This is a genomic window from Nocardioides kongjuensis (assembly GCF_013409625.1).
Lineage (GTDB): Bacteria > Actinomycetota > Actinomycetes > Propionibacteriales > Nocardioidaceae > Nocardioides > Nocardioides kongjuensis.
The window spans coordinates 3,873,388-3,928,465 of sequence record NZ_JACCBF010000001.1; the positions used below are offsets into that span (position 1 = coordinate 3,873,388).

The following is a 55,078-nucleotide window of genomic DNA, read 5'->3' on the forward strand; positions in this document are numbered from 1 at the left end:
CCCGGCCTCGCGGCGACCGACCCGGACGGAGCCACGATCTCGGTGACCCTCGCGGCCAGCGGCTCGTACGCCGCCTTCAGCACGATCGCCACCAACCTGGTCGCGGGCGTCTCGGACACCAACGCCACCGAGGACGTCTACGTGCACGGCCCCCTCGGCTGAGCCGGACCGCGGGGACCTAGGTCCCGATTTCCCGGGTCGCGCTCAGGACCCCCGCCTGAGCACCGATCGACAGGGCATGACCCGCCTGCTCGCTCTCGTGCCCGGCCTCGTGCTCGGCCTGGGCCTGCTGGCGCCGACCGCGGCCGACGCCGGGACAGGGACGACGACCGCCGCCGTGCTGCGGCCCGTCGCGCCCGACGTCGTCCCTGCGCGCGGTCTGGTCCAGCGCGCGATGGAGGACCGGGTCGTCGACCTCGTCAACGAGCAGCGCACGAGCAACGGCTGCCGCGCGCTGAAGTCGTCGAACAGGCTCCGCAAGGCCGCCCGCCGGCACACCGTGTCGATGGCGCAGGCGGGGGTCATGTCGCACCAGCTGCCGGGCGAGGCGAAGTTCTCGACCCGGATCACCCGGGCGGGCTATCGCGGCTGGAGCCTGGTCGCCGAGAACATCGCACGCGGCTTCAGCTCCCCCGAGTCGGTCATGGACGCCTGGATGAACAGCCCCGACCACCGGCACAACATCCTCAACTGCCGCCTCCGCGAGATCGGGGTGGGCGTCGTGCTGGAGGACGACCAGCTCTGGTGGACCCAGGACTTCGGGGTCCGCTGAGCCCGATCGCGGCTTTTTCCTAGTCCTTCGGGACTAACAGGTACCGCACGGAGCACCGTCGCGACGACCGCGTCGGAAATCGCACGATCGTGCCCATGCTCCTGCGCTGCACCCGGTTGGCCGCGACGGCCACCCTGACGGTCCTCGTCTCCCTGCCCGTGGCCCTGCGGGCCACGCCCGCGACAGCTGCTCCCGAGGCACCCCGGACGGTGGCGGCGCCGACCACGGACACGCCGCCCCTGGCCGGGACCCTGACCAACCTGCTCACGAGCCTGCTCGCCGCGCTGCTCGGCGGCCAGAAGTCGGTGCCTGCCCCCCAGCCGAGCACCCCGGGCGCCACCGCACCGGCGCCGATCCCGATGAGCGTCGCGGCCGACCTCGAGGACCGCGTGGTCACCTTGGTCAACAGGAGGCGGGCCCGTGCCGGCTGCCGTGCCCTGCGTCCCAACGAGAGCCTGCGCGCCTCGGCGCGCGCGCACAGCGTCGGGATGGCGCAGTACCGCACCATGACGCACTTCCTCCCCGGCGAGGCAGGGCTCGGCGAGCGGATCACCTTCGCGGGCTACCACGGCTGGCGCCGGGTCGCCGAGAACGTCGCCACCGGCTACGGCTCGCCGAAGGCCGTGATGCAGGCGTGGATGGCCAGCCCCGGCCACCGGGCCAACATCCTCGACTGCCGGCTGCGGCACCTCGGGGTCGGCGTGGTCGCCCAGGGGAACCAGCTCTGGTGGACCCAGGACTTCGCACGCCGCTGACAAACCCGCCGGAGCCCGACATGATGCTCTCCGTGCGCTCGGCTCTCTTCCCCAAAGCTGGACCATGCCCAGGACTCGCACGCTCCCTGAGCATGGTCCATCTGGCCGTCCTCGCGACGGTCCTGCTGACGGCGGTCCCCGCATCGTCGCGCCCTGCTCCCGCCCCGCAGCACGCACGAGGGCCCGACACGGCGCGGATCGAGCTCAGGCTCCTCGCCGAGGTCAACGTGGCACGACGGCAATCGGGCTGCCGGCGCCTGAAGTCCAGGACCGGGCTGCACGGGTCGGCGAGCGCGCACTCGAGCGCGATGGCCGCCCACAACAGCATGTCCCACCAGGTCACCGGCGAGGCCGAGCTGCGTGAGCGGATCGCTGCGGCCGGCTACCCGCAGGCCGCATTGATGGGCGAGGTGATCGCGATGGGCCCGATGAGCGCCCGGGAGGCGTTGCGCCGGTGGCTCGACAGCCCGCCGCACCGCGCGCTGCTGCTCGACTGCCGGATGCGGCTGGTCGGCCTCGGCGTGCAGTCCTCCGCCGACCAGCTGTGGTGGACCATCGACCTGGTCCGCCGGCGCTGAGCCGGCCTGCTCAGTCGCGCAGGCGGACGACGAGCTTGCCGAGCGCCGCGCGGTTGTCCATGTCGGCCAGCGCGCGACCGAAGTCGGCCATCGGGTAGACCTCGCCGATCGGCGGCCTCGCCACGCCGGACTCGATCATCGGCACCAGCTGCGCCCACTGCTGCTGCAGGTAGTCCGGCTTGAAGAAGGCGTACGCACCCCAGCCGACGCCGCGGACGTCGATGTTGTTGAGCAGCAGCCGGTTGACCTTCACCTCAGGAATCCCGGTGCCGGCGGCGAACCCGACGACCATCAGCCGCCCCTGGGGCGCCAGCACCCGCAGCGAGTCGGTGAACGCGTCGCCGCCGACCACGTCGAGGACGACGTCGACGCCCTTGCCACCGGTCAGCTCCGTCACGGCGTCCTTGAACCCGTCGAACAGCACCGTCTCGTCGGCACCCGCGGCTCGCGCGTACGCCGCCTTCTCCTCGGTGCTCGTGACCGCGATCGTGCGCGCGCCGAGGCCCTTGGCCACCTGCAGCGTGGCGGTGCCGACTCCGCCGGCCGCACCGTGCACGAGCACGGTCTCGCCCGGGCGCAGGCCGGCGCGCTCGTCGAGGGCGAACAGCGCGGTGAGGTAGTTCATCGGGAGCGCGGCGGCCTCCTCGAAGCTCACCCCGTCGGGCAGCGCGAAGGTCGACTGGCGGGGGCCGGCGACCAGCTCGGAGGCGCCGCCGTACCCGCCGACGCCGACGACCCGCTGGCCCGGCTCGAAGCCCGGACCCGACACGACGACGCCGGCGTAGTCGACGCCGAGCGTGAACGGCGGCTCGGGGCGCAGCTGGTACTGCCCCCGGCTGAGCAGCAGGTCCGGGAAGGACACCCCGACGGTGTGCACCTCGACCAGCACGTCGTCCGGGCCCGGCACCGGGTCCGGCACCTCCCGGACGACGACGTCGGCGGGACCGGTGGTGGTGACGACCTGGACTGCACGCATGGCTCGCAGGCTAGCCCGCCTCAGGACGTGGCGGACCGCCGGGCGTGCTCGGCGACCAGGTCGGCGTACCAGCCGAACGACCGCTTCGGCGTGCGCTTCTGGGTCTCGTAGTCGACGTGCACGAGGCCGAAGCGCTGGGTGTAGCCCTCGGCCCACTCGAAGTTGTCCATGAGCGACCAGGCGTAGTAGCCGCGCACGTCGACGCCGCGCTCGATCGCCTCGGCGACCGCCGCCAGGTGCAGGGCGTGGTAGTCGATGCGCTGGTGGTCGTCGACGATGCCGTGCTCGTCGGGGCCGACGCCGTAGGAGCAGCCGGACTCGGTGATCATGATGGGGGGTACGGCGGCGCGGAACCGCGCGCGGAAGGTGATCAGCCACTCACGCAGCGCGTCCGGCACGACCGGCCAGCCGAAGTCGGTCAGCGGGTAGCCGAGCACCTCGCGGAACTCGAACGGCAGCTCGGCGGTCTCGTCGGCGGCCGCGATCCGCATCGGGTTGTAGTAGTTGACCCCGTAGAAGTCGAGCGGCTGGCGCATGGTCGCGAAGTCGCCGTCGCGCACGTGGGGCTCGAGCAGCATCATCAGGTCGTCGCCGTAGCGGCCGAGGAGCATGCCCTCCAGGTAGTGGGCGTTCCAGAGCGTGTCGAAGAGCTTCGCGGCGCCGACGTCGGCGGGGTCGTCGCTGGCCGGCCAGATCGGCGCGTGGTTGTTGGCGCACCCCACGCTGGTCGCGCCGGCGGCCCGCAGCGCGATCGCGGCCCGGCCGTGGGCGACGAGCAGGTGGTGGCCCACGGGGAGGGCGTCGAACATGAGCGCCTTGCCGGGCGCGTGCATCGCGACGGCGTACCCCATCAGGGTCACGACGTTGGGCTCGTTGACCGGCACCCAGTCGGTGACCCGGTCGGCGAGGCGCTCGCCGACGATCGCGGCGTAGTCGGCGAAGCGGTCGACGGTCGCGCGGTTGAGCCAGCCGCCGTCGTCCTCGAGGGCCTGCGGGAGGTCCCAGTGGTAGAGCGTCGCCATCGGCTTGATGCCGGCCTCGAGCAGGCCGTCCACGAGCCGGTCGTAGAAGTCGAGACCGGCCTGGTTGACCGCTCCGGAGCCGGTCGGCTGGATCCGCGGCCAGGCGATGGAGAACCGGTAGCCGGAGGCGCCGAGGGTCCGCATGAGGGCGATGTCCTCGGGATAGCGGTGGTAGTGGTCGCAGGCGACCGCACCGCTCGAGCCGTCGACGACGCGGCCGGGCTCGGCACAGAAGGTGTCCCAGATCGACGCACCGCGTCCGTCCTCCGCGACGGCACCCTCGATCTGGTACGACGCCGTGCTGGTGCCGAACCTGAAGTCGACCGGAAAACGGCCGGCGAGATCTCCCACCCTGTCCCCCACGGGACCAGACTCCCACGACACCGGCACAATCTGACACGTGAGCGTCGAGATCCGCAGGGGAACCGCCCGGTTCGTCGAACGAGAGCCCGGGCGACTGAGCCACCACGGCTTCTCCTTCGGACCGCACCTCGACCCCAGCCGGCTGTCCTTCGGCCCGATGGTGTGCCACGACGACCACGTCCTGGGCCGCGGCACCGGCTTCGAGGAGCACCCCCACGAGGGGCTCGAGATCATCACCTGGGTCGTGTCCGGCGCCCTCGTCCATCGCGACGGCACCGGCGCCGAGGAGGTCCTCGCCGCGGGAGACTGCGGCGTCCTGTCGGCCGGTGCCGGCGTCCGGCACGCGGAGCTCGCGGGCCCGGACGGACCGGCGCGGTTCGTGCAGGTGTGGCTGCGGCCCGACGACCCCGACCTCGCGCCGGCCTACGGACGGGCGAGGGTCGATGCTGGTCCCGGTGACGGGCGGGTGCGCGTGGTCGGCGACGGTGGGCCGCTGCCGGTCGGTGTGGCCGGCGCGAGCCTCGACGTGGTCCGCCTCGGCGCGGGCGAGACCGTCGCACTGCCGGCCGCCCCCCGGGTGCACGCCTTCCTCACCACGGGCGCGCTGCTCCGCTCGTCCCTGGCCGAGCCGCTCGCCGCCGGGGACGCGCTGTGCGTGACCGACGGGGCGTCGTACGACCTCACCGCCAGCGTGCCGACGGAGATCCTGGTCTGGTCGTTCGCCTGACGCCGGGTGCGGGAATCACCTCCCCAGCGGCGACTCAGGCCTCGCCGAACACCTCGGCCGGCTCGACCAGCGCGGTGGCGATCTCGGCGAGGCTGCGGACCTGCTCGCGGGTGAGCCGGTCGAAGACCAGCTCCCGGACCTGGGCGAGGTGGCCGGGGGCGATCCGTGCGAGCAGCGCCTGCCCCTCGTCGGTGAGGACCGCGAATTGGCTGCGGCGGTCGTTGGGGCAGTTCTCCTTGGTGACCCAGCCGCGCTGCTCGAGCACGGCGATCGCGTGGGTGAGCCGGGAGGGACTGGTGGCGGTGAGCCGGGCCAGCTCGCCCATGGTCAGCATCCGGTCCGGCGCGTTGGAGAGGTTGGCGAGCATCGCGTAGTAGGTGTGCGTGATGCCGGCCTCCTCCCGCAGCCGCCGGTCGATCGCCTGGGGGAGCTCCTGGACGAGGCGGACCAGCGGCAGCCAGGCCGCCATCTCCTCCTCGTCCAGCCAGCGGGGCTCGCTCATGCCGAGAGCCCGCCGAGGTCGAGGGTGTGGGCGGTGTGGTCGCGCTTGACGGTGAGGTACCGCTCGTTGGCGGGCGACAGGTGCACCCCGGTCGGCACCCGCTCGTCGACGCCCACGCCGTACGACGCGAGCTGGCGGGCCTTGTCGGGGTTGTTGCTCAGCAGGCTGATCCGGTCGGCGCCGACGGCGCGCAGCATCTGGGCGGCAGCGCGGTAGTCGCGCTCGTCCTCGCCGCGGCCGAGCGCGACGTTGGCCTCGTAGGTGTCGAGGCCGGCGTCCTGCAGGGCGTAGGCGTCCAGCTTGGCGTAGAGGCCGATGCCACGGCCCTCCTGGCGCAGGTAGAGCAGGAAGCCGCCCTCGTCGGTGATCCGCTCGACGGCCTCGCGCAGCTGCGGGCCGCAGTCGCAGCGCTGCGAGCCGAAGACGTCACCGGTCAGGCACTCGCTGTGCGGGCGGACCAGCGGCGCCGGGCCGCCGGCGGCCAGGGTGTCGAGCCGCTCGCGCCAGGCGCCGAGGCCGAGCAGGAGGTGCTCCTTGCCGTCGACCAGGCCGTCGAAGGTGACGACGTCGGCGGTGGTCTCGTAGCCGTCGGGGAAGCGCAGCGGTACGACGACGCGGGTGCGGACGGCGGCGGTGGGCACCTCGGGTCCGGCGTACGGGATCGCGGGGACGTCGGAGACGCGGTGCACGCCGCGCGGGCGGGTGGGGCAGGTCGTCATGGTCGCTCCATTATTTCAATCTTGAAATGATGGTGGCACAAGCCGGCAGCGCGCGCAGGTATTCCCGCTCAGGTGGCGGGTTTTCCCGGGACCGGCCGCAGGACCAGGCCCTCGGGGACGACCAGGCCGGACTGCGCCAGCGCGTCGACCAGCACCGCGACGACCTGGCGGGTGAGGCGGTCGACGAGCTGCTCCTGGCTCTCGTCGTGGTGGTCGAACCACCAGATGATGCTCGCGTCGACCATGCCCATCACGCCGACCAGGACGCCCTCGGGCGGGTCGGCGGACAGCGACGTGTCACTGAGGTACGCGCGCGCGGCGTCGGCGATCTCGCTGAGCAGCCGGGTGCGGCCCAGGCGCGCGCGGTGCAGCGCCTTGGTCTGCTGCTGGGCGGCGAGGAAGCGGAACAGGTGGGGGTGCTCGGCGGCCCACGCGACGCACGGGGCAATCAGCCCGCGGACGATCTCGACCGGCGTACCCGGCGTCGAGAGGTGCGGCCGCACCCGGCGCAGCAGCTCGGTCGCGGCGAAGCGGGCGACCTCGGCGTCGAGCTGCTCCTTGCTCGCGAAGTGGCGGTAGACGTTGGGGCGGGGGATGCCGGCACGCTCGGCGATCTGGCCCATCCCGACCTGACCGCCGCCCTCCTCGATCGCGTCGACGGCAGCCTGGACGACCTGGGCGCGCCGCGCGTCGCTCTCGAGCGCCTCCTTGGCGCTGCGGCGGCGCACGGTCGAGTCGACCCACTTCGCCACGTCCGCCACGTCGACCATGCGACCGACGCTATCGCGCGGCGACTTCTGGATACACCTTGTACCCGACTCGTCTGGCGTGATACACCCTGTACCCATGCGCCGCTCACCCTGGATGAACACCGACCTCGACGACTTCCGCGACCTCGCGCGGACCTTCTGCGAGAAGGAGATCAAGCCGAACGTCGAGACCTTCATCGCCAACAAGCAGGTCGACCGCGACCTGTGGAACAAGGCCGGCGAGGTCGGCCTGCTCTGCCTCTCGATCCCGGAGGAGTACGGCGGCGGGGGCGGCTCGTTCGCCCACGAGGCGATCCTCATCGAGGAGCAGGCCCGGGTCGGTGACAGCTCGTGGGGCGTCTCGCTCCACAACGGCATCGTCGCCCACTACATCCTCAGCTACGGCACCGAGGCCCAGAAGCTCGAGTGGCTGCCGAAGATGGCCAGCGGCGAGGTCGTCGGCGCCATCGCGATGACCGAGCCGGGCACCGGCTCGGACCTGCAGAACGTGCGGACCAAGGCGATCCGCGAGGGCGACGAGTACGTCGTCAACGGCGCCAAGACCTTCATCACCAACGGCGCCCAGGCCGACGTCGTGGTCACCGTCGTGAAGACGAACCCCGAGGAGGCCGCCGCCGGCATCTCGCTGGTCATCGTGCCGACCGACACCCCCGGCTTCTCGCGGGGCAGGGTGCTCGACAAGATCGGGATGAAGGGCCAGGACACCTCCGAGCTCAACTTCTCCGACGTCCGGATCCCCGTCACCAACCTGCTCGGCTCCGAGGAGGGCCAGGGCTTCATCCAGCTCATGGAGCAGCTGCCCCAGGAGCGGCTGATCGTCGCGGTCTCCAACGTCGCCGCGATGGAGCTGTGCTTCGAGGAGACGATGCGCTACGTGCACGACCGCCACGCCTTCAACCGGCCGATCTGGGGTTTCCAGAACACCAAGTTCAAGATGGCCGAGATCGCCACCGAGGCCCGCGTCGCGCGCTCCTTCGTCGACGAGTGCATCGGCCTGCACCTCGACAAGCAGCTCGACATCCCCACCGTCGCCATGGCCAAGCTGTGGTGCTCGGAGCGCGCCCAGAAGGTCGCCGACATGTGCCTGCAGCTGCACGGCGGCTACGGCTACATGAACGAGTACCCCATCGCCCGCGCCTGGGCCGACCTCCGCGTCTCCCAGATCTACGCCGGCACCAGCGAGATCATGAAGGAGATCATCGCCCGCTCCCTCCCGGCTCCCGCCTGACGCCGACCCGGCTCGAACTGGCCCCGCGAACACGCCGACCCGGCAGGAAGTGGCTCTTCGCACGCCACTTCCTGCCGGGTCGACCGGACTTACGAGCCAGCTTCTGCCGGGTCGGCGAGGACCAGGACCGCCGCGGGGAGGAGCTCGACGCTCAGCGGGGTGGTGGGATCGGCGGAGAGGGCGCCGAGGCTCTCCCCGTCGGCACCCACGGGTACGGCGGCGCCGCCGCGGTGCGTCCCGGAGATGCTGACCCTCCATCCGGTGCGCACGGTCACCTCGGCGAGGTCGACGTGGCTGCCGTCGTACACCTTGGGCAGGGAGCGGATCAGGTCGAGGTGCCCGGCGGCCTCGATCACGATCACGTCGAGCAGCCCGTCGTCGACGGACGCGGTCGGCGCGATCGCCATCCCCTTGCCGTAGAAGCGGGAGTTGGCGACGACGACGGTCGCGGCCTGGTGCGTCGTGCGGACACCGTCGACGTCGAGGGTGCACTCGACGGGCCGGTACGTCGCGAGGGCCCGGACCGCGGCGTACGGGTACTGCAGCCTCGACGGCAGCCAGTGCGAGCGGTCCACGATCTCGGCCGCGCGGGCGTCGACGCCGGCGTAGACCGAGCCCGCGACGACGTACGACGACCCGTCGGGCTGCGTGGCGCGCAGCAGGTCGATCGGCCGGGGCTCGGCGTCGAGCAGCAGCTGGGCCTGGGCGGCGGTGTCGGTGGGGATCGCGAGCATCCGGGCGAAGTCGTTGCCGCGACCGGCCGGGATGACGGCGAGCACGCCGCCGCGACCGGCGACGGCCCCCGCGACCGAGGAGAGCATGCCGTCGCCGCCGACCGACACGACGACGGCGTCGCGGTCGACGGCGGCGTCGACGAGCGCGGGCGTCTCGGCGGCCGAGGTCGTGTAGGTGACCTCGACCTCGGCACCGGCCTCGCGCAGCGCCCGCGCCAGCGGCACGACGACCTTCGGCGCCGCACCGCCACCGGAGGCGGGGTTCACGAGGAAGGCGAAGGCGCGGCCGGTCGTCACGGGATCAGCACCCCGGGGTTGAGGATGCCGGCCGGGTCGACGGCCTTCTTCACCGCGCGCAGCACCTCGACCCCGACCTCCCCGATCTCGGCGCTGAGGTAGGGCCTGTGGTCGGTGCCGACCGCGTGGTGGTGGGTGATCGAGGCGCCGGCGGCGACGATCGCCTCGCAGGCCGCGGCCTTGGCCGGGAGCCAGGTGGCGAGCGGGTCCGCGCCGCCGGGAGCAGCGACCGTGAAGTAGAGCGAGCAGCCGGTCGCGTACACGTGCGAGATGTGGCAGAGCACCATCGCGCCCTCGCCGAGCGTCTCCTGCAGGGCGGCCTTGACCCGCGCGTAGAGGTTGTCGCGGTTGCTCCAGTAGGTGACCGTCTCGAGCGTCTCGACGAGTACGCCGTTGTCGAGCAGGCTGTCGCGCAGGTACGGCGCGTTGAACCGGCCGTGCGCCCACGCCTCACCCGGGCCGGACCCCTGGGCGGTGCCGCCGAGCGCGGTGAGCGCCTCGGTGACCGCAGCCTTCTTGGCGGCGACGGCGGCGGGAGTGCCCTCGTGGCCGACGATCATCAGGCAGCCCGCGTCTCCCTCCCCACCGATGGACTCGGGGTCGGCGAGGTTGATCGCGGTCTCGCTCTCGTCGGAGAGCCGGATGACCGTGGGCAGCAGGTCGGACTGGGCCAGCGCGCGCATCGCGTCGGCGCCGGCGTCGAAGCTCGGCCAGCGCCAGCCCTCGTACTCCTTGACCTCGGGCAGCGGGCGGATGCGCACGGTCACCTCGGTGATCACGCCGAAGGCACCCTCGGAGCCGAGGAAGAGCTCGCGCAGGTCGGGGCCTGACGCGTTGGCCGGGGAGGCGCCGAGGCGCACCTCGCCGACGGGCGTGGCGACGCGCAACGCGACGACCATGGAGTCGAACCGGCCGTAGCCGGCGCTGGACTGGCCGCTGGAACGGGTGGCGGCGAAGCCGCCGATGGTCGCGTACTCGAAGGACTGCGGGAAGTGGCCGAGCATCATCCCGTGGGCGGCGAGCAGCGCCTCGGCCTCCGGACCGCGCAGGCCCGGCTCGAGGGTCGCGGTCGAGGAGACCGGGTCGAGCGCGAGCAGGCCGCGCATCCGGCCGAGGTCGAGGGAGAGGACGCCGGCGAGGCCGGCCGGGTCGGCGACCAGTCCGCCGGTGACCGCCGTGCCGCCGCCGAAGGGGACGACGGCGATCCGCTGCTCCTGGGCGTAGGCCAGGACGGCGACGACCTCGTCGTGGCCGGCCGGCCGGACGACGACGTCGGGCGCGTCGCCGAGGTCGCCGCTGCGCTGGCGGAGCAGGTCGGGGGTCGACTTGCCGCGCGTGCGCTGGCGGCGCACCGCGTCGTCGAGGACGACGTTGTCGTCGCCGACGATCGCGCGGAGGCCGGCGAGCTGGGCCTCGGCGAGGCGGGACGCCGGGACGGTGACGTCGGCGCGCGCGGGGGTGTCGCGGATCGGGAAGACCAGGCCGACGAGGTCGCGGACGCCGTCCGGCAGGCCGGTCGCGTGGTCCGGGTCGCCCCAGCGCGTGGCGGGCATCTCGGGCTGGAGGACGGAGGGACGCTCGGAGGTCATGTGTTACAGTGTGACACATGACGTCACATCGTCACAACAGCGATCCGCGGGACACCTACCTCGACGCCGCCCGCGAGTGCATCCTCGACGTGGGCTGGCGGCGTACGACGCTCACCGAGGTCGCTCGCCGTGCCGGCGTCTCGCGGATGACGATCTACCGCGCGTGGTCGGACATGCCGGCGCTGCTCGGCGACCTGATGACCCGCGAGTGGGGAACGCTCGTCGCCTCCGGGGTGGATGTGAAGCAGGCGGGGAGCGAAGCGACCGACGCCGACGTCGCCGCATCGCCCACCCCCGACGCGATCGCCGACGCGGTGGTCTCGACCGTCAACGCGCTGCGCGAGAACGAGCTGTTCACCCGCATCGTCGAGCTGGACCCCGAGCTGATCCTTCCCTACCTGCTGGCCCGTCGCGGCCGCTCGCAGGAGCTGATCCTCCAGGTCCTGTCCGACGCGATCGCCGCCGGCCAGGCGGCCGGCCTGATCACCGACGGCCTCCCGCAGGCCGTCGCCCGCGGCCTGGTCCTCGCGGCCCACGGCTTCGTCCTGTCCGCCCACACGATGGTCGACGACGTCGTCGACCAGTCCGCGCTCGACGACGAGCTGCACGCCCTCATCTCCCGGAGCCTCGCGCCATGACCGCACCCCAGCCCGATCAGCCCAGCACCCGGATCACCCCCGGCCTCGCCGACGTCCCGACCGAGGTCGACGTGGTCGTGATCGGCCTGGGCGTCACCGGAGCCGGCGTCGCCCTGGACGCCGTCTCGCGCGGGCTGACCGTGCTCGCCGTCGATGCCCACGACCTCGCGTTCGGCACGTCGCGGTTCTCCTCGAAGCTGGTGCACGGCGGCCTGCGCTACCTCGCCTCCGGCCAGATCGGCATCGCGCACGAGAGCGCGGTCGAGCGCGGGATCCTGATGGAGACGACCGCGCCCCACATGACCCGGCCGCTGCCCTCGATCATCCCGCTGTCGGCGGGCGTCAGCCGGCCGATGGGCACCCTCGCCGGGGCCGGCTTCCTCGGCGGCGACCTGCTCCGCCGAGCCGCCGGCACCAGCGGCGACACCCTCCCCCGGCCGCGCCGGCTCAGCGCCGCCGAGACCCGCCGGGTCGCGCCGCCGCTGCGCACCGACGGGCTGCGCGGCTCCTACCTCGGCTGGGACGGCCAGCTCGAGGACGACGCGCGCCTGGTCACGACCATCGCGCGCACGGCGGCGGAGCGGGGAGCGCACGTGCGCACCCACGCGCGGGTGCTGACCGCCACGGGCCGGGAGGTCGCGCTGCGCGACGAGCTCACCGGTGGGACCACGACCGTCACCAGCCGCACGGTCATCAACGCCGCGGGCGTGTGGGCCGGCGACCTGGTCGACGACGTACGCCTGCGCCCCTCGCGCGGCACCCACCTCGTGCTCCGCGCCGGCACCCTGCCCGGCCTCGACGTGGCGGTGTTCGCGCCGATCCCGGGCGAGACCAACCGCTTCGTGCTCGTCCTGCCCCAGCCCGACGGACAGCTCTACGTCGGCCTGACCGACGAGCCGGTCGACGGACCGATCCCCGACGTGGCCGAGCCGACCGAGGTCGAGATCGGCTTCCTGCTGGACGTGGTCGCGGCCTCCTTCGCCCGGCCGCTGCGCCGCGAGGACGTCGTGGGCGCCTTCGCGGGCCTGCGCCCGCTGCTCGACAGCGGCGACGACTCGACGGCGGACCTGTCCCGCAAGCACGCGGTGCTGACCTCGACGACCGGCGTCGTGACGATCGTCGGTGGCAAGCTCACCACCTACCGCCGGATGGCCGAGGACGCCGTCGACGCGGCCGTCGCCCACGCCCGCCTGGCCGCCGGCCCCTGCGTCACCGCGACCCTGCCGCTGGCCGGCGCCGCCCCACGCGAGGCACTCGCCGACCGCGCGGCGAAGGCCGGCCACCCCGGCGCGGCCCGCCTGGTCCGCAGGTACGGCGCGGACGCGGGCCTCGCCCTCACCGCAGCCGTCGAGGCCAGCGGGTGGGAGGAGGACGCGCTGCTCGCACCGATCGCGGAGGGCATCCCCACGGTGTGGGCCGAGCTGTTCTTCGGTGTCACCCACGAGGGTGCGGCCGACGTCGCCGACCTGCTCGACCGTCGTACCCGGATCGGGCTCATCCCCGCCGACCGGGCACTCGCCGTACCCGCGGCGCAGCGGGTGCTGACCGCGGTGTCGGAATCGCCGCTGAGGAGGTGAAACTGTCGCTTCTTGCCCTTTGCAACGGGCAAGAAGCGAGGGAATCGCCACCGAAGAGGTGATTCCTGCAGCACCCGGCGATGAGTTTTCCGATCGCGCCCGGTCACACCCATCAGGCAGACTGGCGAGACCACGGGGGTAGCGATGGGAAGCGCAACGGTGACCGAGGCGAACACGACGGCGACGGCAGCAGTGGCGAGTGACGAGCTCGCCGACTTCGACACGCTGACCGGGCGCTACCAGCGCGAGCTGATGGCGCACTGCTACCGGATGAGCGGGTCGGTGCACGAGGCCGAGGACCTGGTGCAGGAGACGTTCCTGCGGGCGTGGAAGGCATCGGCGAGCTTCCAGGGCCGCAGCTCGGTGCGCACCTGGCTCTACAAGATCGCCACCAACGTGTGCCTGACCAACCTCGAGGCCAAGCCGCGGCGCCCGCTCCCGACCGGTCTCGGTACGGCGGACTCGGCTCCCTCCGACGAGCTCCTCGAGGACCACGAGGTCCCGTGGCTGGAGCCGATCCCGGACGCGGCGGTCGAGGTCGCCGAGCGCGACACGATCCGGCTCGCCTTCGTGGCCGCCCTGCAGCACCTGCCGGCGCGTCAGCGTGCGGTGCTCATCCTGCGCGACGTGCTGCGCTGGTCGGCCGCCGAGACCGCGACCGCGCTCGACACGACGACCGCGGCCGTGAACTCGGCCCTGCAGCGGGCGCACGCCCAGCTCGCCGAGCGCGGCCTGTCGCCCGACACGGTCGAGCCCGACCTCGACCAGGCCCAGCGCACCCTGCTCGACGCCTACCTCCAGGCGTTCTGGCGCAAGGACATCGACCAGATCGTCCAGCTGCTGAAGTACGACGCCACCTGGGACATGCCGCCGTTCCTCAACCACTACCGCGGCACCGAGGCGATCGGCGAGCTGATCGGCACCAAGTGCCCCGGCGGCTGCAACGACATGCCGATGGTCGAGACGGTCGCCAACGGGCAGCCGGCGTTCGGACTCTACATGCGCCAGCCCGACGGCCACTTCGAGCCGTTCCACCTGCAGGTGCTGCAGCTGACCGGCTGTGGCGACGACCTGCGCGTCGAGCACGTCACGGCGTTCTTCGACGCCCGGCTGTTCGCGCGGTTCGGGCTGCCCGAGCGGCTGCCCGCCGACTACGTCCCGGCCTGAGGCCGCCATGTCCGCCGCCACTGCGCCGGACGGGATGGTCGCCGGACTCGACCTGCTGCAGCGCGCGCTCGACTACACGCGCGCCGCGCTCGGCACGATCACCTGCGCCGACGTCGACCGCCCGACCCCCTGCACCGGCTGGAGCCTCGCCGACCTGCTCGCCCACATGGAGGACGCGCTCGACGCGTTCGCCGAGGCCGCCGACGGCGCCGTGGGGCTGAGCAGCGCGGCGCCGACACCACTCGAGACCCGCGTCCAGGCGCTGCAGCTCAAGGCGTGCGCGCTGCTGACCGCCTGGCTGCGTGCCGACCAGCCGAACGTCGACGTCGGCGGGCGCCCGCTGCCCGTCGACGCGATCGCCCGGATCGCGGCGCTCGAGATCGCGGTCCACGGCTGGGACGTGCGCCAGGCCACCGGCCACGCCGAGCCGCTGCCCGAGCCGCTGGCCGCGGCCCTGCTGCCCTCGGCCCTGCAGATCGCGCTGGCCGGCGACGACCGGTTCGCACCACCCCTGCCGGTCGACGTCGAGGCGCCTGCCGGGGTGCACGTGCTGGCCCTGCTCGGCCGGCGCGGCTGACGTCGATCCGGCCGGAGGACGTCAGCCCTTGTAGCGGCTGTCGACCTTCAGCGCCTTGCCCTTGCCTGCCCGCTTGAAGTTGACCACGACGGACCCGCCGCCGCAGCGGTCGTAGCGACGGACCGCGCTGTACTCGGCCTTCGTCACCACGGCGCCGGCGAAGCCGACGACGCGCTTGACCTGCCCGGTCCCCATCCCCTTGCGGATGCGGCGGAACTCCTTCTTGGAGACGCACTTCGCCGCGCGCGGTGCCGCGACCTCGGCGGGTCGGCCCGCCTGCACCGTCACGCGACTGCCTCCGGGACAGGTCGCCAGCGCGCGGACGGGCAGGACGGTCTCGACCGTGATGCCGACCTGCGACCCGGACAGGACGTAGACCCACCCGTTGCTGGGACGCTGGATCGAGACGGTGGGACCGACCGTGCCCTTGTCGCTGTGGGAGTAGGTCCACCCGGAGATGGTGAAGTCGTCAGCGACGTGGGCCAGCCCGGCTGCACCCGAGGCCACGAACGGTCCGGAGACCGTCGGGTACTTCCGCCCGTCCCAGTAGGCCCGGACCGTCGAGGTGCCGTTGCCGTTCGAGGCGGCGCAGACCTTCGCCCGGCCACCGGCCCAGGACGTCACCGTCTCCCACCCCGTGTCCGCCGACGCGGCCGGCACGGCCGTCGTCCCGAGTCCGGCGACCGCGATCGCGATCGTGGCCAATGCTGTGCGTGTCCTGCGCATGGGTGTTCCGTCCCGTCGATGTCACGTCTGGCGGCCGGTTCCGGCCCGCCACCACCTACCCCGCTCCACCGGCGCGCAACCTCGACACGTCGAGCGGTACCTAGACTGCGGCGCATGTCGGAGCAGCACGCCGAGCAGGCCGAGGACCGCGACGCCGAGTCCGCCGTACGTCACCGCCACCGCCGCATGACGGGGCGCGACCCGCGCGAGCGCCACCGGACGGCGACGCCCCTGGAGCTGCTCTTCGACCTGACCTTCGTCGTCGCCTTCGGCACGGCGGCCAACGAGCTCGCCCACGCCCTGGCCGAGGACCACGTCGCCGCCGGCATCGTCGCCTTCTGCTTCGCGACGTTCGGCATCTCGTGGGCGTGGGTCAACTTCACCTGGTTCGCCTCCGCGTACGACACCGACGACTGGGTGTACCGGCTGACCACGATGGTGCAGATGGTCGGCGTGCTGGTGTTCGCGGTCGGCCTCCACCCGATGTTCAAGTCCGTCTACGACCACGGCGAGACCCTGGACAACGACGTCATGGTCTGGGGCTACGTCGTGATGCGCGCGGCGATGCTCGTGCAGTGGTGGCGCGCCGGGCAGCACGACCCGTCACGTCGCGGTGCCTGCCGCACCTACATCGTCTCGATCGCGATCGCCCAGGTGCTCTGGTGCGTCCTGGCGCTGGTCGACCTGCCGGTCGTCACCACGCTCGTCCTGATCATCGTCCCGTTCCTGGTCGAGATCGGGGGCCCGGCGTACGCGGAGACGAAGCGGGGCGGCACGCCCTGGCACGCCCACCACATCGCCGAGCGCTACGGCCTGATGGTCATCATCGCGCTCGGCGAGGGGATGATCGGCACGATGGCGTCCATCAACGTCCTGGCCGAGGACGGCCTGACCTCCGACATCGGACTGCTCGCCCTGGCCGGCACGGCGCTCACCTTCGGCATCTGGTGGTCCTACTTCGCCGTGCCGGCGGCCGAGGTGCTGCACGCCCACCGGGAGCGCTCCTTCGGCTTCGGCTACGGCCACATGCCGCTGTTCGGCAGCATCGTCGCGGTCGGCGCCGGCCTCCACGTCGCGGCGTACTACCTCGACGACCAGGCCCACCTCACGCGGACCGGCACGCTGCTGACCGTCGCGGTGCCGGTGATCGCCGCCACCCTGCTGTTCTACGCCGGCTACGCGCTGCTGACCCGGACCCTCGACGCCTTCCACCTGGTGCTCCTGGCGATCAGCGCGCTCGTCATCGCCGCAGCCGTGCTGATGGCGATGGCCGGCGCCGAGCTCACCTGGTGCCTGGTCGTGCTGTCACTGACGCCGTGGGTGACCGTCGTCGGCTACGAGAGCTTCGGGTACCGGCACAACATGGAGGTCCTCGAGGGCCTCCGGAGCTGACCGCGGGGTCAGGACACCGGCAGCGCGACGTACGTCGTGTCGAGGTACTCCTCGATCCCCTCGAAGCCGCCCTCCCGGCCGAACCCGCTCGCCTTCACACCGCCGAACGGCGCGGCCGGGTTGGACACCAGGCCGGTGTTGATACCGAGCATGCCGGTCTCGAGGCGCTCGGCGAGACGGATGGTGCGGGCCAGGTCGCGGGTGAAGGCGTAGGCGGCAAGGCCGTACTCGGTCGAGTTGGCGAGCCGGATCGCCTCGTCCTCGCTGGTGAAGGTCGTGATCGGGGCGACCGGACCGAAGATCTCGTTGCGCACCGCGTCGGCGTCGGCGGGTACGTCGGCCAGCACCGTCGGCGGGAAGAAGAAGCCCTCGCCGCCGGGTGCCTTGCCGCCGGTGAGCAGGCGGGCGCCGCGGTCGACGGCGTCGTCGACCAAGGCGGAGACCGAGGTGACCGCCTTGGCGTCGATGAGCGGGCCGACCTGGACGCCGACGTCCTGGCCGCGCCCGACGCGCAGGCCGCCCATCCGCTCGGCGAGCCTGGCGCCGAACTCCTCGGCGACCGAGGCCTCGACGAGGAACCGGTTGGCCGACGTGCAGGCCTCGCCCATGTTGCGCATCTTGGCGATCATCGCGCCGTCGACGGCGGCGTCGAGATCGGCGTCGGCGAAGACGAGGAAGGGCGCGTTGCCGCCGAGCTCCATCGACATCCGCTGCAGCTGGCCGGCCGACTGCTCGACCAGCGACTTGCCGACGCCGGTCGAGCCGGTGAAGCTCACCTTCCGCAGCCGCGGGTCGGCCTGGAGGGTCTTGCTGAGGCCCCCGGAGTCGGAGGTCGTCACGACGTTGAGCACGCCGGCCGGCAGGCCCGCCTCGGCCATCAGCGACGCGAGCAGGAGCATGGTCAGCGGGGTCTGCGAGGCGGGCTTGACCACCATCGTGCAGCCGGCGGCGACCGCCGGACCGATCTTGCGGGTGCCCATCGCCAGCGGGAAGTTCCACGGGGTGATGAACAGGCACGGGCCGACCGGCTTGCGCACGGTCAGCAGCCGGCTGCCGCCGGCCGGGTTCTGCATCCAGCGGCCGTGGATGCGCACCGCCTCCTCGGAGAACCAGCGCAGGAACTCGGCGCCGTAGGTCACCTCGCCCTTCGCCTCGGCGATCGGCTTGCCCATCTCCAGGCTCATCACCAAGGCGATGTCGTCGGCGTGCTCGGTGACCAGCCCGAACGCCCGGCGCAGGATCTCCCCGCGCTCGCGCGGCGGGGTCGCCGCCCACGACTCCTGGGCGCCCGCGGCCGCGTCGAGGGCGGCGCGGGCGTCGTCGAGCGTGCCGTCGGCGACGTCGGTGAGCACCGACCCGTCCGCCGGGTCCAGCACGTCGATCCGGGCACCGCTGCCCGAGGGGACCCAGCTGCCGCCGACGTACAGCTGGCGACGCGACTCCGGGAGCAGGTGGGCAAGACGTTCGCGGAAGGTCATGGGCCCACTCTGGCACTGCGGGGCAACGGCCAGAAGCCCCGAAATGCAGAGGGCCGGAAATGGAGAGAGCCCCTCATTGCATGGGGTCAACGAGGGGCTCAGTCGTATCGGTGCTCCCTCCGAAGTACGACTGGTGCCACTCTAGCGCGCCGATGGTGAGGGACAAGACCTCGCGTCGAGATTTCCTCCGGTCGTCCCCCACCACCCGGGACCTTGGTCCCGGGAGCGTGGTCCGCGGGGCTCAGCGGGCGCCGCGGAGGAAGGCCTCGAGGAGCGGGCCGGCGGTCTGCGATCCCGACTCGCCGGTCTCGACGTAGACGGCGACGGCGAGGTCGCCCTGCGCGGCGACCATCCAGGCGTGGGTGCGGACCGTGTCACCGTCGGCGTACTCGGCGGTGCCGGTCTTGGCGATCACCGGCGGTCCCGGGACGTCGGCCAGGCCGCGCCCGCTGCCCTCGGTGACGACCTGGCGCAGGATCGCGCGCAGCTGGTCGGCCTCGGCGGGGGCGAGCGGCTCGGCCTCGGCGGGGACGCTGACGTCGACCTGGTCGACGAGACGGGGGACGACGGTCGTGCCGGCCTGGACGCTCGCGATCACGGTCGCCATCGCCATCGGCGAGGCGAGGACCTTGCCCTGGCCGATCAGCGATGCCGCGGCCTCGGTCTCGCTGGCCGGGGCCGGGACCTCGCCGAAGAACGACGGGAAGCCGAGGTCGTGGTCGACACCGAGGCCGAGCGTGGCGGCCGCCGACGCGAGGTCGCCCTTGCCGAGCCGGTCGCGCTGACCGATCAGGGCCGTGTTGCACGACTGGGCGACCGCCTCGCGCAGCGGGATGGTGCCGAGCGCGGAGGACGGGTAGTCGGAGTAGTTCTTGAACTGCTTGCCGTTGACGCTCACCGTCGGGGTGCACTCGACGGGGCTCTCCGGGGTCAGACCGGCCCGCAGCAGGGCCAGCGAGGTGACGATCTTGAAGGTCGACCCGGGGGCGAACTGCCCGAAGGTGGCGTAGTTCTGGCCACCCGTCGCCGCGTCGTTGGCGGCCGCGAGGATCGCACCGTCGCTGGGGCGGAGCGCGACCAGGGCGGCGGCCGGGCGGGTCTTCGCCAGCACCTGCTCGGCGAGCGTCTGCAGCCGCTCGTCCAGCGTGATCGCGAGCGGCTGGCCCGGGGTGGCGTCGTGACGGTAGACCTCCCGCTTGTCGGCCCCGGGGTCCTTGCTGTCGGGCGCGGGGACGACGTACACGACCCGGCCGACGCTGCCGCGCAGCTGCTCGTCGTAGCGCGCCTGGAGACCGGACAGGCCGGCGACGTCGCCGGAGCGGTAGGTGTCGGGGTGCTTCTCCACCATCTCGGCGGTGACCGGACCGACGCGGCCCAGGATCGGGGCGGCGAAGTCGCGGCTCGGCGCGAGGGCGAGCTCGGCGTCGACGGTCGTGGCGCCGGCGATGGCGCCGAGGGCGTCGGCGAAGCCGGCGGGCTCCTCGCCGGCGCGGTAGGTGATCGCCTCGACGAAGGCGCGCGGTCCGGCACCGCTGACGGCCTTGACGTAGGGCTTCACGTCGACGCCGACCAGCCTGGCCAACGCCTTCGCGGAGGCCGGTGCGGCCGCGGCGTCCACCTTGGACCGGTCGATGCCCACCCGCACGACGGCGCGCTCGGTCACCAGGACGGTGCCGCCGGCGCCGGTGACGTCACCTCGGTCGGTCGGTTGGGTGACCGCGTCGAGGGTCTCGCCCTCGGCGAGGTCGGGCGCGACCACGTCGGGCGCCCAGCCCACCGACCACTTGTCGCCCTGGTGGCTCAGCGCGACCGTCGTCTCGTAGGCCCACGGATCGGCTCCGTCGACGACCGGCCAGGACCAGCGCAGCGTGGCGGTCGGCTTGTCGGCCGAGGAGTCGACCTCCCCGACCGCGACCGTGGGGACGACGCCGTCCATGTCGTCGACGATGTCGGCGTACGCCTTGGTCACCGTCGCGGAGTCGGCGCCCGTGAACGGGACGGAGGCCAGCGGGTCGGGGGCCTTGCTCGCGTCGCCGGACTGCGGCGTCGCCGCCGCCACCAGCGCACCCGCCAGCTGCTTGGCCACGGCCTCGGCGCCGCCGGCGTCGTCGCCGGAGCACGCGCTCAGGGCGCCGCCGAGCACGAGGAGGGAGGTGAGGGCTGCCGAGGTCCGCCGCATGGAACGGTTCTACCAGCCGGGCCCGTCAGCCCTGGCTCAGTGCCCCGCGAGGAACCGGATGCCCTGCGTGGTGCCGTCGACGATGTCGGAGACGTGCGCCTGGAACCCCGGGCACGTGGTGATGTCGTGGGCACGGCACTCGAGGGCGTGCCTGGTCATGTGCCGCGACCGCTCGAGCTCGGCCTGACGCCGGTCCAGCTCCTCGAGGTGGGCCCTCAGCGCGTCACGTCGGCCCTCCACGGAGGCGTCGACGAGGGTGCGGATCTGGTCGAGGCTCATCCCCGAGGCCTTGCTCGCGAGGATCGCCGCCACCCGGTACGCGTCGTCCTCGCCGTAGACCCGCCTGCCCGCGGAGTCACGCTCAGGATGCAGGAGCCCCTTGTCCTCCCAGTGTCGGAGCACGTGCGTCTCGAGCTCGAAGCGTGCGGCGAGCTCCCCCACGGACCACCGGATGTTCCGGGCACTTGACTTCATGTTCACATGAAGTCACAGGCTGGGCCCATGATCAACTCAGCACCCGCGAACGACCTCTACGACGTCGCTGTCGTCGGCGCCGGGTCCGCCGGCCTGCAGGCCGCCCAGACCCTCGGCCGGATGCACCGGACGACCGTCGTCGTCGGCACCGACCGCTACCGCAACGACCCGACCGGCCACATGCACAACTTCCTCGGCCACGACGGCGCCCCGCCGGCCGAGCTGCGGCTGGCCGCCCGCAAGGACGCGGAGGCCTACGACGACGTCCGCTTCCTCGACGTCGTCGGCGCCGGGGTCACCCGGATCTCCGGCGAGCTCGGCGACTTCCTCCTGGAGGTCTCCGGCGAGGGGCCCGTGCGCGCCCGCCGGGTGCTGCTCGCCACCGGCGTGCGCGACACCCTGCCCGACGTCCCCGGCATCGCCGAGAACTTCGGCGACCTGGTCGCGCACTGCCCGTTCTGCCACGGCCACGAGTACGCCGGCACCCGGGTCGGCATCCTCGGCTCGGCACCCCACGTCGCGGCGATGGCCTCGATGGTGCGGCCGATCGCCGAGGACCGGGTGGTGCTCACCCACGGCGGCGACCTCGACGAGGCGACCGCTGCGCTGCTCGCCCGGACCGGAGCCGGCGTCGTGGCCGACCGGCTGGTCGACGTCCGCAAGGAGGGGGCCGGCCTCGTCGTCACGCTGGCCGGAGGCGAGGAGCTCGCGCTGGGTGGGCTGCTCGTGAAGACCGAGTGGGAGCAGGCGGCGCCGTTCGCCGAGCAGCTCGGGCTGGAGACCTCCGAGGTCGGTGCCGTGGTGGTCGACGCGTTCGGCCGCACCAGCATGCCCGGCGTCTACGCCGCCGGCGACCTCGCCCAGGGCCCGGGCCTGCCGATGCCGATGGCGTCGGTGCTCGCCGCCGCAGCGGCCGGGATGATGGCCGCCGCTGCCTGCGTGCAGGACGCGGCGCTCGCCGTCCTGGCGGACGGCGAGATCGAGTAGCGCCGCGACCGGGAACGAGGTCGTGACGGTCGACGGACTCAGTACCAGCCGGTGCGCTGGGAGTGCTCCCACGCCTTCTGCACGTTGCCGTAGCGCGCCGCGATGTAGGCCAGCCCCCACCGGATCTGGGTCTCGGGGTTGGTGCGCCAGTCGCTGCCGACGACAGCCATCTTCGTGGCGGGCAGGGACTGCGGGATGCCGTAGGCGCCGGAGCTGCGGTTCTCGGCGAGGTGGTTCCACCCGGACTCGCGCTGCCACAGCGCGTCGAGGTAGGGCCACTGGTCGGCCGGGAAGCCGAACTCGATCATCTCCCGGTAGCCGAGGCCGCGGTTGGACGCCGGGTCGACCTCGGCCGGCACGATCACCGGCGGCAGCTTCTTCGCGATCCGCTCGGCACGGCGGGCCAGCGCCGCCATGATCTGAGGCGTGGGTACGTCGACCCGCGCGCCCGAGCGCGAGGGCTCGGCCTCGCGCGGCGTCGCCGAGGGCACCGCCGTGGAGGTCGTGGCGGACGGCTCCGCGGCCGGCGGCGTCGTGCTGCCACAGGCGCTCAGCAGCAGCGCGCCCGCTGCGAGTGCAGCGGGCGCGGCCGAGCGACGCAGGTCCCCCATGGGGATCGAGGTTAGGTCAGTCGCGAGGCTTGCGCGACCGATTCGGCGGGCCGTAGTCCTTGGCCAGCTCGATCAGCTTGCCGCTGATCCGGGTGCTCTTGAGCCGCTCCCACTGGTCCTCGGTCAGCTGAGCGGGCAGCTCGACGATCGAGTAGTCGGGGCGGATCGTGATCTTGCCGAAGTCGCGCCGGTCGAGGCCGCCCTCGTTGGCGAGCGCGCCGACGATCTGGCGCGGCTCGACGCGGTGCCGCTTGCCGACCTGGATCTTGTAGGCCTGGAAGTTGCCACCCGAGCGGGGAGCACGGTCGCGGCCGCCGCGCTCGCCGCGGTCGCGGTCGCCACCACGGCGCTCGCCGCGCTCACCGCGGTCGCGGTCGTCGTGCTCGCGACGCGGACGGCGCTCCGGCTCCGGCTCCTCCTCGAGCAGCAGCGGGGTGTCCCCCTGCAGCGCGATGGCCAGCGCCGCGGCGACGTCGGCCTCGGGCACGTCGTGCTCGCGGATGTAGTGGCCGACCACGTCACGGAAGAAGTCGATCTGCGGCGACTCGAGGGCTGCGGTGATCCGGTCGTCGAAGCGGCTCAGGCGCGACTCGTTGATCGCGTCGACGTTCGGCAGCTGCATCTGCTCCAGCGTGGAGCGGGTGGCCTTCTCGATGTGCTTGAGCAGGTAGCGCTCGCGCGGGGTGATGAAGGAGACCGCGTCACCGCTGCGGCCGGCCCGGCCGGTGCGGCCGATCCGGTGCACGTAGGCCTCGGTGTCGGTGGGGATGTCGTAGTTGAAGACGTGGCTGATCCGGGGCACGTCGATGCCGCGGGCCGCGACGTCGGTGGCGACCAGGATGTCGAGCTTGCCGTCCTTGAGCTGGTTGACGGTGCGCTCGCGCTGGGCCTGCACGATGTCGCCGTTGATGGCGGCGGCGCTGTAGCCCCGGGCACGCAGCTTCTCGGCCAGCGTCTCGGTCTCGTTCTTGGTGCGCACGAAGACGATCGCGCCCTCGAAGTTCTCGACCTCGAGGATCCGGGTCAGCGCGTCGACCTTCTGCGGGTAGCTGACCATCAGGTAGCGCTGCTTGATGTTCTCGGCGGTACGGGTCTTGCGCTCGATGGCGACCTCGACCGGGTTGTTCAGGTACTTCGCCGACAGCGACTTGATCTGCTTGGGCATGGTCGCGGAGAACAGCGCGACCTGCTTGTCGGACGGGGTGTCGGCGAGGATCGTCTCGACGTCCTCGGCGAAGCCCATGTTGAGCATCTCGTCGGCCTCGTCGAGGACGAGGAAGCGCAGCTCGGTGAGGTCGAGGGTGCCCTTCTCGAGGTGGTCCATGATCCGGCCCGGCGTGCCGACGACGATGTGGACGCCCCGGCGCAGCGCGGACAGCTGGACGCCGTACCCCTGGCCGCCGTAGACCGGCAGCACGTGGACGCCGCGCAGGTTGGCGGCGTACTTCTCGAACGCCTCGCAGACCTGGAGCGCGAGCTCACGGGTCGGCGCGAGGACCAGCGCCTGGGGGGTCTTCTGCGACAGGTCGAGCTGGTCGAGGATCGGCAGCGCGAACGCGGCGGTCTTGCCGGTGCCGGTCTGCGCCAGGCCCATCACGTCGCGACCCTCGAGCAGGTGCGGGATGGTCTCGGCCTGGATCGCGGACGGCGACTCGTAGCCGATGTCCTTGAGAGCCTTCAGGATGCGGTCACCGAGACCGAGGTCGGCGAAGGTGGCGGGCTGGTCCGCGGCGTCACTGGGAAGGTCACTCACCCGTCAAGACTAGTGCCGTCAAGCGTCCGAGGCGTGATCCTCGTCGCGGTGCGCTGGGTCACGGCGGGTTGAACGGCGTGTGATCTGGTAAGGACAGCCTGTAATGCCGGAACGCCTGCGTCCGCTGACACCCTCGGCATACGGTCATGCTCCGCGACGAGAAAGAGCTCCATGAGGTCCGACACCACGCCCCGCCGCGCGCGGCAGCTGCTGCTCGCGGCGATCGCCGTCCTCCTGTGCACGACCGGCCTCGTCGCCGGGTCCGTCGAACCCGCCAGCGCCGCGCCCAAGCCCGCGCGGGTGAAGGGCGTCAAGCTCAAGAAGCCCCGCGTCGACGGCACGACCGCGTCGTTCAAGGTGAAGTGGAAGCGCGCGGCCCGCGCGACGTCGTACAAGGTCCAGTGGCGCGCGCCCGGCGGCAAGGCCCACAAGGACCGCACCCGCACGACGTCGCTGACGATCAAGGGCCTCGCCCAGGGCACCGACTACTGCGTGCGCGTGCGTGCCTACAACGGCAAGCGCAAGGGCAAGTGGTCGAAGACCCGGTGCCGTACGACGGCCCGGCTCGCCCCGGTGCAGCCGGTCTGGGTCGACCGGCAGCAGGTCCAGGGCGCGACCGTCACGCTGACCTTCCGGTGGAACGAGGTCGCCGGAGCGACGTCGTACGACCTCGACTACCTCGGCAACGAGAACCCGATCCAGGGCGCCAAGAACAAGAAGCGGGTCACCGTCCCCGGCAACGGGTCCGGTGTGGCCAGCGTGACCCTCGGCGGCTTCGACCCGGGTCGCACCTACTGCTTCCAGGTCCGTCCCTCGGGACCGGCCGGCGTGGGGGCGTTCGCGACCGCGGGCTGCAAGCGCACGGAGCCCCTGTCCCGGGCCACCGGCGGGAGCCTGGCCGTCAACATGATGACCTGGAACGTGTGCAGCGGCAGTGGCGACAACTGCGACGGCCAGCACCCGTGGGCCGACCGTGCGGCCGCTGCCAAGGCCCGCGTCGCTGCCGTCGGTCCGGACGCGGTCGCGTTCCAGGAGTCGGCGCCCGCGATCAACGACCTGGACGACACCCCCGGATACGCCCTGGGCTGCCGGATCGGCGACGGCTACCCGGGCGACCCGGTCCTCGGCGGGTCTCGCAACCAGTCGCTGATCGTGAAGACCTCCAAGTTCACGATCGTCCCGAACAGCGCGCGGGGCGTCCGGTTCACCGGCTACACCCACGGCGGCTGCTGGGTGAAGGTCACCGACGGCGTGACCGGCCGCCAGCTGGTGCTCGCGTCCCTCCACCTCGCGCCGCCGTCCCAGGCCTCCGACCAGACCCGCGCGAACCAGGCCGCCGTCTTCTGGGCGTCCGTGTCCGCGGATGCGGCGGGGCTGCCGGTCGTCATCGGCGGCGACTTCAACTCCGACCGCGGCAGCGGGTGGGACGGCGCACGGGAGTTCCTCAACAGCTTCGGCTACGACGACGCGTACGACGTGGCCGAGTCCTACAACGCCCTGCCGTACCTGAACTCGTTCACCGAGTGGTCCCCGGTCCCGCGGATCTTCCCCCGCTGGGGCGGCCACATCGACCGGGTGTTCGTGCCGCCGAACGCCCGGGTGACGTCGTGGCAGACCGAGGAGCCCTACGCCAACGGGCGCTGGACCAGCCTGCTCTCGGACCACGCGCCCGTGCGGGTCACCGTCACCATCCCCTGACGGGTCACAGCGAGGCCAGCACCGAGCGGAGGAAGGGCCCCTCGCGTTCCAGGTCGACCCGGAACGACGACTGCACGTCCGTCCGGTCGGCGCGGCTGACCACCGAGTCGATCCGGTGCCGCCGCACGGCGGCGATCAGCACCTCGTTGCGAGGCGTGTACGCCGTGGAGCCGAGCAGGACGAGGCGCTGCGGGTGCGGGACGAAGGCGGTGGTGAACATGCCGCTGCCGGCGTACCCCGCGACCACGCGGGCGGCCCGGAACAGCGCGACCTGCTCACCGAGCGGGTGGTCCTCGGGGTACACGACCTCGAAACCGTGGTCGACGAAGAGCGCCTCGACCTCGTCGGCGTTGGTGCACGCGCGCTTGGCGACCCGGCGGGCGACGAAGATCCGCTCGGGCCGGTCGCGCTCGGCCGCCCGGGCGGCCAGGGTGTCGCCGATCCGGTCCCAGGTCTCGACGATCCGCGGGTGCACGTAGCTGGGGTTGCTGAACATCGGCGTCCCCGAGAGCAGCCGCTCGACCCGGACCTGGCCGTCGATGCGGACCACCCGGTCACGGGGGATGCCACAGGCCTCGTAGAAGTCGTACTCCCAGGCTGCGAGCTCCGGCCGCTTGCGCGCGGCACCGACCAGCACCCGCACGTCGGGGTCGATCTCCAGTGCTGCCGGCCAGCTCCACATCCGGGACACCACCTCGGTCATCAGGTGCCCGAAGTGCCCGCGGAACTCGTTGTCGAGGTGGAGGTAGGTCCCCTCGAGCCGGGGCAGGTCGGCCGGCACCGGCGTCATGGGGACGCCGAAGCGCGGCGCGACGTCCGCGATCCGGCGGGTGACCAGCCGCGGCCACTGGTTGTGCCGGAAGGTGTCGGGCAGCACGACCAGGTCCGTCATCACGGTCTGCTCCACGTCGACGACGACGTCGCGGTAGTCGCGCAGCGCGATCGCCGCCTCCGCGACCGGCCGGTCCATCGCCGGCTCGCGCTGCTCGGGGCCCTCGGTGATCACCCGGGCGTCGGGCGGGGTCTCGGCGGCGAGGACGGAGAGCACGCGGTGGGGGCCGCCCAGCCGGTCGACGTACGCATTGCCCTGGGGCTCGTCGAGCTTCACCAGCACGTCGGGCAGGTCGTGGGTGAGGACCAGGGCGCCGGCCTCGGCGCGGCCCGTGACGTGCATCCGCACCGCGATCCGGCGGCTCTCGGTCAGCGAGCGCTTGCCGGCACGCAGCGGCTCGGCGTCGCCGGCCCAGCACTCGGCGAGGAACGCGCCGAGCGGCCCGGGGCTCGGGCCGAGCTCACCGGCGGCGCCGGGGACGACGTACGCCCCACCGGCGGCGAGGTGGAAGAAGTCGGCGTGGAAGCGCCGCAGCCGCTGCTCGCCGTCGGACAGGTCGACGATGACCTCGGCCCGCCCGGCGAGCGCGAGGTCCACCAGCCGCTCGGCGGGCGGAGCGTCCGCGTGCAGCACCCGCCAGTGCGGCCCGGCGGCGCGCAGCCGGTCTGCCGTGCCGGACGCCCCGATCACCACCACCAGGGCGTCCGCGCGACCGGCGAGGTGGGCGGCGACGAGGCCGACGACGGCGTCGTCCGGGATCCGGCCGGACGGGCGCCGCCGGCGCCACGCGAATCGCCTGCCAGGTGCTCCCGGACGCATGGCCTCACCCTAGGTGGGCCACTCCAGCCCTCACTCCACCGTGACGGACTTGGCCAGGTTGCGGGGCTTGTCGATGTCGTGACCGAGCTCGAGGGCGGCGTGGTAGGCCAGCACCTGCAGCGGGATGGTCAGCAGGATCGGGTCCAGCTCACGCTCGTTGCGGGGGACGTCGATCCGCCCGGCCACGGCCCCCTCGAGGTCGCCGAGGTCGACGCTGTCGTGGGTGACCACGACGATCGGGCCGCCCCGGGCGGCGATCTCGTGGAGCGCAGCGACGTTGCGCTCGACCAGCTCGTCGTCGGGCACGATCGCGACGGTCGGCACCTCGGGCGAGATCAGCGCGAGCGGGCCGTGCTTGAGCTCGCTGGTCTGGTACGCCTCCGCGTGGCGGTAGGTGATCTCCTTGAACTTCTGGGCACCCTCGCGCGCGACCGGGAAGCCGCGCACCCGGCCGATGAAGAACAGGCTCTCCGCCTCGGCCAGCCGCTTGGCGACCAGCGCCAGGTCCGCCTCGGTGGCGAGCACCTGGTCGATCTGCTCCGGGATCCGGGTCAGGCCGGCGATCAGCCGCTTGCCGTCGGCGATCGAGAGGTCGCGGACCCGGCCGAGCTGGACGGCGAGCATGCCGAAGGCGAGGAACATGTTGGTCAGCGCCTTGGTCGACGCGACGGCGACCTCGGGGCCCGAGTGCAGGTAGATGCCGCCGTCGACCTGACGGGCGATCGCGGAGCCGACCACGTTGACCAGCCCGATCACGCGACCGCCCTTGCGCTGCACCTCCTGCACCGCCAGCAGGGTGTCGATCGTCTCGCCGGACTGGCTCACGGCGACGTAGAGCGTGTCGGGCTCGACGATCGGGTTGCGGTAGCGGAACTCGCTCGCCGCCTCGGCGTCCGCGGGGATCCGGGCCAGCTCCTCCAGCAGCGAGGCACCCATCTGGCCGACGTAGTAGGCCGACCCGCAGCCGAGGATCTTGACCCGGCGGAACGCCCGCAGCTCGCGGGCGTCGAGGTTGAGGCCCCCGAGGTGACCGGTGCCGAAGCGCTCGTCGAGCCGGCCCCGGAGCACCGCCTCGGCGCGCGCCGGCTGCTCGAGCAGCTCCTTGTGCATGAACGAGTCGTGCTCGCCGGCGTCGTACGCCTCGGGGTCGATGTCGACCTCCTTGGCGCGACGGTCGGTGGCCGCCAGGCCGGTGGCCTCGATCCGGTACGTCGTGAAGCCGGCCGCGGTGATCGTGGCCATCTCGCCGTCGTCGAGGTGCGCGACCGTGGTGGTGTAGCGGACCAGCGCCGCCAGGTCCGAGGCGACGTGCATCTCGTGGTCGCCGACGCCGATGATCAGCGGGCTTCCGTTGCGGGCCACGACGAGCCGGTCGGGGAAGTCGGCGTGCGCGACGGCGATGCCGTAGGTGCCCTCGACCCGGCCGAGCGCCTCGGCAATGCGCTGCTCGAGGGTCTTGGCCGTCGAGCGGGCGACGAGGTGGGCGAGCACCTCGGTGTCGGTGTCCGAGGCGAGGACGACACCGTCGTCGGCGAGCTCGGCGCGCAGCGCGGCGGCGTTGTCGATGATGCCGTTGTGGACGACGGCGACCCGGGCGGCCGCGTCGGTGTGCGGGTGGGCGTTGACGTCGTTCGCGGGGCCGTGGGTCGCCCAGCGGGTGTGGCCGATGCCGATCTTGCCGCCGAACCGCTTCGGCAGGCCGTCGGCGAGGTCACGGACCCGGCCGGCCTGCTTGGCGACCTTGAGGCCGCTGCTGCCGAGCACGGCCACGCCCGCGGAGTCGTAGCCGCGGTGCTCGAGCCGGGTCAGCCCCTCCAGCAGCAGTGGCGCCGCCTGCTGGGTCCCGACGTAACCGACGATTCCGCACATGTCTCGTGATCTCCCTCAGCCGTAGATGATCCGGCGGAGCTGGCGCTCCGTCAGGTCCGGTGCCGCGACCACGGTGGTCCGCAGCTCCTCGCGCAGCCGGGCGAAGATCGCGTCGTTCCTCGCCCCGTGCAGCTTCAGCTCCGCGTGCCGCCGCCGGACCCAGCCCTCCACCGTCTCGTCGTGGAAGGCGAGGATGTCCTGGACCAGCCGCGCTGCCTCCGCCGCCCCCAGGCCCGTGCTGTCCTGGACGTGCTGGAGGAGTCGCGGATCGACGTGCACCCGGCGAGCCTGCACCCCGCGCCGACCATTCCTCAAGTTCCTGCCCGAATTCGGGCAGATCTCCGCTCTTTCGCTCATTCGCCGGCACACCGCTCACAGTGGAGGGCCGAGCCCTCTCGCCACGACTGCCAGGCCGCGTCAGGTGGAGCGTCTGTGCCCGGATCGCCCCGATTCGAGGCGCCCGGGTGGGGGACGTGCTATCTTGGTGAACACAAGGTGAACAGGAGGTGACCCATGACCGACACGAACATGACCGAGACGCATCTCGAGATGCGCTGGCTGCCCGTGACCGCCCCGGACGGACGGACCCGGATGGAGGCCGTCTGGGTCGAGGTCGGCCAGCCCGCGGCCGCGCACTCGCACGCCGCCTGACGCAAGACGCACTCTTCGCGAAGCCACTCCCCGGACCCGGGGGGTGGCTTCCGGCATTTCCGGGGAGCGCGGCGAGAGGCACCAGGAGCTCACCGAACGTCCGCCCCTGTGACGCAGGTCACCCCTTGCCCTGGGATGGTTGCCGTGTCACCATTGGTTACGGTCTTTGAAAGTTCAAACAAACCTCGTCACCATCCAGGAGCCAGCACCATGAGCGAGTCCGCAGCCCTCACCGACATCACCGGCGACTACACCCTCGACACCGCGCACAGCCGCCTCGGCTTCGTGGCCCGGCACGCGGTGGTCACCAAGGTCCGCGGCCAGTTCACCGACTGGAACGCGACCGCCCACATCGACACCGCCAACCCGGCCGCCTCGTCGGTCACCGTGACCATCAACCCGGCCAGCGTCTCGACCGGGTCCGCGGACCGTGACGGCCACCTGACCTCGCCGGACTTCTTCGACACCGCCGCGTTCCCGGAGTGGACGTTCGTCTCCACGAACGTCTCGCGTGAGGGTGACGAGTGGACCATCACCGGCGACCTGACGATCAAGGACGTCACCAAGCCGGTCACCATCGAGTTCAAGGAGAACGGCTCGGCGAAGGACCCGTTCGGCAACGTCCGCGTCGGGTTCGAGGGCGAGGTGACCGTCAACCGCAAGGACTGGGGCCTGACCTGGAACGCCGCGCTCGAGACCGGCGGCGTGCTCGTGTCGGAGAAGATCAAGCTCGAGTTCGACATCTCCGCCATCAAGAACGCCTGACGCGTTCGACCGGCTGGGCCCAGGCTCAGCGAAGGGCCAGCGGGAGCGACCGGCGCAGCCGGAAGCGCACCCGCTGGCCCTCGTCGTCCTCGGGGGTGCCCGTGTAGTCCATCGCCACCTCGAGGGTCGCCGAGGTGGCATCCGCGGGAACGTCGAAGACGACCGTGCGCACGTCGTCCACCGTCATGTCGCCGGGACGACTCGCGAGCTCTCGGCCGTCCTCGTCCAGGACGACGTGTGGCAGGGCACCGTCGAGGCGGTACACCGGCTCGCCGTAGCCGATCTCGTAATCCGTGCCGGCCCCGTCGCCGCCGGTGAAGTAGGTGTTGATCCCGACGTTCACCTCGGCGACCAGCCAGGCCCGCCCCGGGGCCGCCCACCCCACGGCCACGTGCCACGGCACGGCGCTCAGGGCGGTGACGCTGCAGTCCGTGCCGTTGAACCGCACGCCACCGCGCAGGTCGGTCCGCGGCTGCTCCGGGCACGGCACCGTCGTGCGTCGCGGCGGCGTCCCGCCGAAGGCGTCGATGCCGCTGTCCGCGCCGCCGAGGTCGGTGCGCAGCGTGCGGCCGTCGAACTCGACCTCCAGCGCCAGGTCGTCGGCGTCCGCCGGGATCGTGACCAGCCAGTCGAACCTCAGGTCGTTGTCGAGCACGATCCGGTCGCCGTCGGCCACCACGGTGAAGACCGGATCCGGCAGGTCGCCACGCGGGCTGGGCCGCCACAGCGCCCACGCGTCCCCCTCGGTCCTCGCGGGTCGGTAGCCGATCTCGAGGAACTCCGCTCCCGCGGCCGGGTCGGCGGACCAGTGCTCGTCGTACTCGCCCACCGTCTGGCGCGCCCTTGCCTGGGGTCGGCTGACCACGAAGTCGTAGCGCAGGTTCGGCAGCTGCACGGTCAGGGGTCTGCCCTCGGCCCGCCCGTGGAGCTCGAAGACGTCGCCGATCCCGGCGTGCTGCTCGTCGTCGCCGGTGACCTGGGAGCACCCCGCCGCGACCACTGACACGAGCAGCGCGGGGAGGACGCGGGCGCGCGTGCGGATCATGGGACGAGCCTGTCCCGAAAATGGGGCGCCGACACCCGGGTGCGTCCTCCAGACTCAGCCGGGTGTCCGTCACCTCCCTGCCCTCCGGGCTGACCTCGCGCCCGATCACCCTCGCCGACGCCGCCGCCGTCTTCGCCGTCATCGCCGAGCAGGAGCAGCACGACACCGGCACCGTGGAGGTCGAGGAGGCCGACCTCCTCGCCGACTGGGGACGGCCGTCGTACGACCTCGAAGCGAGCTCGGTCGCGGTCCTCGACGGCGAGCGGATCGTGGCGTACGCCGAGCACCTCGGCGAGGAGAGGTACGACGCCGCGGTGGTGCCGTCGTACCGCGGACGCGGGATCGGGACCTGGCTCGCCGGCTGGGTCCAGCAGCTCGCCCGCAGCCGCGGCATCGCGATCGTCGGCATGCCGGTGCCCGAGGGGTCGGACGGCGACCGGTTGCTGAGCGCCCTGGGATACGCCGTGCGCTGGACCAGCTGGGTGCTGCGGCTCCCGGAGGGCGCGCAGGTCGCCGAGCGGGCCCTGCCCGCGGGCTACGCGCTGCGCGCGGCGACGCCCGCCGACCGCGAGCAGGTCTGGACGGTCACCGAGGACGCCTTCCTCGAGTGGTCGGTGCGCGAGCGGGCGAGCCTGGCGGACTTCGGCGCCCAGGTGTGGGGTCGCCCCGGGTCCGAGCCCTGGCAGCTGCAGGTCGTGACCGGCCCGGACGGCGACGTCGTGGGGGTCGCCCACGCCTGGAACGCGGGCACGGACACCTTCGTCTCCAAGCTCGCCGTGGCCCGGACCCACCGCCGCCGCGGCCTGGCCCAGGCGCTGCTCGTCGCCGCCTTCGCCGCCGGCCGGGAGCGCGGGGCGACGTCGTCCTCGCTGTCCACCGACTCCCGCACGGGAGCGCTCAGCCTCTACGAGAACGTCGGCATGCGGGTCGAGGCGACCTGGGTGCACCGCGCGGTACGGCTGGGCTGACCCGGACGACGGATAGGGTCGCCCGCATGGGCGAGGTGTTCGCGGGACGCTACGAGCTGCTGGACCCGATCGCCGCGGGCGGCATGGGCACGGTCTGGCGGGTGCACGACCGGACGACGGGCGACGTCAAGGCCGCGAAGATGCTGCGCCAGGCCGATGCGGCGATGCTGCTGCGCTTCGTGCGCGAGCAGTCGGTGCGCATCGACCACACCCACGTCGTGACGCCGCAGTCGTGGGCGGGCGTGGACGACCGGGTGCTGTTCACGATGCCGCTGGTGCGCGGCGGCTCGGTCTCCGGGCTGATGAAGCGCAACGGCGGGACCCTGCCGCCGCGCTGGATCGCCGTGCTGACCGACCAGACCCTGCAGGCGCTGGAGGCCGTGCACCTCGCCGGCATCGTGCACCGCGACATCAAGCCCGGCAACCTGCTGCTCGAGCCGACCGGCCGTCACCGGCCGCACCTGCGGCTCACCGACTTCGGCATCGCCGTGCCCAGCGACGAGCCGCGGCTGACCCACGTGGCGATGATGATCGGGACGCCCGGCTACATGCCGCCCGAGCAGTACCGCGGCGCCGACCCCGACCCCAGCGCCGACATCTACGCGCTCGGCGTCGTCGTGCTCGAGATGCTCACCGGCCGTCGGCCGGCCGCCGACGGCGAGCCCGGCCCGATCGACGTCGCGGCGCTGCGCACCGGCAGTCCCGAGCACGACGCGGTGCTCGAGGTGGTCGCCGCCGCCACGGCGTACGACGCCGCACAGCGCCCCTCGGCCACCGAGCTGCTCGCCCACCCGGCGCTGCGGGCCCTCGTCGCGCGCTGGGACGACCCGGCGCTGGCCGACCGGCTCGAGGTGGTGGACGAGTACCCCGCCGCCCCGGACCCGACGCCGAGCCGGGCGACCATGGCCTACCCGCCGCCCCCGCCGCCTCCGAGCACGCCGGTCCCGACCGCGGCCGCGACGGCCGCCGTGACGACGTACGGCGCCCCGGTCACCGCCAAGCGTCCGGTCGACGCGTTCGTGCTGCTGGGCGTGGGCGTGCTCGGGCTCGTCGTGGCGCTCCTGCTCCTGCTCGGCTGAGCCACGAGCTCGTCGGGTAGCCGCGAGCGCCAGCGAGCGGCGTGTCGAGACGCCTCGAGTGCGTCTCGACACGGCCTCGGCTAGCGCCTCGGCCTACTCGACGACCTCACCGCCCGGAGCCGGACGAGCCCGGCGCCGAGGCAGGCGACGCTGGCCGCGGCCAGGCCGAGTCCGGCCCAGTGCCGGGTCGAGAACCAGCCGTCGCCGCCGACGGGGCTGCCCGAGGCGACGGCTGCGAAGGTGTCCTCGCCGACGAGGAACGGCCGGTCCGGGGAGTAGCCGTCCAGGCTGGTCTTCTTGTCCTGCGAGACCACGACGCCGTCGTACGTCGGGGCGCTGCCGCCGTGGTGGCTGATCGCGACGGTGAGCCTCACCGGGACGGCCACCGCCTTGCGCTCGTCGGTCTCGGGTCGTGGGGAGACCGCGAGCGAGACCCAGTAGTCGCCCGGCAGCCGGTCGTCGACCTGGCGCACGGGGAAGCCGGATCCGACCAGGACGGTCGGGTCGCGGTCCGCGGACTCGGCGAGGTACTGGCCGGTCGGGGAGTCCTCGGCCTCCGAGTCGGCGTGGACCAGCCGGCCGCGCATCGGGTCGACGAGGTGGAGGGTCAGGTTCGGGCCGCTGTAGGCGAAGGCCTCCTCGTCCTTCGCGGCGGTCACGTCGACGCGCACGACCGGCAGGTCGCCCCAGGTCAGGGGGATCCGCCACAGCTGCTCGCTGCCCTCGGGGATCGTCGTGCTGACCGTCGCCGGGCCGTCCTGGGCGTCGATCTCGGGAGCCTGGTCGAAGGACGCCGCGCCCTTCAGCGGCTCGGACCTCCCCGCCTCCGGCCGGTCGTACGACGGCGCGTCGTCCGCCTTCTCCTCGCCGGTCCCCGACGACGGGGCCTCCTCGACGACCTTGATCACGTAGGGCAGGTCGGTGGTCGGGGAGGCGTACCCACGGTTGACCTGGATCTGCACGGTGCCGGCGTCGCGGCAGGTCTCGCCGGTGCTGCCGTCCTCGCCCCCGACCACGACCCGGGCGCCGATGACGGCCTCCGGGACGCTGCTCTCGGCGTTGTCGCTCTCGTCGCCGCAGCCGGTGAGGTCGCTCGACCCCTCGGTCGCGACGCCCGCGAGCACGCGGATGCTGTCGCTGCTGTCGCCCTGCGGCGCACCCAGCACCCCGATGTGGACCCGGCTGCCGTTGATCCGGCGCTGGTAGCTGAAGTACTGCGGGTACGACGGCGACAGCGTCGTGCGCCACAGGCCGGGCGCCAGGGCGGTCGGGGTCTCGGGGCTGGTGCTCGCCTTCGACGGCAGCGGCTCGCCGCCCAGGTCGACGCCGGTGGTGGCCGCGGCGGCGCCGTACCCGGTCGTCAGCGCCAGCCAGGCCACGGCGGTGGCACTGGCGAGCAGGGCGGGAGCGCGTCGCGGACTCACGCGTGAACTGTAAAAGATCGAGACCGCCCCAACCGGACCGGCTCGTCGCGCGTCCTCCTGTGAGCACCACACCGACACGCAGGAGAGGATGGCCACCATGGCGCTGCGCGCATCTCGGGGCCCGACGGACGAGGAGTTCGCCGAGCTGGTCCACGTCGCCTGGCCGGGGCTGTACCGCACGGCCCTGCTGCTGGTCCGCGACCACGCGCTGGCCGAGGACCTGGTCCAGACGGCGCTGGCCAGGACGTACAGCCGATGGTCGGGGATCAGGGACGTGGGCGCCGCCCGGGCGTACGCGCGTCGGGCGCTGGTCACCACGGCGACCAGCTGGTTCCGGCGTCGCTCGTTCCACGGCGAGCGGCCGACCGCGGAGCTGCCCGAGCCGGACACCGACCGCGACCCCCGCGGCCCGACGGGCGATCGGATCGACCTGCTGGCGGTGCTCGCGCAGCTGGCTCCGCGGCAGCGGGCGGTCGTGGTGCTGCGCTACTACGACGACCTGTCCGTCGAGGAGACCGCCGACCTGCTCGGTGTCACCACCGGAACGGTGAAGAGCCAGACCTCGGCCGCGCTCGACAACCTGCGGCGCCTGCTCGGGGACGGCGTCGACCTCCCCGACGAGACGCCGACCAGCACGACCACCACGATCACGACCGGAGGCCACCATGGCTGAGCGCCTCACCGACCTGCTCCACCACACGGTGGACGGCGTGCCCGTCCCCCACCCGGACGCGTTCGCCATCGCCGCGGCGGGCCGCGCGCGTCGTACCCGGCGCCGGGTCGGGACCGTCGCCCTCGCTGCGGCCGTCGTCGCGGTCGTCGGGGTGGGCGTCGCGGTGGTCGCCGGGCTGGACGACGGGCCGGCCCGCAGCTCGCAGGTCGCCACGCAGGACCCGGCCGGCAAGGCGTACGCCGAGCTGGGAGCCTTCTCCGTCGGCGAGCACGTCTCCGTCGGCGACTCCACGGTCGAGCTGTCCCCCGCCCCTCACCACCTGGCCCAGACGTCGGTCGGCGTCGTCACCCAGCAGCACGGCGGCGACGGTGCCCCGTTCCGGCTGGTCCGGCCGGACGGCGAGGTGAGCCCGCTGTCGATCCCGGCCGACGCGTGGAGCGTCTCCGGGGACCCCCACCATCCCCGGGTGGCCTGGCTGGTCCCGCTGCAGAACGAGGGGTGGGTCCACGTGTGGGACGTCGTGGGCGACCAGGAGCTCGCCTCCCTGCGGGTCGAGCTGCCCGGCGACACCCCGGAGGGCGGCAAGTCGGGCCTGCGGGAGGTCCAGCTGGACGGGGACTTCGTCCACGTCGGGACCGACGCGCGGACCGTCCACCGGGTCGACTGGCGCACCGGTGAGGACCAGGAGCTGCCCTTCTCGCCGGTCGACGTGCACGACGGCGTGGCGACGTCGTTCGACGACGACGGGCGCTGGACGCTCGTCGACGCCGCGACCGGCGAGGTGGTCCGCGACCTCGGCCGCCGGATCGAGACGGTGAAGCTCTCGCCCGACGGCGAGCACGTCCTCGTCGTGCGCTTCGACGACAACGGGTCCAGGGCGAGCATCGAGCCGACCACGGGCGGGACCGCGGTGGAGCTGCCGGGGTTCACCGGCCTGAGCAGCTGGACCGTCGGCGGCCGGGTCGTCGGGCAGCTCGACCGGGAGCCGGCGACGCTGCGCCGGTGCGACGTCGACGGCGCGTGCACCGACGCCACGGTCTCGTGGATCGACGACGCGAACCCGATCGTGCTGCCGGCCGACTACCTGATGGTCGGCTGAGCCATCACCTCTCGCGCGAGCAGCGCGACGTGGAGGGCGAGCACGTTCTCCGGGTCGGCCAGGTCGATGTCGACGACCTGGCCGATCCGCTGCAGCCGGGCGTAGAGCGCCGGCCGCGAGATGTGGCACAGCTCGGCGGTGCGGACCTTGTTGCCGCCGGTGCGGCAGTACGCCGCCAGCGTGCTCGTGAGCTGTTCCCCGGTCCGCGCGTCGTGGGCGAGCAGCGCGCCGAGCTCGCGCTCGACGTACTGCTGGACGCGGGGGTCGTTCTGCAGCAGGTGGAGCAGGCCGCGCAGGCGCAGGTCGTAGAGGCGGACGGCGCGGGGCGGGTCGGTCGGCGCGGCCGAGTCGGCGACGACGAGGGCCTCACGCACGCTGCCGCCGGATCCCGCGACGTCGTCGACGGCCGAGCCGACGCCGACGACCAGGCGGGCCCCGGTGCGGGCCAGCCGCTCGACCAGCCGGTCGGTGACCGCGTCGGCCGCGCCCGGGGCGTGGGCGACCAGGGCGACCACGCGCTCGTCGTCGACGAGGCCGACCAGCCCGCTGGTCCGGCGTACCCGCAGCTCGTCGAGCAGGTCCGCGGCCACGCCGCGCAGCTCGTCGGCGTTGCCCGGGCCGGGCAGCCGGACCACCATCGCGGTGACGTGCCGGCCCTTCCAGCGCAGGCCGAGCGACGTGAGCCGGGAGGCGAGGTGGGGGACGTCGACCCCGGCGGCGAGCTCGGTGAGCAGCGTGCGGTGGGCCTGGAGCTCGAGGTTCTGGGCGTCGCGGTCGATCAGCCGGCCCATCGCCAGTGCGGTCGCGCCACGCTCGAGGAGCATCCGCTGCCGCGGCGTGACCGCCTCGCCGGTGCCGTCGGCGAGCAGCACGAGACGGCCGAACCGCCCCGGCTCCGGGCCGACGTCGACGGCTGCCCCCCGACTGTCCGGGCCGAGCATCCGGGCGCTGCGGGAGCGCCGTTCCCAGTCGCCGATCACCGCGTCGTGGTCGCGGCCGGAGGTGTTGTAGGCGATGACGTGGTGGACCAGGTTCTCGAACACCACGGGCCGGTCGGCCATCTCGGCGACCAGGTCGACGACCTGCTGCGGCCGGGCCCGGCCCAGGGTCAGCCGGGTGAAGGCACGGTGCGCCTCCTCCGAGGCCTCGAGCTCGGCGAGGTGGGAGTTGACGACGATCTGGTGCACCGCCTGGGTGACCGCGACGAACGAGGTCTCGCGCCGGAAGGCCACCAGCGGCAGGCCCTGGGCCTCGGCGGCGGCGACGAGGGCGTCGGGCAGGGCGTCGGTGTAGCGACGGCCCAGCTCGATGGCGAGACCGGCGATCCCGACGGCGACCAGGCCGTCGACGTAGCGCCGAAGGGCGCCCGGGGACGACGGCAGCGCGATGCCGGTCGTGAGCAGCAGCTCGTCGCCGCTGAGCAGCTCGGCGATGTCGCTCAGCTCGCTGACGTGGACCCAGCGCACGGGGTGGGAGAGCCGGTCGGGGCCGGCCACGACGAGCGGGTCGCCGCGCTGGAGCTCGGGCAGGGCGAGCACCTCGGCGAGGGTGGGCAGCACCGCCGCGACCTCCTTGTCACAATGTCAACCAGCGCGTGTGATCGAAGACAGTCTGCCACTGGTCCGCACCTGCCTGCGGGCCTACGGTCACGAGCATGACCGTGACCTCCATCCCCCACTGGCTCGACGGCGCCCGCCTGACCGTCGACGGCGCCCGCACGGGCGACGTGTTCAACCCCGCGACCGGTGAGGTCACCGGTGCCGTGCAGCTCGCCGACGCCGCCCTCGTCGACCGGGCCGTCGCCTCGGCCACCGCGGCCGGCCGCGAGTGGAGGAACAGCTCGCTGGCGCGTCGTACCCAGGTCCTGTTCGCCTTCCGCGAGCTGGTCCGCAGCCACGCCGACGAGCTGGCCGCGGCGATCACCGCCGAGCACGGCAAGGTCCTCGACGACGCGGCCGGCGAGGTCGCCCGCGGCCTCGACAACATCGACTACGCCGTCGGCATCGCCGAGCACCTGCGCGGCTCGTTCTCCTCCGAGGTCGGCACCGGCGTCGACGTCCGCTCGATCCGCGAGCCCCTCGGTGTCGTCGCCGGCATCACGCCCTTCAACTTCCCCGTCATGGTGCCGCTGTGGATGTGCGCCAACGCGATCGCGACCGGCAACGCCTTCATCCTCAAGCCCAGCGACCGCGACCCGTCCGCCTCGCTGCTGCTCGCCGAGCTGTGGCAGCAGGCCGGCCTGCCCGACGGCGTGTTCACCGTGCTCCAGGGCGACGCCGGCACCGTGCAGGAGCTGCTCGCCCACCGGGGCGTCTCGGCCATCAGCTTCGTCGGCTCGACCCCCGTCGCCCAGAGCGTCTACGAGGCCGGCACCCGCGCCGGCAAGCGGGTCCAGGCCCTCGGCGGCGCCAAGAACCACATGATCGTGCTGCCCGACGCCGACCTCGGCATGGCCGCCGACGCCGCGATCTCGGCCGCCTACGGCTCGGCCGGCGAGCGCTGCATGGCCGTGTCCGTGCTGGTCGCGGTCGGCGACGTGGCCGACCAGCTGGTCAAGGAGATCGAGACCCGCGCCCTCGACATCACCGTCGGCGACGGCACCGTCCCCGGCACCGGCATGGGTCCGCTGATCACCGGCGCCCACCGCGACCGGGTGGCCGGCTACATCGACGCCGGCGCCGAGGCGGGCGCGACGGTGGTGCTCGACGGTCGTCGTACCGACGTCCCGGAGTCGGGCTTCTTCCTCGGCCCCTCGCTGATCGACAACGTCACCGAGGAGATGTCGGTCTACCGCGACGAGATCTTCGGGCCGGTCCTCTCGGTCGTGCGCGTCGACACCTTCGACGAGGCGATCGACCTGGTCAACCGCAACGAGTTCGCCAACGGCGTCGCGCTGTTCAGCCGCGACGGCGGCGCGGCACGCAAGTTCGAGCGCGAGATCGAGGTCGGCATGGTCGGCGTCAACGTGCCGATCCCCGTCCCGGTCGCGCACTACTCGTTCGGTGGCTGGAAGTCGTCGCTGTTCGGCTCGCACCACATGTACGGCGCCGAGGGCATCGAGTTCTTCACCCGGGCCAAGGTCATCACCTCGCGCTGGCCGGACCCGGCGACGTCGACCATCGACCTCGGCTTCCCGCGGAACCGGTGACGCCATGACCACCATCGACCAGGGCATCACCACCGGCTCCGGCGTCGACACCGTCGTCGCCGACGACCGCGCGCACGTCTTCCACTCGTGGTCGGCGCAGGACAAGATCAGCCCGCTCCCGGTCGCCGGCGGCGAGGGGTCGCGGTTCTGGGACTACGAGGGCAAGACCTACCTCGACTTCTCCTCGCAGCTGGTCAACCTCAACCTCGGCTACCAGCACCCCGCGCTGGTGGCGGCGATCCAGGAGCAGGCCGCGCGCCTGTGCATGGTGCAACCGGCGTTCGCCAACGACGTGCGCGGCGAGGCCGCCCGGCTGATCGCCGAGCGCGCCCCGGGCGAGCTGAACCACGTGTTCTTCACCAACGGCGGCGCCGAGGCCAACGAGAACGCGATCCGGATGGCGCGGCTGCACACCGGCAGGCACAAGGTGCTCTCGACGTACCGCAGCTACCACGGCGCCACCGCCGGCGCGATCGCCCTGACCGGCGACCCGCGGCGGTGGCCGTCCGAGCCGTCGATCCCCGGATCGGTGCACTTCTGGGGCCCGTACGCCTACCGCTCGGCCTTCCACGCGACCTCCGAGGCGGAGGAGGGCGCCCGCGCACTGCAGCACCTCGCCGACACGATCATGGTCGAGGGCCCCTCGACCATCGCCGCGATCATCCTCGAGACGGTCGTCGGCACGAACGGCATCCTGGTGCCGCCGCCGGGCTACCTGGCCGGCGTGCGCGAGCTGTGCGACCGGCACGGCATCGTGCTCATCGCCGACGAGGTGATGGCAGGCTTCGGGCGCTGCGGCGAGTGGTTCGCGATCGACCACTGGGGCGTCGTACCGGACCTGATCACGTTCGCGAAGGGCGTGAACTCCGGCTACGTGCCGCTGGGCGGCGTCGTGATCTCGGAGTCGATCTTCGACACCTTCCGCGAGCGCGCCTACCCCGGCGGCCTCACCTACTCCGGCCACCCGCTGGCCTGCGCCGCTGCGGTCGCCTCGATCAAGGTGATGTCGGACGGCGTGCTGGACCACGTGAAGGAGATGGGGCGTGACGTGATCGCGCCCCGGCTCGCGGAGCTGGCTGCCCGCCACCCGTCGGTGGGCGAGGTCCGCGGCCTCGGCATGTTCTGGGCGGTCGAGCTGGTCCGCGACCGCGCGACCCGCGAGCCGCTGGTGCCGTTCAACGCCGCCGGCCCGGACGCCGAGCCGATGGCCCGGTTCACGGCCGCCTGCAAGGAGCGCGGCCTGTGGCCCTTCGTCCACTTCAACCGCACCCACGTCGCCCCGCCCTGCACCACCACGCGGGAGGAGCTGCTCGAGGGCCTCGACATCCTCGACCAGGCCCTCGACGTGGCCGACGAGTACTACACGGGCTCCTGAGGTCCGCCGACCCGGCAGAAACTGGCCCGGAAACGGGACCGACCCGGCAGAAAGTGGCGTTTGGTCAGGCCACTTCGTGCCGGGTCGGCGTCTTTTTCGAGCCAGCTCGCGCCGGGTCGGCGTGGATCAGGAGCCAGTTCCTGCCGGGTCGGTGTCCTCGGGGTCGGTGTCCTCGGGGTCGGTCGACCGGGTGGGGCCGTCGGCGAGGATGCCGTAGAGGCTGCGGCGGGCCTCGACCAGGACGTCGACGGCGGCCCGGCGCTGGGCGTCGGAGCCGGCGGTGACGATCTGCCAGACCGCGCCCATGACCTGGCCGATCTCGGCCTTGAGGTCGGCGTGGCCCTGGTCGGCGGGACCGGCCTGGGCCTTCTCCCGCGAGCGGTCGAAGGGTGCCCAGACGGCGGCGAGCTCGTCGGCGTGCTCCTCGCACCAGGCCGCGCCCGCCGCGGTCAGCCGCATGGCGCGGCGGCCGCGGGTCTCGTCGATCTCGACGAGGTCCTCGTCCTGGAGCTGCTGGACGGTCGGGTAGACCGAGCCGGGGCTCGGCTTCCAGACACCGCCGCTGCGGTCGGTGATCGCCTGGATCACCTGGTAGCCGTTCGGCGACTCCTCGCGCTGGTTGGCGTCGCGGAGCACGTCGAGGATGGCCGAGCGGACGTCGCCGCGGCGCACCCGCGGGCCGCGCCCCGGCTCGGGGCGGCCCATGCCGAACAGGCCGGCGAGCCACGGCGGCGGCAGGCCCGGTCCACCCGGGCCGAAGCCCGGGCCTCCGTGGCGGCCGCGGCCACGGCCGGGCTCGCCCCACTCCCAGCCGGCCCAGGCGCCGCCCCAGGGGCCGGGGCCACCGCCGCGGTTGCGGCGCTGGAAGCCCCGGGGCTCGGAGCGACCCCAGGGGTCGCGGTCGTCGTACGGACGTGAGTTCTCGTGGTGGTGTCCCATGACGGGACCTCCTTCGGTTGCGGGGGCCTCGTGAGCCCGGATTCGGTTCGAGATACCGCGAGAACAGTTCGTGTTCGTATCGCGATATATCGCAACCGTACGCCGAGATTCTCCCTCACGCAAGGGAGACGGGCAGCCCCTGGTGACCCAGACGTGGTCACCAGGGCTGCGGCTCAGCGGGCCAGCCAGGCGGCGTACGCGTCGAACGAGGACGGCCGGCCGAGGAAGTCCGCGACCAGGTCAGCGGCATCGCCGGCACCGCCGGGGACGAGCACCCGGTCGCGGTAGCGCTGCGCGACCTCGGGGGTGAACAGGTCCGACTCGTCGAAGGCGCTGAACATGTCCTTGGCGATCACCAGCGACCACATGTAGGTGTAGTAGCCCGAGCTGTAGCCACCGAGGTGGCCGAAGCTGGCGAACATGTGCGTGCCGGGGAGGTAGGGCAGCGCGGCGTACCTGTCCTGCAGCTCGACCATCCGCGTCGTGAGGTCGGGGGCGTCCTCGCCGAGGACCCGGTCGGCGTGGAACCAGTACGACATGGCGGCGTAGAACATCTGGGTGCGGGCGTAGATGCCCTTGCCGTAGTCGTCGGCGGCGCGCATGGCGGCGACCAGGTCGGCGGGGATCGGCTCGCCGGCTGCGTCCGTGGCGAAGGTGCGCAGCACGTCGGCGTGCCAGGCCCACTCCTCCAGCATCTGGCTCGGCGCCTCGACGAAGTCCCACTCGGTGGCGACGCCGGCGTAGCGGTACCAGTCGCCGTGGCCGCCGAGGACGTGGTGCAGCAGGTGGCCGAACTCGTGGAACAGGGTGACCACGTGGTCGTGCTCCATCAGGCCGCGGGCGAAGTTGCAGACCAGCACGCCCTCGGGCAGCTGCTCGCCGGCGACGCCGTCGGTGAGGGTGAACTGCGCGGCGTGCTTGTACTTGCCCTCACGCGGGTGCAGGTCGAGGTAGATCCGGCCGATCCGCTCGTCGTCGCGCACCACCTCGTAGACCGTGACCTCCTCGTGCCACACGGGGACGTCGACCCGCTCGTAGCGCAGCCCGAACAGCCGCCCGGTGACTTCGAGCAGCCCGTCGCGCACCTTCGGGAAGTCGAAGTAGGTGCGCACCCGCTGGGAGTCGACGTCGTACCTCTCGGCGCGGACCAGCTCGGCGTAGTGGTTGTAGTCGTAGCTCGGGACCTCGGTCGCGTCGGGGAAGTCGCGGCGGTAGCGCTCGAGCAGCTGGGCGAGGTCGCGCCGCATCGGCTCCTCGGCCGCCTCGACGATCCGCTCGATGAACGCGGGGATGGCCGGGCCGTCGCCGATCATCTTCACGTCGGCGTCGTAGGACGGCCAGTCGGCGTACCCGACCGTGGTGGCCAGCTCGTGGCGCAGCGCGAACAGCTCGCTCAGCAGCGGTTCGGTGGTCGGCCAGCCGCGGTCGAGGAAGGCGATGGTGACCTCGCGGCGGACGTCCTGGTCGCGGGTGAACATCCGCACCGGCACCGAGTCGGGGTAGTCGGTGGTCACGGTGACCATGCCCTCGTCGTCGACCGGGTGCGCGGCGAGCCAGTCGTCGGGCATGCCGGCGAGCTGCTGCGGCGTGACCCGTACCGTGCGGACGTCGTCGCGGATCACCCGGCTGAACTCCTGGTCGACCTCGGTGATCCGCTCGCGGATCGCGGCGATCCGGGCGCGGGTGGCCTCGTCCTTGTCGACGCCGGAGCGGCGGAAGTCGTCGCGCACCTTCGCCAGCAGCCGCGCGGCCAGCGGGTCGTGGGCGACCGCGCTGTCGCCGATGGCCGCGAGGACGTCGTACAGCTCGCGGTCGAGGCCCCAGGCCGTGCCGATCCGCTGCGCCTCCTGCTCGGCGGCGTCCGCCAGGTCGCGGACCTCGTCGGAGGGGTGGACGTTGCCGAACAGCGAGCCCGCGGCCGCAGCGTTGCCGAGGTGTCCGGCGGCGCGGTCCCACTGGCGCAGGACGTCGACCGGTTGCGTCGGCGGAGCCGTCCGCAGTCCGTCGACCAGCTCGCTCGCCCGCGCCAGCTCGGACTGCGTGCGCTCCTGGAACCAGGCGGGCCAGTCGGCGGCGGACGTGGGCAGGGCGAGGGGAGCCGGCGTCATGGCGAAAGCGTACGAGTGCCCTGCGTGCCGACCTGTGTCGATATCGGGGAGGTACGGCGGACTTCGCGTGGACGGGCTGTGGATCGCCACCGAGCAGAGTTCTGGTCATCACCACCGCCGCTGCTCACGACGAGCACGACCCAGGAGAACCACCGTCATGCGCCTGTCCAGCAAGATCCTCGTCCCGCTCGCCACCCTGTCCGCCGCCGGCGCCATCGCCGTGGGCTCGGGTGCCACCTTCACGTCGCAGTCGGGGAACACCATCAGCGCGGTCACCTCCGGCACGCTGGCGCAGGCCAACTCCAAGGACGGCGGCGCGATCTTCGACCTGACCAACCTCAAGCCGGGCGACACCCTCAACGGCACCTTGTCGCTGACCAACACCGGCAGCCTGCCGGCGTCCTTCAGCCTCACCGAGACGTCGTCGACCAACGGCTTCACCGGTGACAACCTGAGCCTGTCGGTCACCAACACGACCACCGGCGCCACCGTCTACAACGGCACCTTCGGCGGCCTGGTCGACGGCGCGAAGACGGACATCGGCGTGATCCAGCCGGGCGCCGTCAACAGCTTCCGCTTCACGGTCAAGCTCGCGACGACCGCCCCGAACGCCGACCAGGGCAAGGCCGCGTCGGCCGCCTACCAGTGGGACTCGGTCCAGCTCAGCGGCGACACCGTCAACAAGTGATCTGATCATGGCCGTCCACCGTCATCCGTCCCGCCCGCGCGTGGCCCGTCGCGTCGCCAGCAGCATCGGCACGTTCGCGCTGGTCGCCGTCTCCCTCGCGGCCGTCGCGTTCGTGCTGCCGGCGGGCCTGGGCTTCCAGCGCTACGTGATCACCGGCGGCTCGATGAGCGGGACCTACGACAAGGGCTCGGTCGTCTTCGAGCGGACGGTGCCGGCCGCCGACCTCGAGGTCGGCGACGTCATCACCTACCAGCCGCCGGCCGCGTCCGGCGTGACCACGCTGGTGACCCACCGGGTCATCGGGATCAAGCACGACGCGCAGGGCCGGCAGGTGCTGCGCACCCAGGGCGACGCGAACCCGGACCCGGACCCGTGGCGGTTCTCGCTGACCGCGCCGGAGCAGCCGGTGGTCGCGTTCTCCGTGCCGTACGTCGGCCGCGCCCTGATCGCGCTCGCCGACCGGGACACCCGGATGCTCGTCATCGGCGTCCCGGCGGCCCTGGTCGCCCTGCTCAGCCTCGGCCAGCTCGTGGCCGCCCTCCGCTCCCGTCCTGACCCGGCGCTGGGGGGTCGAGTCCGGACGGCCTGACGGCATCGTGCCGTCGACTGGGGACAGCCGGGCTCGCGTCTGTGGGAACGCGGGCCCGGCGCCCCCCTTTTTTTGTGGAGATCGCGTGACCCGCCCGTGGATGTCCCGTGGCTCCCTCCTCCCTAGCGTTGAGGACGACCTCCTCCGCCTCACCCCGTCACGAAGGACGCCCTCGAATGCGACTCCCGACCACCCTGCGCCTGGCCGTCCTCGGCCTGCTCGGCGCATGGCTGGTCCTGGCGTCGACGGCGTCCTCGGACGCGACGTACGTGCGGTCGACCACCAACACCGCGACCGTGCGCGCCGCGGCCGACTGGACACCGCCGGCGCTCGCCCTCGCCCAGCCTGCGACGCCGGTCCAGGGCACACTCACCCTGACCGCGAGCGCCACCGACGCCGAGTCCGGCCTCGCCTCCGTCGTGTTCCAGTACCTCGCACCGGGCAGCAGCTCGTGGACGACGGCGTGCACGACCACCACGGCGCCGTACGCATGCGCGTGGGACACGCGCGCCGGAGCGGACGGTGGCTACGACCTGCGGGCCCGTGCCGTCAACGGCGCGGGCTACACCACGGTCTCCGACGTCGTCTCGACCACCGTCGCCAACAACGTCCTCGTCGTGCTCGCCAACCCCGGCGAGGTCGTCCGCGGCACCGTGTCGCTCAAGACGAGCGTCTACAACGGCGGCGCGCTGCCGTGGCTGGTCACCGTGCAGTACACGACCAGTGGCGGCAGCAGCTGGAAGACCCTCTGCTCCGGGCTGAGCGCGCCGTTCACCTGCTCCTGGCCGACGACGGCCTTCAGCAACGACTCCTTCGACCTGCGTGCGGTGGCCACCGCCGGACCGACCTCCAGCATCTCGGCCGTCGTCGGCGACGTGCTCGTCGACAACGCGGCGCCCACGGTCACGATGGTCGACCCCGGCAGCCCTCTCAGCGGCACGACGACCTTCACCGCGACCGCGAGCGACGCGGGCGCAGGCGTCCAGCAGGTCGTGCTCCAGTACGCCCCGAGCGGCGGCGGCTACCAGACGCTCTGCACGCTCACCGCGGACCCCTACTCCTGCCGGTACGCCACGACCGCCCTGGCCGACGGCAGCTACGCGTTCCGCGCCGTCGCGACCGACGTCGCCGGCAACACCGCCACGTCGTCGGCCGTGACCGGACGCGTCGTCGACAACACCGTCTCCTCGGTGTCCCTCGACGACCCCGGCGCCTTCCTGTCGGGCAGGGCGACGATCACCGCGCAGGCCAGCTCGACCTCGGGCATCGCCTCGGTCCGGATCCAGTACGCCGTCGGCGGCACCACGTCGTGGACCGACCTGTGCACCGCGACCGCCACGCCGTACGCCTGCACCTGGGACACGACCACGGTCCCCAACGGCTCCTACGACCTGCGGGCCGTGCTGACCGACGGTCGGGGCGCGACGTCCACCTCGGCCGTCGTCAGCGGTCGCAAGGTCGACAACAGTCGCCTCCGTGCGGTCGACGTGCAGACGGCCAACGGCGACGGGACCGCCGGCCACGTCGACGCGGGCGACACCTTGACCCTGACCTACGGCGACGTCGTCGCACCGGGCAGCATCACCGCCGGCTGGACCGGCACCGCACTGCCGGTCACCGTGCGGCTGCGCGACGGCAACCTGCTCGGCGGCACCAGCAAGACCGACGCGATCGACGTGCTGCGCAACGGCGCCGCGGTCCAGCTCGGCTCCGTCGGGCTGCGCGAGGACTACGTCAAGGGCCGCAAGACCGCGCAGCTCAACGCCACGATGACGGCCACCACCGTCACCGTCGACGGCGTCGACCGCACCGTCGTGACCATCACGCTCGGGACCCTCGCGAGCGGCGGCGGGCTGCGCACCGTCACGACGCCCTCGACGATGCTGTGGACACCGTCCACGGCAGCGCAGTCCCCGAGCGGCGGCGCGTGTGCCGCGACCCCGGCCACCGAGTCCGGCGCGGCGGACCGGGAGTTCTGATGGGCGCGCACACCCGGGGCTCGTGGACGGCCGCCGTCCTCACCGCGCTGCTCGGCGTGGGCCAGCTCGGCTGGGCGGTCGGCGGCGACCGCGCGACGACGACCGCGCTGGTGCTCGCCCCGCTCAGCCTGCTGGCCGCAGCGGCGCTGGCCCGGGTCAACTGCCTCGAGAGCCGACTGGCCGTGGTCCTCGTCGCCACCGCGCCGATCCTGCTCACCGCCCTCGCCCTGACCATCGGGCTGCCGGGCCAGTCCCGGCAGGTCTTCGACGCCGCCGCCCTCGCCGGCCTGGTGGTGCCGTTCGGCGTGCTGGTGGCGATCGACGCCGACCGCCGGATCCGCACCCGCCGGGCACGCACGACCGGTTCGCGCGACGACGACCCCTGGAGATCCCGTCAGTAGGTGCCGTCGGCGCGGGCGTCGCGAGACGCGGGTGCTGGCCGGGCGGCGGAGCGATGTCGTGCTGGCCTGCCCATCGAGCGACGCCAAGGCCGCCAGCGCCCGTGTGTCGCGGCGCGCAGCAGGCGCCACCTGCTGGCGGGATCTCCTATGCTCGGTGAGGTGCCCGTGCGCCTGCTGATCGTCGAGGACGACGACGCCATCGCCGCGCCGCTCGTGCGCGCCGTCCAGCGCGAGGGGTACGACGTCGACCGGGTCGCGGCCGGCCAGCCGGCGATCGACCAGGTCGCTGCTGGCGGGGTCGACCTGCTGCTGCTCGACCTCGGCCTGCCCGACATGGACGGGCTCGACGTGTGCCGGCGGGTCCGCGCCGACGGCTTCGAGGGCGGCATCGTCATCCTCACCGCCCGTGCCGGCGAGCTCGACCGGGTCGTGGGCCTCGACGTCGGCGCCGACGACTACCTGGCCAAGCCGTTCAGCCTCTCCGAGCTGCTGGCCCGGGTGCGGGCCCTGCTGCGCCGCTCGCACCGGCCGGCGGTGGTGGCGCAGCCGGGCGACGTACCCGTTGCCCCGGAGGCGACCGCCGGACCGTCAGCGACCGGGGACGTGTCGTTCCGCGTCGACCGCGACGCCCGGCGGGCGTGGGTCGGCGGGACCGAGCTGTCCCTGACCGCCAAGGAGTTCGACGTCCTGGCGCTGCTCGACGAGCGCCGGGGAGCGGTCGTGACCCGCGAGGACCTGATGGCGCAGGTGTGGGACGAGAACTGGTTCGGGTCGACCAAGACGCTCGACACCACGGTCGGCCGGCTGCGCCAGAAGCTGGTCGACGGCTCCGCACCGATCCGGCTCGACACCGTGCGCGGGGTCGGGTTCCGGCTGGAGGAAGGCTGATCGATGGCGCCGTCGCGAGACTCGGGTGGCGAGTGCGCCGGCACGGCGCAGGCGGGATCGACCGGCGTCGCTGCACAGGACGCCGCGGCCGATGCGTGACCGGCTGGTCCTCGCGTTCGTCGGCCTCACGGTCGCGGTGATCGGCCTGTACGGCGTGCCCCGCGCCTACTTCCTCGCCGACCTGGTTCGCGACCAGGCCCGGACCGACCTGAAGGGCAGCGCCGCGGTGCTCGAGGACCTGGTCGCCGAGCGGCAGCGCACGGGCGGCGAGGTCGACGCAGCACTGCTCCGGGGCGGCCTGGTCGCGGCCGACCGGGTCGAGCTCGACCCACCTGCGGGGAGCACGCTCGTCGTGGGCGACCCGGCGGCCGGCACGGAGGGCGTCACCGTCGCCCGCGACCTCCCCGACGGGAGCACGCTGCGGCTCACCGTGTCCGGGGAGTCGATCGGCGCCAGCATCCGCGAGGCCCTGCTCCCCCTGGTCCTCCTGGGCCTGGGGCTCGCGATCGCCGCCGCCGGGCTGGGCGCCCTCATCGCCCGCCGGCTGTCGCGGCCCTTCCAGGACCTCGCGCAGTTCTCCCGCGACCTGGGTCACGGACGGTTCGACCTCGACGTGCCGACGTACGCCGTTCCGGAGGCGGACGCGATCGGCGCCTCCCTGCGTGGCGCGGCCAGCCAGCTCGACGGACTCGTGCGGCGAGAGCGCGAGTTCGCCGCGAACGCCTCCCACCAGCTGCGCACCCCCATCACGGCGCTCCGGCTCAACCTCGAGGACCTCACCCTGTGGCCGGAGACCGACCCCGCCGTCGCGGCAGAGCTCGAGCGCGGCCTCGGCGAGCTGGACCGGCTCAGCGGCGCCATCGACGAGCTGCTCGACCTGGCCCGCGGGCGGCGGATCGAGGCCCAGCAGGTGGTCGACCTCGTCGCCGTGGTCCGTGCGGGCGAGGCGCGTTGGTCACGGCACCTGGCCGCGGAGGAGCGCGAGCTCGTGGTCGGGCAGGTGGGACGACGCTCGCGCACCCGGGTCCCGCTCGGCCCGCTGGAGCAGGTCCTCGACGTCCTCGTCGACAACGCCCGCAAACACGGCCGCGGCACGATCACGGTCGAGGTCCGCGACGCCGGCACCCACCTCGAGATCGTGGTCGGGGACGAGGGCACGGCGCAGCTGGGCCCCGAGGTGTTCCGGCGCGGTGTGAGCAGCGGGTCCGCCGGCTCCGAGGGGATCGGCCTGGCCGTCGCCGCGGAGCTCGCCGAGGTCTGCGGTGGTCACCTGTCGCTCGACACGACGTCGGCCACCACGCGGTTCGTGCTGTGGCTCCCGCCCCGCGACCGGACCGTCACCCGGCCAGCTGTCCCCGCTTCCTGAGCAGGAAGGCGCGCTCGGCCTGGTTGTCGCACACGGCCAGCGCGGCGTCGTACTGCTCCCGGGACGCGGCGCTGCGACCCAGCCGGCGCAGCAGCTCGGCACGGGTGGCGTGCCACGCGTGGTAGCCCTCGAGCGGCAGTCGCTCGACGATCGCGAGGGCGACCTCGGGGCCGTCGAGCTCGGCGACGGCGACCGCGCGGTTGAGGGCGACGATCGGCGACGGGTCGATCCGCGCGAGCTGGTCGTAGAGCGCGACGACCTGGGACCAGTCGGTCGCGGCGGCGGTCGGGGCGTCGGTGTGGACGGCGTTGATCGCAGCCAGGACCTGGTAGCGCCCGGGCCGGTTGGCGGCGAGGCAGGCGCGCACCAGGTCGTGGCCCTCGGCGATCAGGGCACGGTCCCAGCCGCCACGGTCCTGCTCCTCGAGCGGGACCAGCTCCCCACCCCGCACCCGTGCCGTACGGCGCGCCTCGGTCAGCAGCAGCATCGCCAGCAGGCCGGTGACCTCGAGGTCGGCGGGCAGCAGCTCGTGGAGGATCCGGGCGAGCCGGATCGCCTCGCCGGTGAGCTCCTCGCGGATCGGGTCGCCGTCACCCGACGACAGGTAGCCCTCGTTGAAGATCAGCAGCAGCACCGCGAGCACGGCACCGACCCGCCCGGGCAGGTCCGCGGCCTCGGGCACCCGGTAGGGGATGTTGGCCCCCTTGATCTTGCCCTTGGCCCGGGTGATCCGCTGCGCCATCGTCGTCTCCTGGACGAGGAACGCGCTGGCGATCTCGGCGACGGTGAGGCCGCCGAGCAGCCGCAGGGTGAGCGCGATCCGTGCCTCCGGCGCGAGCGCGGGGTGGCAGCAGGTGAAGATCAGCCGGAGCCGGTCGTCCTCGATGACGCCGGTCGGCTCGTGGGGTGTGTCGTCCTCGATCATGACGGCGGCCTGGTGCTTGCCGTCGCGGAGCTTCTCGCGGCGCAGGCGGTCGATCGCCCGGTTCCCGGCCGTGGTGGTCAGCCACGCTCCGGGGTTGGGCGGTACGCCGTGCGCCGGCCACTTCTCGAGTGCGGTGACGAGCGCCTCGCCGGCTGCGTCCTCCGCGAGGTCGATGTCGCCGAAGCGGCGGACCAGGGAGGCGATCAGCCGGCCGTACTCGTCGCGGAAGATCCGTTCGACGGCCGCGCGGGCGTCCTGGCTCATTCGGCCTGGAAGGGACGGACCTCGACCTTGCCCTGGCAGGCCTTCGAGCCCGCGGCGGCGTACCTCATGGCGGTGTCGTGGTCGGGGACGTCGATGATCCAGAACCCGCCGATGTGCTCCTTGGTCTCGAGGTAGGGGCCGTCGGTGACGACGGGCGCGTCGCCGGTGCCGTCGACGACGGACGCGGACGCGACGGTCTCGAGCCCGCCCGCGAACACCCAGACGCCGTCGGCCTGGAGCTGCTTGTTGAACCGGTCCGTGTCGGCGAACATCTGCTGCATCTGATCGGGGGTGATCTGCGCGTAGTCGTCCTCGTTGCCGTGCACGGCCAGCAGGTACTGCGTCATGGGGATCTCCTGGTATCGGTCGGTGCGGGGCGGTCCCGATGACCGCCTCCCACCCCCTCCACGAACGGGGGATGCGCGATACGACAGCCTTTCACGATCCGTCCTCGCGCGGGTGCGACGTCAGGCCAGTCGCTCGGTCAGGTGGACCTCGACGGTGTCACCGGCGCGCTTTCCCGAGTCGACCCGCAGTGCGTCGGCGACCGGCAGCTTGTGCGTGCCGTCGCCGAGCGCCATGAACGACGTCTCGAACGGCGTGCCGTCGACGGTGCCGCGGACCTTGACCCGGCCGCGGGTGCCGAACCGGTCGACCGACTCGGGCCAGACCACGTAGGTCCAGCCGCCCTTCGCCTCGCTCCGGCGCAGGGTCTCGGTGAAGGTGATGTCGAGCGGCCCGACGCCGCTGTGCTCAGGTGTGCTCATGGTGGTGCGGACCGTCGCCGTGAGCGGGACTCATCGCGTGGCCGCGGGTGGGCCCGTTGGTAGCCTTGCGCGGTGACGAGCCCGGAGCAGCCCCTGCATGTCGGACGGCCGAACATGGGGAGCCGCGAGAGGTTCCACGAGCTCGTCGACGGCATGTTCGACCGGGCCTGGTTCACCAACAACGGGCCGTTGGTGCAGGAGTTCGAGCAGCGCATCGCCGAGCACCACCAGGTCGATCACTGCGTCGTGATGTGCAACGGCACGATCGCGCTGGAGATCGCGATCCGGGCACTGGGCCTGACCGGCGAGGTGATCGTGCCGTCGTACACCTTCATCGCGACCGCCCACGCGTTGTCGTGGCAGGGCATCACGCCGGTGTTCGCCGACATCGACCCGACCACCCACAACCTCGACCCGGCCGCGGTCGAGGCCGCGATCACGCCCCGCACGACGGGCATCATCGGGGTCCACCTGTGGGGCCGGCCCGCCGACGTCACCGGGCTCACCGAGGTCGCAGAGCGCCATGACCTCAGGCTGCTGTTCGACGCAGCCCATGCGTTCGGGGTCAGCATCGGGGAGACCATGATTGGCAACTTCGGCGACGCCGAGGTGTTCAGTTTCCACGCCACCAAGTTCTTCAACAGCTTCGAGGGCGGCGCGATCGTCACCAACGACGCCGAGCTGGCCGACAAGGCCCGGCTGATGCGCAACTTCGGGTTCGCGGGCTTCGACGACGTCGTCCACCCGGGCACCAACGGCAAGATGGTCGAGGTCTGTGCCGCGATGGGCATCGTGAACCTCGAGGCGATCGACGAGGTGATCGACCGCAACCGCCGCAACCACGAGTCCTATGCCCGCGCCCTCGCGGGTGTGCCGGGTGTCGAGCTGCTGCCGGTCGGGGGCGACGGGCAGCGCAACTACCAGTACGTCGTCGTGACGGTCGCACCCGACGCCGGCGCGTCCCGCGACGAGATCGTCGCTGCGCTCCAGGCGAACGGAGTGCTGGCCAGGCGCTACTTCTGGCCGGGCTGCCACAACATGGCGCCCTACAAGGCGCTGTATCCCTGGGCAGGTTCGCGGTTGCCCGTGACTGAGCAGGTCGCCGACCAGGTCGTCGTGCTGCCGACCGGCACGGCCGTGACCGATCCCGACATCGACCACATCGCCGACGTCATCCGTCGCGTCGTCACCGGAGCAAGGAGCGCATCGTGAGCCCCGACCGCGAGCTGGTGCTGGTGGGCGCCGGAGGCTTCGCCCGCGAGGTCGCCGACCTCGTCGTCGCACTCAACGACGCCGGGCCGCACCGGATCAGGTTGCTGGGCGCGGTCGCCGACCCGCTGCCCGAGGACGGGCTCATGGAGGCACGCGGGGTCCCGGTCCTCGGCGGCCTGGCGGAGCTCAAGGCGATGCCGGCGTCGGTGGAGTACGTCGTCGCGATCGGCAACGGTGACGTCCGGCGCCGCATCGTCGCCGAGCTCGGCGACCGGACCGCGGCGACCCTCGTGCACCCCAACGCGTACGTCGGCGGGCAGGTCGAGATCGGCCCCGGGGCGATCATCTGCTCCCACGCCAGCGTCACCAGCGACATCACGATCGGTGCCCACGCCCACGTCAACCTGAACTGCACGATCGGCCACGACGCGCGGATCGAGGAGTACGCGACCCTGTCCCCCCTGGTCGGCATCTCCGGGTACGTCGTCATCGGTGCAGGGGCCACCCTCGGCACGGGGGCGGTCGTGATCCCCCACGTCACGGTCGGCGCGGGCGCCACCATCGGCGCCGGTGCGTCGGTCGTCCGAGACATCCCCCCGCACTGCACCGCGGTCGGCGTACCGGCGAAGGTCATCAGCGCCCCCACCCCCTGATGACGTCCCGGGCAACGCGGCTCCGTAGCCTGTTCCGGTGACTCTTCGCGGGATGCTGGCCGACACCCGGCCGCTGCAGAACCCGCACTTCCGGCGCCTGTGGTCGGCCAACATCATCACGGTCGTCGGCGCGCAGCTCACGGTGGTCGCGGTGCCGGCCCAGATCTACGCCGACACCGGCTCGTCGGCGTACGTCGGCCTGACCGGAGTCTTCGGCCTGGTCCCCCTCGTCGTGTTCGGCCTGTGGGGCGGCGCGCTCGCCG

54 protein-coding genes (2 of these 54 running past the window's edge) are annotated in these 55,078 nt (G+C 72.8%); 30 read left to right on the forward strand and 24 right to left on the reverse strand.

All coding sequences use genetic code 11. The features are described 5' to 3' along the window. The 4 genes from BJ958_RS18570 to BJ958_RS18585 all read left to right on the forward strand — a co-directional run. Positions 1-162, forward strand: the end of a protein-coding gene (locus BJ958_RS18570) for a TolB family protein (protein WP_179728372.1). The gene continues 1,512 nt to the left of window position 1, outside the view; the window shows 162 of its 1,674 coding nt (coding positions 1,513-1,674); the start codon falls outside the window, past its left edge; its stop codon occupies positions 160-162. 76 nt (positions 163-238) lie between these two features. Further along, positions 239-772, forward strand: a complete 534-nt coding sequence (locus BJ958_RS18575; RefSeq protein ID WP_218865856.1) for a CAP domain-containing protein — start codon at positions 239-241, stop codon at positions 770-772. A gap of 95 nt (positions 773-867) precedes the next feature. Beyond that, entirely contained in the window at positions 868-1,527 is a 660-nt protein-coding gene (locus BJ958_RS18580; RefSeq protein ID WP_179728373.1) for a CAP domain-containing protein, read from the forward strand. Positions 1,528-1,619: 92 nt separating this feature from the next. After that, a complete protein-coding gene (locus BJ958_RS18585) occupies positions 1,620-2,105 on the forward strand; it encodes a CAP domain-containing protein (RefSeq protein WP_179728374.1) in 486 nt (161 codons plus the stop codon). 10 nt (positions 2,106-2,115) lie between these two features. Here the strand turns inward: BJ958_RS18585 and BJ958_RS18590 are convergent, their stop codons facing one another. After that, positions 2,116-3,081 (reverse strand): NADPH:quinone oxidoreductase family protein, encoded by a 966-nt coding sequence (locus tag BJ958_RS18590; protein ID WP_179728375.1) that lies wholly within the window; start codon positions 3,079-3,081, stop codon positions 2,116-2,118. A 20-nt stretch (positions 3,082-3,101) separates the two neighbouring features. Continuing rightward, positions 3,102-4,454: a GH1 family beta-glucosidase gene (locus tag BJ958_RS18595; RefSeq protein WP_343052730.1), complete on the reverse strand. Its 1,353-nt coding sequence runs from the start codon at positions 4,452-4,454 to the stop codon at positions 3,102-3,104. Between the two features lie 49 nt (positions 4,455-4,503). On the opposite strand from BJ958_RS18595, the gene BJ958_RS18600 reads away from it, so the two are divergent. Next, complete coding sequence (locus BJ958_RS18600) at positions 4,504-5,193, forward strand: pirin family protein (RefSeq protein ID WP_179728376.1); 690 nt, start codon at positions 4,504-4,506, stop codon at positions 5,191-5,193. 34 nt (positions 5,194-5,227) lie between these two features. On the opposite strand, the gene BJ958_RS18605 is transcribed toward BJ958_RS18600, so the two are convergent. The 3 genes from BJ958_RS18605 to BJ958_RS18615 all read right to left on the reverse strand — a co-directional run bounded on the left by BJ958_RS18605 (position 5,228) and on the right by BJ958_RS18615 (position 7,184). Then, positions 5,228-5,695 carry a MarR family winged helix-turn-helix transcriptional regulator gene (locus BJ958_RS18605; protein WP_179728377.1) on the reverse strand — a complete coding sequence of 156 codons (468 nt, stop codon included), beginning with the start codon at positions 5,693-5,695 and terminating at the stop codon, positions 5,228-5,230. Further along, complete coding sequence (locus BJ958_RS18610; protein WP_179728378.1) at positions 5,692-6,414, reverse strand: GTP cyclohydrolase II; 723 nt, start codon at positions 6,412-6,414, stop codon at positions 5,692-5,694. The genes BJ958_RS18605 and BJ958_RS18610 overlap by 4 nt, the downstream gene beginning before the upstream one ends. 68 nt (positions 6,415-6,482) lie before the next feature. Then, on the reverse strand, positions 6,483-7,184 hold the full coding sequence (locus tag BJ958_RS18615) for a TetR/AcrR family transcriptional regulator (protein WP_179728379.1): 702 nt from the start codon (positions 7,182-7,184) through the stop codon (positions 6,483-6,485). Positions 7,185-7,260: 76 nt separating this feature from the next. Here BJ958_RS18615 and BJ958_RS18620 point away from each other — a divergent pair, with 76 nt between their 5' ends. Then, the gene (locus BJ958_RS18620) at positions 7,261-8,412 is read left to right on the forward strand and encodes an acyl-CoA dehydrogenase family protein (RefSeq protein WP_218865857.1); all 1,152 of its coding nucleotides are present in this window, start codon (positions 7,261-7,263) and stop codon (positions 8,410-8,412) included. Positions 8,413-8,501: 89 nt separating this feature from the next. On the opposite strand, the gene BJ958_RS29140 is transcribed toward BJ958_RS18620, so the two are convergent. Both BJ958_RS29140 and BJ958_RS18630 read right to left on the reverse strand, forming a co-directional pair. Beyond that, on the reverse strand, positions 8,502-9,443 hold the full coding sequence (locus BJ958_RS29140) for a diacylglycerol kinase family protein (protein ID WP_179728380.1): 942 nt from the start codon (positions 9,441-9,443) through the stop codon (positions 8,502-8,504). Next, a complete protein-coding gene (locus BJ958_RS18630; protein ID WP_246319067.1) occupies positions 9,440-11,032 on the reverse strand; it encodes an FAD-binding oxidoreductase in 1,593 nt (530 codons plus the stop codon). The genes BJ958_RS29140 and BJ958_RS18630 overlap by 4 nt, the downstream gene beginning before the upstream one ends. A 17-nt stretch (positions 11,033-11,049) precedes the next feature. On the opposite strand from BJ958_RS18630, the gene BJ958_RS18635 reads away from it, so the two are divergent. The 4 genes from BJ958_RS18635 to BJ958_RS18650 all read left to right on the forward strand — a co-directional run bounded on the left by BJ958_RS18635 (position 11,050) and on the right by BJ958_RS18650 (position 14,991). Further along, the gene (locus BJ958_RS18635) at positions 11,050-11,670 is read left to right on the forward strand and encodes a TetR/AcrR family transcriptional regulator (protein WP_179728381.1); all 621 of its coding nucleotides are present in this window, start codon (positions 11,050-11,052) and stop codon (positions 11,668-11,670) included. Beyond that, positions 11,667-13,247: a glycerol-3-phosphate dehydrogenase/oxidase gene (locus BJ958_RS18640; RefSeq protein ID WP_179728382.1), complete on the forward strand. Its 1,581-nt coding sequence runs from the start codon at positions 11,667-11,669 to the stop codon at positions 13,245-13,247. Before BJ958_RS18635 ends, BJ958_RS18640 begins: the two co-directional genes overlap by 4 nt. Positions 13,248-13,391: 144 nt before the next feature. Next, the gene (locus BJ958_RS18645; protein ID WP_179728383.1) at positions 13,392-14,414 is read left to right on the forward strand and encodes a sigma-70 family RNA polymerase sigma factor; all 1,023 of its coding nucleotides are present in this window, start codon (positions 13,392-13,394) and stop codon (positions 14,412-14,414) included. A 7-nt stretch (positions 14,415-14,421) separates the two neighbouring features. Then, positions 14,422-14,991, forward strand: coding sequence for a TIGR03086 family metal-binding protein (locus BJ958_RS18650; protein WP_179728384.1), 570 nt, complete (start codon positions 14,422-14,424; stop codon positions 14,989-14,991). A gap of 21 nt (positions 14,992-15,012) precedes the next feature. Here BJ958_RS18650 and BJ958_RS18655 read toward each other — a convergent pair whose 3' ends face one another. Next, positions 15,013-15,717 (reverse strand): hypothetical protein, encoded by a 705-nt coding sequence (locus tag BJ958_RS18655; RefSeq protein ID WP_179728385.1) that lies wholly within the window; start codon positions 15,715-15,717, stop codon positions 15,013-15,015. 114 nt (positions 15,718-15,831) lie between these two features. On the opposite strand from BJ958_RS18655, the gene BJ958_RS18660 reads away from it, so the two are divergent. Continuing rightward, on the forward strand, positions 15,832-17,109 hold the full coding sequence (locus BJ958_RS18660; RefSeq protein ID WP_218865859.1) for a low temperature requirement protein A: 1,278 nt from the start codon (positions 15,832-15,834) through the stop codon (positions 17,107-17,109). Positions 17,110-17,117: 8 nt separating this feature from the next. Here BJ958_RS18660 and BJ958_RS18665 read toward each other — a convergent pair whose 3' ends face one another. The 3 genes from BJ958_RS18665 to BJ958_RS18675 all read right to left on the reverse strand — a co-directional run bounded on the left by BJ958_RS18665 (position 17,118) and on the right by BJ958_RS18675 (position 21,240). Further along, a complete protein-coding gene (locus BJ958_RS18665) occupies positions 17,118-18,587 on the reverse strand; it encodes an NAD-dependent succinate-semialdehyde dehydrogenase (RefSeq protein WP_179728386.1) in 1,470 nt (489 codons plus the stop codon). A 241-nt stretch (positions 18,588-18,828) separates the two neighbouring features. Beyond that, a complete protein-coding gene (locus tag BJ958_RS18670; protein ID WP_179728387.1) occupies positions 18,829-20,766 on the reverse strand; it encodes a penicillin-binding transpeptidase domain-containing protein in 1,938 nt (645 codons plus the stop codon). Between the two features lie 36 nt (positions 20,767-20,802). After that, complete coding sequence (locus BJ958_RS18675; protein ID WP_179728388.1) at positions 20,803-21,240, reverse strand: MerR family transcriptional regulator; 438 nt, start codon at positions 21,238-21,240, stop codon at positions 20,803-20,805. A gap of 27 nt (positions 21,241-21,267) precedes the next feature. Here BJ958_RS18675 and BJ958_RS18680 point away from each other — a divergent pair, with 27 nt between their 5' ends. After that, positions 21,268-22,227: an NAD(P)/FAD-dependent oxidoreductase gene (locus BJ958_RS18680; protein WP_179728389.1), complete on the forward strand. Its 960-nt coding sequence runs from the start codon at positions 21,268-21,270 to the stop codon at positions 22,225-22,227. A 38-nt stretch (positions 22,228-22,265) separates the two neighbouring features. Here BJ958_RS18680 and BJ958_RS18685 read toward each other — a convergent pair whose 3' ends face one another. Both BJ958_RS18685 and BJ958_RS18690 read right to left on the reverse strand, forming a co-directional pair. After that, entirely contained in the window at positions 22,266-22,838 is a 573-nt protein-coding gene (locus tag BJ958_RS18685) for an aggregation-promoting factor C-terminal-like domain-containing protein (RefSeq protein WP_179728390.1), read from the reverse strand. Between the two features lie 16 nt (positions 22,839-22,854). Further along, entirely contained in the window at positions 22,855-24,591 is a 1,737-nt protein-coding gene (locus BJ958_RS18690; RefSeq protein ID WP_179728391.1) for a DEAD/DEAH box helicase, read from the reverse strand. Positions 24,592-24,762: 171 nt separating this feature from the next. Here BJ958_RS18690 and BJ958_RS18695 point away from each other — a divergent pair, with 171 nt between their 5' ends. Continuing rightward, positions 24,763-26,289, forward strand: coding sequence for a fibronectin type III domain-containing protein (locus BJ958_RS18695; RefSeq protein WP_179728392.1), 1,527 nt, complete (start codon positions 24,763-24,765; stop codon positions 26,287-26,289). A 4-nt stretch (positions 26,290-26,293) separates the two neighbouring features. Here the strand turns inward: BJ958_RS18695 and BJ958_RS18700 are convergent, their stop codons facing one another. From BJ958_RS18700 to BJ958_RS18710, 3 genes are read right to left on the reverse strand one after another with little or no spacing between them, the layout of a single operon-like run. Next, on the reverse strand, positions 26,294-27,940 hold the full coding sequence (locus BJ958_RS18700; RefSeq protein ID WP_179728393.1) for a glycosyltransferase family 61 protein: 1,647 nt from the start codon (positions 27,938-27,940) through the stop codon (positions 26,294-26,296). A gap of 30 nt (positions 27,941-27,970) precedes the next feature. Beyond that, positions 27,971-29,809 carry a glutamine--fructose-6-phosphate transaminase (isomerizing) gene (gene glmS / locus BJ958_RS18705; protein WP_179728394.1) on the reverse strand — a complete coding sequence of 613 codons (1,839 nt, stop codon included), beginning with the start codon at positions 29,807-29,809 and terminating at the stop codon, positions 27,971-27,973. 15 nt (positions 29,810-29,824) lie between these two features. Beyond that, positions 29,825-30,088: a hypothetical protein gene (locus BJ958_RS18710; RefSeq protein ID WP_179728395.1), complete on the reverse strand. Its 264-nt coding sequence runs from the start codon at positions 30,086-30,088 to the stop codon at positions 29,825-29,827. Between the two features lie 234 nt (positions 30,089-30,322). Between BJ958_RS18710 and BJ958_RS18715 the strand changes: the two genes are divergently transcribed. Both BJ958_RS18715 and BJ958_RS18720 read left to right on the forward strand, forming a co-directional pair. Beyond that, entirely contained in the window at positions 30,323-30,460 is a 138-nt protein-coding gene (locus tag BJ958_RS18715) for a hypothetical protein (protein WP_179728396.1), read from the forward strand. A gap of 210 nt (positions 30,461-30,670) precedes the next feature. Beyond that, complete coding sequence (locus BJ958_RS18720; protein WP_179728397.1) at positions 30,671-31,225, forward strand: YceI family protein; 555 nt, start codon at positions 30,671-30,673, stop codon at positions 31,223-31,225. A 25-nt stretch (positions 31,226-31,250) separates the two neighbouring features. Here BJ958_RS18720 and BJ958_RS18725 read toward each other — a convergent pair whose 3' ends face one another. Then, positions 31,251-32,270 carry a hypothetical protein gene (locus BJ958_RS18725; protein ID WP_179728398.1) on the reverse strand — a complete coding sequence of 340 codons (1,020 nt, stop codon included), beginning with the start codon at positions 32,268-32,270 and terminating at the stop codon, positions 31,251-31,253. Positions 32,271-32,332: 62 nt separating this feature from the next. Here BJ958_RS18725 and BJ958_RS18730 point away from each other — a divergent pair, with 62 nt between their 5' ends. Both BJ958_RS18730 and BJ958_RS18735 read left to right on the forward strand, forming a co-directional pair. Beyond that, on the forward strand, positions 32,333-33,238 hold the full coding sequence (locus BJ958_RS18730; RefSeq protein WP_343052731.1) for a GNAT family N-acetyltransferase: 906 nt from the start codon (positions 32,333-32,335) through the stop codon (positions 33,236-33,238). 26 nt (positions 33,239-33,264) lie between these two features. Further along, positions 33,265-34,317, forward strand: a complete 1,053-nt coding sequence (locus BJ958_RS18735; RefSeq protein ID WP_179728400.1) for a serine/threonine-protein kinase — start codon at positions 33,265-33,267, stop codon at positions 34,315-34,317. 80 nt (positions 34,318-34,397) lie between these two features. Here BJ958_RS18735 and BJ958_RS18740 read toward each other — a convergent pair whose 3' ends face one another. Then, positions 34,398-35,741, reverse strand: coding sequence for a hypothetical protein (locus BJ958_RS18740; protein ID WP_179728401.1), 1,344 nt, complete (start codon positions 35,739-35,741; stop codon positions 34,398-34,400). Between the two features lie 97 nt (positions 35,742-35,838). Here BJ958_RS18740 and BJ958_RS18745 point away from each other — a divergent pair, with 97 nt between their 5' ends. After that, positions 35,839-36,414 carry a SigE family RNA polymerase sigma factor gene (locus BJ958_RS18745; protein ID WP_179728402.1) on the forward strand — a complete coding sequence of 192 codons (576 nt, stop codon included), beginning with the start codon at positions 35,839-35,841 and terminating at the stop codon, positions 36,412-36,414. Further along, on the forward strand, positions 36,407-37,513 hold the full coding sequence (locus BJ958_RS18750) for a WD40 repeat domain-containing protein (protein WP_179728403.1): 1,107 nt from the start codon (positions 36,407-36,409) through the stop codon (positions 37,511-37,513). Before BJ958_RS18745 ends, BJ958_RS18750 begins: the two co-directional genes overlap by 8 nt. Here BJ958_RS18750 and BJ958_RS18755 read toward each other — a convergent pair. After that, a complete protein-coding gene (locus BJ958_RS18755) occupies positions 37,495-39,072 on the reverse strand; it encodes a PucR family transcriptional regulator ligand-binding domain-containing protein (RefSeq protein ID WP_179728404.1) in 1,578 nt (525 codons plus the stop codon). The two genes, BJ958_RS18750 and BJ958_RS18755, sit on opposite strands and share 19 nt — an antisense overlap. 95 nt (positions 39,073-39,167) lie before the next feature. Between BJ958_RS18755 and BJ958_RS18760 the strand changes: the two genes are divergently transcribed. Continuing rightward, the gene (locus BJ958_RS18760) at positions 39,168-40,661 is read left to right on the forward strand and encodes a CoA-acylating methylmalonate-semialdehyde dehydrogenase (RefSeq protein WP_179728405.1); all 1,494 of its coding nucleotides are present in this window, start codon (positions 39,168-39,170) and stop codon (positions 40,659-40,661) included. Positions 40,662-40,665: 4 nt separating this feature from the next. Further along, entirely contained in the window at positions 40,666-42,036 is a 1,371-nt protein-coding gene (locus BJ958_RS18765; RefSeq protein WP_179728406.1) for an aspartate aminotransferase family protein, read from the forward strand. 126 nt (positions 42,037-42,162) lie between these two features. On the opposite strand, the gene BJ958_RS18770 is transcribed toward BJ958_RS18765, so the two are convergent. Continuing rightward, on the reverse strand, positions 42,163-42,975 hold the full coding sequence (locus BJ958_RS18770; protein ID WP_179728407.1) for a PadR family transcriptional regulator: 813 nt from the start codon (positions 42,973-42,975) through the stop codon (positions 42,163-42,165). 173 nt (positions 42,976-43,148) lie between these two features. Beyond that, complete coding sequence (locus BJ958_RS18775) at positions 43,149-45,083, reverse strand: M3 family metallopeptidase (RefSeq protein ID WP_179728408.1); 1,935 nt, start codon at positions 45,081-45,083, stop codon at positions 43,149-43,151. A 157-nt stretch (positions 45,084-45,240) separates the two neighbouring features. Between BJ958_RS18775 and BJ958_RS18780 the strand changes: the two genes are divergently transcribed. The 6 genes from BJ958_RS18780 to BJ958_RS18805 all read left to right on the forward strand — a co-directional run bounded on the left by BJ958_RS18780 (position 45,241) and on the right by BJ958_RS18805 (position 50,994). Beyond that, positions 45,241-45,771: a TasA family protein gene (locus BJ958_RS18780; protein ID WP_179728409.1), complete on the forward strand. Its 531-nt coding sequence runs from the start codon at positions 45,241-45,243 to the stop codon at positions 45,769-45,771. 7 nt (positions 45,772-45,778) lie between these two features. Further along, entirely contained in the window at positions 45,779-46,360 is a 582-nt protein-coding gene (locus BJ958_RS18785; RefSeq protein ID WP_179728410.1) for a signal peptidase I, read from the forward strand. A 176-nt stretch (positions 46,361-46,536) separates the two neighbouring features. Continuing rightward, on the forward strand, positions 46,537-48,339 hold the full coding sequence (locus BJ958_RS18790) for an Ig-like domain-containing protein (protein ID WP_179728411.1): 1,803 nt from the start codon (positions 46,537-46,539) through the stop codon (positions 48,337-48,339). Next, positions 48,339-48,740 (forward strand): hypothetical protein, encoded by a 402-nt coding sequence (locus BJ958_RS18795; RefSeq protein ID WP_179728412.1) that lies wholly within the window; start codon positions 48,339-48,341, stop codon positions 48,738-48,740. The genes BJ958_RS18790 and BJ958_RS18795 overlap by 1 nt, the downstream gene beginning before the upstream one ends. 159 nt (positions 48,741-48,899) lie before the next feature. Next, a complete protein-coding gene (locus tag BJ958_RS18800) occupies positions 48,900-49,628 on the forward strand; it encodes a response regulator transcription factor (protein ID WP_425489773.1) in 729 nt (242 codons plus the stop codon). A 91-nt stretch (positions 49,629-49,719) separates the two neighbouring features. Then, complete coding sequence (locus BJ958_RS18805) at positions 49,720-50,994, forward strand: sensor histidine kinase (protein WP_179728414.1); 1,275 nt, start codon at positions 49,720-49,722, stop codon at positions 50,992-50,994. Here BJ958_RS18805 and BJ958_RS18810 read toward each other — a convergent pair. From BJ958_RS18810 to BJ958_RS18820, 3 genes are all read right to left on the reverse strand, one after another. Then, positions 50,966-52,183, reverse strand: coding sequence for an RNA polymerase sigma factor (locus BJ958_RS18810; RefSeq protein ID WP_179728415.1), 1,218 nt, complete (start codon positions 52,181-52,183; stop codon positions 50,966-50,968). The genes BJ958_RS18805 and BJ958_RS18810 overlap by 29 nt on opposite strands. Then, positions 52,180-52,530: a YciI family protein gene (locus BJ958_RS18815; protein WP_179728416.1), complete on the reverse strand. Its 351-nt coding sequence runs from the start codon at positions 52,528-52,530 to the stop codon at positions 52,180-52,182. Before BJ958_RS18815 ends, BJ958_RS18810 begins: the two co-directional genes overlap by 4 nt. A gap of 120 nt (positions 52,531-52,650) precedes the next feature. Beyond that, positions 52,651-52,950, reverse strand: a complete 300-nt coding sequence (locus BJ958_RS18820; protein WP_179728417.1) for a DUF1905 domain-containing protein — start codon at positions 52,948-52,950, stop codon at positions 52,651-52,653. Positions 52,951-53,022: 72 nt separating this feature from the next. On the opposite strand from BJ958_RS18820, the gene BJ958_RS18825 reads away from it, so the two are divergent. The 3 genes in view from BJ958_RS18825 to BJ958_RS18835 are tightly spaced (at most 37 nt apart) and all read left to right on the forward strand, a layout consistent with a single transcriptional unit that may run on beyond the window. After that, on the forward strand, positions 53,023-54,162 hold the full coding sequence (locus BJ958_RS18825; protein WP_218865863.1) for an aminotransferase class I/II-fold pyridoxal phosphate-dependent enzyme: 1,140 nt from the start codon (positions 53,023-53,025) through the stop codon (positions 54,160-54,162). After that, a complete protein-coding gene (locus BJ958_RS18830) occupies positions 54,159-54,815 on the forward strand; it encodes a NeuD/PglB/VioB family sugar acetyltransferase (RefSeq protein WP_179728418.1) in 657 nt (218 codons plus the stop codon). Before BJ958_RS18825 ends, BJ958_RS18830 begins: the two co-directional genes overlap by 4 nt. A gap of 37 nt (positions 54,816-54,852) precedes the next feature. Beyond that, positions 54,853-55,078 carry the start of an MFS transporter gene (locus BJ958_RS18835; protein ID WP_343052732.1) on the forward strand. Its footprint extends 1,058 nt past the window's final position, so the window shows 226 of its 1,284 coding nt (coding positions 1-226); it begins with the start codon at positions 54,853-54,855; the stop codon falls past the right edge of the window.

Coding starts and splice junctions, on each gene's coding strand:
- BJ958_RS18765 (WP_179728406.1), top strand. CDS start 40,666: ATGACCACCATCGACCAGGGCATCACCACCGGCTCCGGCGTCGACACC.
- BJ958_RS18720 (WP_179728397.1), top strand. CDS start 30,671: ATGAGCGAGTCCGCAGCCCTCACCGACATCACCGGCGACTACACCCTC.
- BJ958_RS18815 (WP_179728416.1), bottom strand. CDS start 52,530: ATGACGCAGTACCTGCTGGCCGTGCACGGCAACGAGGACGACTACGCG.
- BJ958_RS18635 (WP_179728381.1), top strand. CDS start 11,050: ATGACGTCACATCGTCACAACAGCGATCCGCGGGACACCTACCTCGAC.
- BJ958_RS18685 (WP_179728390.1), bottom strand. CDS start 22,838: ATGGGGGACCTGCGTCGCTCGGCCGCGCCCGCTGCACTCGCAGCGGGC.
- BJ958_RS18795 (WP_179728412.1), top strand. CDS start 48,339: ATGGGCGCGCACACCCGGGGCTCGTGGACGGCCGCCGTCCTCACCGCG.
- BJ958_RS18785 (WP_179728410.1), top strand. CDS start 45,779: ATGGCCGTCCACCGTCATCCGTCCCGCCCGCGCGTGGCCCGTCGCGTC.
- BJ958_RS18715 (WP_179728396.1), top strand. CDS start 30,323: ATGACCGACACGAACATGACCGAGACGCATCTCGAGATGCGCTGGCTG.
- BJ958_RS18655 (WP_179728385.1), bottom strand. CDS start 15,717: ATGCGCAGGACACGCACAGCATTGGCCACGATCGCGATCGCGGTCGCC.
- BJ958_RS18670 (WP_179728387.1), bottom strand. CDS start 20,766: ATGCGGCGGACCTCGGCAGCCCTCACCTCCCTCCTCGTGCTCGGCGGC.
- BJ958_RS18645 (WP_179728383.1), top strand. CDS start 13,392: ATGGGAAGCGCAACGGTGACCGAGGCGAACACGACGGCGACGGCAGCA.
- BJ958_RS18660 (WP_218865859.1), top strand. CDS start 15,832: ATGTCGGAGCAGCACGCCGAGCAGGCCGAGGACCGCGACGCCGAGTCC.
- BJ958_RS18580 (WP_179728373.1), top strand. CDS start 868: ATGCTCCTGCGCTGCACCCGGTTGGCCGCGACGGCCACCCTGACGGTC.
- BJ958_RS18700 (WP_179728393.1), bottom strand. CDS start 27,940: ATGCGTCCGGGAGCACCTGGCAGGCGATTCGCGTGGCGCCGGCGGCGC.
- BJ958_RS18770 (WP_179728407.1), bottom strand. CDS start 42,975: ATGGGACACCACCACGAGAACTCACGTCCGTACGACGACCGCGACCCC.
- BJ958_RS18585 (WP_179728374.1), top strand. CDS start 1,620: ATGGTCCATCTGGCCGTCCTCGCGACGGTCCTGCTGACGGCGGTCCCC.
- BJ958_RS18610 (WP_179728378.1), bottom strand. CDS start 6,414: ATGACGACCTGCCCCACCCGCCCGCGCGGCGTGCACCGCGTCTCCGAC.
- glmS (WP_179728394.1), bottom strand. CDS start 29,809: ATGTGCGGAATCGTCGGTTACGTCGGGACCCAGCAGGCGGCGCCACTG.
- BJ958_RS18630 (WP_246319067.1), bottom strand. CDS start 11,032: ATGACCTCCGAGCGTCCCTCCGTCCTCCAGCCCGAGATGCCCGCCACG.
- BJ958_RS18590 (WP_179728375.1), bottom strand. CDS start 3,081: ATGCGTGCAGTCCAGGTCGTCACCACCACCGGTCCCGCCGACGTCGTC.
- BJ958_RS18650 (WP_179728384.1), top strand. CDS start 14,422: ATGTCCGCCGCCACTGCGCCGGACGGGATGGTCGCCGGACTCGACCTG.
- BJ958_RS18750 (WP_179728403.1), top strand. CDS start 36,407: ATGGCTGAGCGCCTCACCGACCTGCTCCACCACACGGTGGACGGCGTG.
- BJ958_RS18820 (WP_179728417.1), bottom strand. CDS start 52,950: ATGAGCACACCTGAGCACAGCGGCGTCGGGCCGCTCGACATCACCTTC.
- BJ958_RS18575 (WP_218865856.1), top strand. CDS start 239: ATGACCCGCCTGCTCGCTCTCGTGCCCGGCCTCGTGCTCGGCCTGGGC.
- BJ958_RS18640 (WP_179728382.1), top strand. CDS start 11,667: ATGACCGCACCCCAGCCCGATCAGCCCAGCACCCGGATCACCCCCGGC.
- BJ958_RS18775 (WP_179728408.1), bottom strand. CDS start 45,083: ATGACGCCGGCTCCCCTCGCCCTGCCCACGTCCGCCGCCGACTGGCCC.
- BJ958_RS18735 (WP_179728400.1), top strand. CDS start 33,265: ATGGGCGAGGTGTTCGCGGGACGCTACGAGCTGCTGGACCCGATCGCC.
- BJ958_RS18725 (WP_179728398.1), bottom strand. CDS start 32,270: ATGATCCGCACGCGCGCCCGCGTCCTCCCCGCGCTGCTCGTGTCAGTG.
- BJ958_RS18745 (WP_179728402.1), top strand. CDS start 35,839: ATGGCGCTGCGCGCATCTCGGGGCCCGACGGACGAGGAGTTCGCCGAG.
- BJ958_RS18605 (WP_179728377.1), bottom strand. CDS start 5,695: ATGAGCGAGCCCCGCTGGCTGGACGAGGAGGAGATGGCGGCCTGGCTG.
- BJ958_RS18665 (WP_179728386.1), bottom strand. CDS start 18,587: ATGACCTTCCGCGAACGTCTTGCCCACCTGCTCCCGGAGTCGCGTCGC.
- BJ958_RS18620 (WP_218865857.1), top strand. CDS start 7,261: ATGCGCCGCTCACCCTGGATGAACACCGACCTCGACGACTTCCGCGAC.
- BJ958_RS18695 (WP_179728392.1), top strand. CDS start 24,763: ATGAGGTCCGACACCACGCCCCGCCGCGCGCGGCAGCTGCTGCTCGCG.
- BJ958_RS18680 (WP_179728389.1), top strand. CDS start 21,268: ATGATCAACTCAGCACCCGCGAACGACCTCTACGACGTCGCTGTCGTC.
- BJ958_RS18760 (WP_179728405.1), top strand. CDS start 39,168: ATGACCGTGACCTCCATCCCCCACTGGCTCGACGGCGCCCGCCTGACC.
- BJ958_RS18810 (WP_179728415.1), bottom strand. CDS start 52,183: ATGAGCCAGGACGCCCGCGCGGCCGTCGAACGGATCTTCCGCGACGAG.
- BJ958_RS18615 (WP_179728379.1), bottom strand. CDS start 7,184: ATGGTCGACGTGGCGGACGTGGCGAAGTGGGTCGACTCGACCGTGCGC.
- BJ958_RS18675 (WP_179728388.1), bottom strand. CDS start 21,240: ATGAAGTCAAGTGCCCGGAACATCCGGTGGTCCGTGGGGGAGCTCGCC.
- BJ958_RS18805 (WP_179728414.1), top strand. CDS start 49,720: ATGCGTGACCGGCTGGTCCTCGCGTTCGTCGGCCTCACGGTCGCGGTG.
- BJ958_RS18790 (WP_179728411.1), top strand. CDS start 46,537: ATGCGACTCCCGACCACCCTGCGCCTGGCCGTCCTCGGCCTGCTCGGC.
- BJ958_RS18780 (WP_179728409.1), top strand. CDS start 45,241: ATGCGCCTGTCCAGCAAGATCCTCGTCCCGCTCGCCACCCTGTCCGCC.